Genomic DNA, 57671 nt, shown 5'->3' with positions numbered 1-57671 from the left:
CGCTCACTCTCAAGAAGTTTTGTGGGAAGCTGATCCCTTGCCGCCACGCGAAGCTGAAGATTTGTCCCTCCTTGTACGCCGTTCCGTCCCTCAAGGTGACATCACGCGCTATATGGGATACCTGCACGAAGGGTGCAGCCTTGATGAATGCGAGTATGTCCTTAAAGGCCTTGATGATTCCTATAACGCATGGACTCCCGGCATGGGGCTGTATGTGGAACTGGCGATACGGTTCCTCTTGGAGTGGGGAGTGCGGCACAAGGACGACTCAGGCTCTGAGAGCTGGAAATACATCAACCTCGTGCTGGTAGTACAAAGCCTCTCCCTGTTTTCACAACGCCTAATCCGTTTTTCTCTGTCCCTTTCTCCTCTGGCTGAAGCCATCGCTGAAGCAAGCGGCAACGAGCAGATCAAGCCATTCATCAATATTCAGCAGCTCTACATGGAGCTTTTCCTCGGTTACCCCCAAGAGGATGCCCTCGGGAATATCGCCCAGGAACTGGAGCGTGTGCAGAATATTAATGAACCGGCCCTCAGCAAGCTCATACCCGCGCTGGTGGGAGCGTTCTCCTTTATACGTGGCGAATTTCAAAAGACCATTGAGTCCTACCGCCTCTGCCTTGAGCGACCACACTGGTGGTACAGAAGGCTGTTCGAGGGAATGGCGCTCAACACCCTGTTTGCTGCGACCTATCTTAAGCTGTACCACTTTGCGATGGGCATCAGCGAATCGGCCCAGAAAACAACAGCCCTATCAGGGGATACCACCGTATCTCTATTCTATCTGGCACAACACTGTTTCCTGTTATTGCGTAAACGGGATACCGAAAAAGCGCTTGAAGGCATCAATCGACTCCTTCTGTCTTCACAGTATTCTTCCAACTACGTACTCAATTCCTTATGTGTCCGCCTGCTCGCTCTTCACCATTATCTGGAAGGAAACATCAAATCTTCCTACCACCTCTTTAATCGGGAAATCGGGCAAGCCGCTGCAATGGGGCTTGAAGTATCACCTTTTTATGATCCCCTCATCCTTGATATGCTGTATGTCTTCGAACAGGAGGGCTATCCGCCGGTTTCTGGGCATGAGCTCGACAAACTCACAAAAACGCTGATCCACAGCGCCAGCACCCACCTCAAGGGCGCTGCGCTGCGCATTCAGGCATTACGGGAACGAGATCAGGGCGCCCCCCCGGACACGGTTCTTGATTTGCTGTATCAGAGCTTGAAATCATTGCTTTTTTCCGCTGATACAAGGGAGATTGCCCTTACGGAATATGAATTTGCCAATACCTTCGATTTGGCGGGGCAGCATGATCAGGCTGAAAGGCTTCGCAATGAACTGTTCAAGGCCACGGGACAAAAACTGGACGTATCCGTCGGCTATCGCCTAGCCAGCGTATTATGTCTGAACGCATCCAAAGATATTGTCGCTCATGTATCGCGAAGCCAGCTCCTCAAAGCCCATTTTCAAAGCAACAGCCCACAGTTGGGAAGGGAAATCATCGCCCACTGCCATAAGTCCTTCCACGACTTTCCCGTGCAGGAGCAGCTCGGCGACATGTACTACGCATTGGTGAAAATCGCGCTGACCGAACTCAGAGCAGAACAGGCAGCGTTGTTCAGCTCCGACGACAAAGGTGAAATCCGCCACGAGCGATCCGTAAACCTAACATCAATTGAGCTGGGCAGCGAACAGATGAGCCATTGCCTGAAATGGATACGGGAAATGGTACGGGAGAAATACTGTTCGTCATGTATTCACCAACAGTTCGGCCTGTGCCTGTTATTAGATATCGGCAGAGCCTACCCTTGGGCCATCTACCTGAATAACACTTTTACGGAAGGGCTGTTCAGAAAACTGACCCATTTCGAGATACAGGATATTGCAAGGCTCTTCGCCGCTGAATTGCGTTCCTGTCTGAGAATCGAATCGGTCAGGGACAAAGAAATCAGCAATCAGTGTGCCCGGTTCAAGACTATAGTCTCATCACAGGAAGACAATGAGATGCGCCTTATAATCGGGGACGGACTGAACGACATCATGCAGGGGGCCCGTCGCGTCAGCGCCACGGACATCCCTATCCTACTCTGGGGGGAAACCGGCGTAGGCAAAGAAGTTATGGCTCGGCAGGTGCATCAGCTCAGCGAATGCCCCGGCCCATTCATTGCCGTACACCCCGCCAGCATGCCGGAAACATTATTTGAGAGCGAATTCTTCGGTTACGAACGCGGCGCGTTTACCGGTGCGGCGAAACAGAAAATCGGGCTCTTCGAACTGGCTGATCAGGGAACCCTCTTCATTGATGAGATTGGTGAAATATCGCCCCTGATTCAAACCAAATTGTTGCGGGTATTGCAGGAACGCCGTTTTATGCGCGTCGGCGGAACACAGGAAATTTACTCGCATTTCCGTTTGGTCGCCGCAACGAATCGAGACTTGTGGCAAGAGGTCAGGGAGGGCCGTTTTCGGGAAGACCTGCTGTACCGAATTTCAGTCGTTCCATTGAAAATTCCCGCCCTGCGCGAACGCCGGCAGGATATCATGCCGCTTGCCGCAGCCTTTATAGACTACTTCAGTCGCCGCTACGGCAAAACTCCCCATCCACTAACCGAAGCGCAGCAGCGCCTCCTTTATGAATACGATTGGCCCGGAAATATCCGGGAACTTAAAAACGTACTCGAACGGGCGGTCATCCTTTGCGAGCAAGGTGGTGTTATGCATTTCGATTTCCCGACAACACGGAAGCAACAAACTCAAAACACAGAACCCCCTGTCAACGACATTTTTGCATCCCTGCCTACAGTGGACAAACTGGAAGAACATTATCTGCGCTATGTTATGGAACAAACCCAAGGCCACGTACTTGGCGATAAAGGGGCTGCAGCACTTCTGAATATGAAACAGACAACGCTCTACGCCAAGCTTAGAAAGTACGGCATTCGCCCGACAAGAAAAAATAATCCCTGAAAACAACTCTCCTCAACATCTTTCGCCCGCTCCGGTCAAACATGAACCGAAGCGGGCTTTCTCCTAACGCCGGGATGGGACTATGCCCTTCTCCTTTATTGTGGGAAAGAGTTTTCCAGGCTTCCGCTCTGTGGGAATGGCCCGCCCATCCTGCACAGAGTAACCATCCAATTTTCCACGGATTTTTTCCATTGTGGGAACGCCTGGAAAATAACTGAATAAATCCAGATTGTTCCATTTTCCCCCTTTCAGCGCTCCGAAACGCCCCTATGGGGAGAAGATGCTTTCTACCCACTTCCGAACAGGTAAACCGAGTTTCAGTCATAGGCATATCTATAAATAAATCTATAAACTCTCATTCAAGAAGAAAAAGAAATTTTAAAGAAGGGCGTTCTCCCCTCCGGCTCTTGGCGCTCATACGTTTTTCCGTGAACAGGTGCTCTCCTGACGCTGAAATGTATAAAAATGGAACACACTGATTTTTCATGACTTTTTTCATACTTTTCCCACATTAATGCAAACAGGGCATAATATTTTGGAATTTCAGCTGTTTTTTCCGCCTTTTCTCGATAATTTTTCACATTTTGAAGGCCCTGAAAACACCCCTTCGGAAGCCATTTTTCCCCTGTTTTCCCCAGTCTGCGGTCAATTTCGGCATTTCTTCATTTTGTACTCCTCAAACGCCTTCAAAAGCTGTTTGACGGCCTTCCTCCGCCATTTTTACGAAATATAGCCCAATTTTCACCTAGTTATTCCTATTCCTTTTTTTCAATAGGCTATATTTTTACCATACTGAGGAGATGAAACAACCATATCCTATGACAGAGTCTTATTTTACCTTTTTCAGGTCATCTGTTTACGGAAAAGCGCCTTTTGGTGCTTGAATAGTCCCCTCCTTAACCACACTAGTTTTCTAGTATTACTGTGTAAAATCTACAGAATTATCTGTAACCAAACAATCAAAGGCCGATATATGTCCGACAAAAAAACGCTATCACAATACACAGATTATCTATCCTTCATAAATCATCTAATTACGGAATTGGGGCCGTTCAGGTGGTTAAGAGCAACGGCATCCACGATCAGTTCTGCGGCTGTCCCCTGTTTATTCCTATCATACCGAAAAACATCTGTAACTGTGGTAAAGAAAATACTTCAAGGGCATTACGGCATTTACCGGGCCAGCAATAGGCCCTGTTCCTCGACAGCCTCGTATTCTTCAGCAAAGGCTGCCGAGCCTTTTACCCACTGGGTGCAATGTTCATGCACAGGCCATGATTTCATCCCATAGGAGGCCTCATAAACTAAAGGCCCGGCATTTCCGATACCGTATGAAAAAGCAAGACTCTTATAGTATACGGTTGTTTCATCTCCACAGTGCGATGAAAAATATAGCTTCTTTCTAATTTTCCCCTTGGCTGGATCCACAGCTAAGGCATTTTTCCGGTTATTCCTTTGGAGTTTCAAGGAAAAAGCATCAGCCATTTTCTATGATACAGCCAAAAGCAAAATATATCTTTAGGCCGTGTCGTCATCTTGCATATAATTATTTTAAATTATTAAAAACAATCTTTTGCAGCTTGAAAGATAGTTACATAGTTTCAATAGATTACATCTAATTGGCGACACGACCTAGATATAAAAAACATAAAGAGAGCTTTGACTATGCAAATTCTCTGGGCCCTCATAAAGCCATCATCTGAGCGAAAAATTAAACGGAATCAACACCACAGTATTGACGGGACGCCCCTGTATTTTCCCCGGAATGAACCGCATGCCGCGGGCGGCGGAGAGCGCGGCCTCCTCAAAGTGACCGGTGGGCTCCGCGCTCCTGATCTTGCAGGACTGGGGCTTTCCCTCCGTATCGACGACAAGCTGGACGACGACCCTTCCTGAAAGGCCAAGCCGCCTTGCTTTCCGCGGGTATTCGACCCGTGCGTTTTTGACCACGGACGGACGTTGATCGACGTCATCCGTTTCGTAGGCCATGAGCCCACCTATGCGGCTGGGACGGGGCGTTCCCGATGCGTGTCCTGAAGCCGGGGCCTCCGAGACGGCCTGCGGCAGGGCGGCTGGCCTCGGTGCGGCGGGGGGAGGCGGGGGCGTTTTGGCCTTCCGGGGCGCAGCCGTTTCCTTTTTCTTGCGCGGGCTGATCTTGGGCGTTTTGGGCGGTTCCTTTTTAGGCTCCGGCTTTACCTCCGGTTCGGGGGTGGGCGGCACGGGTTCCGGCTCGGAGGCTGGGGGCGGCACCGGCTCGGCGGCGGGAGCAGGAGCGGGAACAGCCAGTTCCGCCAACGCAACATGGTAGACCTGTTCTTCCGGCACCGTGTCCCCTTGAGCCGAAAAGCAGTACAGCCCTCCGAAAAGCGCGGCGTGAAAACCTACCGAAAACAAAAAGGTGGAGGTACGGACGGCATGCCGCATGATCACTCGCCCTTCCCCGCCGCCAGTGGGAGAGGCGCCCCTTCGGGCTCCGGCTGCCCTTCGGCAGAGAGCGTCACCAACCCCACGTCCTTGATGCCCGCCTTGCGTATCTTGCCCATGACGCTCATCACGATGCCGTAAGGGACGTTCTGATCCGCGCGGACGAACAGTTGCCGCTGCGGGAGGCGCACATTGGTTTCAAGAACCGAAGGCAAGTCCGGCAGGGTCGTTTCGTACTCGTCCAAGAACACGGCCCCGTTATCCTTGATGGTCAGCATGACGTGATCATTTTCCGTGGGCAGCGTCTCCGAGGCTTCGACCTTGGGCAGTTCGACGTCCAGCCCCTCGGTCATCATGGGGGCCGTCACCATGAAAATGATCAGCAGGACGAGCATCACGTCCACGAACGGCGTGACGTTGATTTCGGAAACAAAATCGTCGGATGTCGAGACGCCCGCCATGCTACTTCCCTCCGGCGAACGGCAGGCCGTCCGGGTGGCTGCCCGCCTCGTGCTGCATCCTGTTGAGAAGCTGCCCCGCGAACGTGATGCACTGGCTTTCAATGGCCGTCAGCTTCGCGCGGAAGACGTTGTAGCCGCATGTTGCAGGAATGGCCACGAACAGGCCCACGGCCGTGGCGATGAGCGCCTCGGCTATGCCGGGGGCCACCGTCGCCAGCGAGACGCTTTTCATCCTGGCGATGGCCTGGAACGAATACATGATCCCCCACACCGTACCGAACAAGCCGATGAACGGGGCCGTGTTAGCGGCGGTCGCAAGCAGGGCGAGGGACGACTTCAGGCTGCCCATCTCCTCGGCTATGCCGAAATGCAGGGCGCGGCGCACATTGTCGTTGAGGAGCTTCTCGGCGTCTCCCGTCCTGTTAATGCGGTTGAACTCCCGCACGCCTCTCCGGGTAATCCCGAACAGGGGGGAACGGGCGTTCCGCTCCAGCGCGGGGAGGGCCGACATAAGATCGTCGGCGTCAATCGTCTCTAGGCCGCGCGCGACATCCTTCTGCGCCGTCCGCAGGCAAACCCATTTGCCCAACATATAGGCCCAACTGACCACAGACATGAGCAGCAGCAGGGCGAGAACAGCCTTAGAAACAATGGATGCCTGCAAAATGGCGTGGATTATCGTGTCCACAACAAGACTCCCTTTCTGGAAATGCCGTTTGGGGCCGGGGCGATTCCGAACGACTGCGGAATCCGGCGGAAACAATGGAGAGAAAAAGGCAGCACGCCTTCCGGCACGCCGCCTTTTCTCTGGAATCACATGGGAAATCAGAACCGGTAGGTTACGCCGCCGCCGAAGCCGATGCCCTCGGTCGCGACCCAATAGGCCCCGCCGAAGCTCCCGACGTAGTCATACCGCTTGTCAAACATGTTGTTGACGTATCCATAGATGTCGAAGTCGCCGATTTCATAGCCGATACGGGCGTTCACCAGCGTATGGGACGGGATGTGCCCGCTGTTGTCCGTGTTCAGATAGGCCTTGGTCGCGCCGGTCACGTCCCAGCGGGTATAGAAACCGGACTCGTGGCGATAGGAAAGGCCCGCGCTGTACGTCCATTCGGGGACGTACGGAACGTGGTTGTTGTTGAGATCGCCGTAGAATTCATCGACGATGTTATCGAAGCGCAAATGGGTGTACCCGGCGGAAGCGAAAAGTTCCAGATTCGGCAGGAGGGCGTACGTGGCTTCGACTTCGGCGCCAAGAGCCCACGGGTTGCCGGCGTTCTGGATGAAGCCGCTCGTTCCTCCGGCCACATACATTTCAACCTGCATCCCGTTGTACTTGTTCGCGAACAAGGCTGCATTCAGGCGAAGGCGATCTTGCAGGAAAAGGTTCTTGGAGCCGATTTCAAAGGCATAGACGTGTTCCTCGTCATACTTCTCGTGCCCCGACGTGGCGTAGGCCGAATCGAAACCGCCAGCTTTGTAGCCTTCGGAGAAGCTGGCGTAGACCATGTTCTTGTCAGTGAGCGCGTATTCAAGGGCCACCTTGGGGGAGAAGTTCGTCCACGAGTCGCTGCCGCGGTAACTCGTAGCACCATCCCCGTTTACCAAATCGGAATGGGTGGTCGTGTTGTAGTAGTCGAAGCGCCCGCCGAGCGTCAGCGCCCAGCGTTCCGCGAAGGGCAGCTTCACTTGGCCGAACAGGGCATAGGAATTGGTGATGTCACGCGCATCAGCCTTCGGCACTCCCCCTACATAATAGTCATACCAAATGCGGCGATCCGTATTGGCGTAGGCCAGCCCCACCACCGCATTCATGCCGTCCTTGTCGTAGGCGAGCCGGAATTCCTGCCCAAAATCGTAGAATCCGCTCTTATTGCGGTTTTCCATGCCGAACATAGACCCCATGAGGTTCGGCGTGAAGTCGTAGTCGATGTCAAAGTCGATGTCGTATTCGCTGCGCGTCGTGACGGAGGTAAACGTCCAGTTGGGGGAAATGTCGTATTTGACGCTCAGGGCCTGCTCGTTGTGGGCCGACTTGTTGAAGCCGGGATCGTTGGAATTGACGTGCCGTTTCTGCGTCGTGCCGCCGGCAGCCTCAAACATGCCCTGCGTCATGCCGGGCATCATCGCCTCGTACTGCGAGAACGAATTGGGCGAATACATGCCGAACGTGCCCTCATCGTACTTCGTCATGCCCACCTGAAAATTGATGTCCAGATCGTCCGTGGGCGTCAGGCGGAAACCCAACCGCCCGGTGTAGTTCTTCTTGTCGTCGATGTACTGCCCGTTATAGTCGTTCATGACCTCGCCGCGCTGCGAGAAGAACTGGAAGGAACCGTTCGCGAACAGAACGTCCTTCACAACCGGGCCGGACAGGGCCACCGTCGTCTTGACGTGCTGTTTGTTGCCGTACTCAAACCCAATCTCGCCGTGCGGATCATTGGAGGGCTTCTTGGTCGTGATCTTGATGACGCCGCCGCTGGCGTTGCGGCCGTACAGCGTCCCCTGCGGCCCGCGCAGCACTTCGATGGACTCGATGTTGTAGAGCTGCGCATCGTACCCGGAGGTGTTCGTCAGCGGGACGTCATCAATATAGGTGATGACGGACGGAACATAGCTGTGGGCGATGGACGCCGACCCCCGAAGCGTGGGGAACTGCATGATGGAAAGGCCGCCGGTGGGGATCGTCAGGTTCGGGATGCGCGAGGAAAGATCGCCGAGCGTGCTCACCCCCGACTCGCGTACTTCGTCCTCGTTCATGACGGAAACGCTGGAAGGAACCTTTTGCAGATCCTCCCTGACCTTGTTCGCCGTAACGGTAACCTCGGGCAGCACGAGCTCATCGTCAGCCTGCGCCCCGCCTGCCCAGCACCCCGCCGCCATGCACAGGCCGCACAGGGCGGTTGCAACCACTTTCCTCTTCTTTCTTGCCATGATGTCAACTCCTCAAACGAAAATATACAAGCACAGTAGGGTAGGATTCCACGCAATACAGTACCTGAACGGGCCAAAAACAGACCCTATCGGGCCATTCCTTTCCAGAGAGCCCGGCCCCGGTATGGGCGCATCAAAAGAGCGCCTCACGGGGCCGCGGTTTTCAGCCGTCGCGCCGGAGGCGTTTCACGCCGCGCGGCGGCCCTCCCGGTGGAAGAAGTGGGGCGGGATCACGACCGGGCGTTTCATGCCGCGCGGCGGCCCTCCCCTAGCGGCACTCCTTGGGAGGAACGCCGAAATAGCGCGAGAAGGCCCGGCTGAAATGGCTGGGATTCGCATAGCCGACCCGGTAGGCCACTTCGGCCACGTTGTACTTGCTTTCCTCAAGCAGTTTGCGGGCCTCGCTCATCCGGTGCCGTTGGAACGACGAAAAGATCGAAGCCCCATACATGGATCGGAACGTCCTCTTGAGGCTGCTCTCGCTCATGCCGACGGACTTGGCGAGCTGGCTGATGGAGAAAGGCTGCTCAAGGTTGTCGCGCATCATCTGCCACGCACGGGCGACCTTGCTGTGAAGGGTGCACGCCTCGCAGCAGCATTCGTTCTGGACGAAATACAGGGACAGGTATTCGAGGGTCAGCTCCATCCCCTTCAGCTCCAGATACGTCTGGCGCATGGGCCCCTTGAACGGGCAGCTCAGTATCTGTCCCGAAAGCAATTGGGCCGTCACGCTGGCCGGGGCCGCATACAGGAAGGGTTCGGGCTTTTTCCTCAGCAGGCACTTGGCCTTGCGGTTGAGCGTGATCTTCTCGTTGTCGAGCAGGCCGAGCACATTCATGTGCGAAACGGTCAGGCCGAGAAAGCATGTGGGGCAATGGCGGCACCCTCTGACGCAATACCCCATCTCTCCTCCGAAAACGCAGGTCGTATGCTGCGGAAACCGTTCGGAACGCGACTCCGTATCGGCGGACAGCTCCCCTTCGATCACATAGCCGAACCCGACATGCTCATTGAGCTTTTCGGGCTCGTACAACGTCAGCGGTTCGAGGCCCGGTTTTACGATTGCGATGTTGATGCCAAAACGATTGTTCCCATCCAGAATCGTCGTAACAGTGGACATAGTTCGCCTAATTTGAAAAAGAATTTTATTATCAATATTGCTGAATTCGTTACCTCGAATATCCGTTTTCTCCGGCCGGCCCGGCATCCCTCCCCAGATGCCGGGCCGCAGTCGCCCGGTTATGCCTTTTGGCGCCTACGCCGTCAGCTTCCACGACTTGACGGAGGATTCCCTTTCCCAAAGCTGCCTGTACAGGCCGCCCTTCGCCAGCAGCGCGTCGTGCGTCCCCCGCTCGACGGGCTTGCCCGCATCCATGACAAGGATCTGATCGGCATGGCGGATATGGTTCAGCGTATGCGCCACCATGATGACCGTCTTGCGGCGGGTCAGCACGGAAAGCCCCTGCTGGATGGCCCATGCGTTTTCAGGGTCGACGCTCGAAAACGCCTCGTCGAGCAGGACGACCGAGGCATCCTTCAAAATGGCCCGCGCGATGGACACGCGCTGCCGTTCCCCCCCGGACAGCGTGCACCCGCCCTCGCCCACAAGGGTGTCGTACCCTTCCGGCAAGGCCATGATGAAGTCATGGCATCCGGCGGCCTTCGCCGCTTCGATGATCGCTTCGGGCGACGCGTCCGGCCTCCCCATGCGGATGTTTTCCCTGATGGTGCCCGCGAACAGGTACACGTCCTGAAACACCACGGAAAACGCGGCCATCAAATCCTTCTGCGGGATGTCCCGGACGTCGATCCCGCCCAGCGACACCGCGCCGCCCTGCACGTCCCAGAACCGGGCCAGCAGCATGAGAAGCGTGGTCTTGCCGCTCCCTGAGTGGCCCACCACCGCCGTCAGCGTGCCGGGGCGGAACTCGGCGGTCACGCCATCGACGGCGGGCGCCTGCCCGTCCTTGTAGGCGAAGGTGGCCAGCTCCATGCCGGGGCCGCCTTCTCCGGGCTTGGAGCGGCCCTCGTCCGCCATCACCGGCAGGGAATGCAGGCTTTCGATATGGTCGAGGCTCAGCGAGATGATGTTCAAGATGCCGAACTCGCCGAGAAGCGCCTCCACCGGCTGGTAATAGGTGCCGCTGATGATGGCGAAGAACAGGAAGACCGGCAGCGAGATCAGCCCGTTCAGGTAGAAGATCAGGCCGCACAGGAAGATCAGCCCCATCCCGATTCGGATAAAGAGCTGATACAGCACCATCGGCCGCATGGCCTTGAGTTCGTACGCTGCGGCAGCATCCCGGTACCGTTCCAGATGGCCCGATATCTCCTTGAAGACATGCTCGCCCATCCGGTAGGAGCGGATCGTCTCCATGCCCGAAACGTATTCCAAAACCGCACCGATGAGGCCCTGCTCCATTTCCTGCCGCTTTTCCCCGGCGGTTTTGAAGGCCCGCTTCGTCGAGTTGTACACGAACCACGCCGGGACAAACCCGACCATCGCGATGATCGCCAGCCGGAAATCCATGAAGAGCATGATGATGGAAAGGCAGGCCACGGATGTCATGCCCGCGATGAAGTTCGCGGCGGTGGCCATGCAGCGCATCTCCACGAAGCTCATGTCGTTCGTGAAAATCGAGGTCAGGCCCCCCAGCCGTTCCGCCTGAAAAGCGCCCAGCGGCAGCTTGACCAGCCGCCCGCTCTCCCTGATCCGCACGTCCCGCATGATTTCGTACCCGGCGGCGGCCTGAAGCCTGGTCACCTGATATTCAAGGGCGTAGCGCAGCACGAGGAGCCCCGCCATGCACAGGCTGCATTGCAGCAGCGTGCCCATGCCGAAGGTTCCGTCCACAAGGCTGACGATCGCCGCCATGACGAACAGGTACATGCCGCCCGTGCAGCAGTTCTGAAGGATATTCAGCACCACCGCGGTGAGCAGCGTCTTCCGCCTGTCCCCCGCCAGCACGAAGATACGGCGAATCATCTCAATCATGTTCCGCGCCTCCTGCAAGCCAGTTTTCGGAACGCTCAAAGGCTTCCCACATCTTCCGATAGACGGGAGACGCGGCGAGCAGCCCGGCATGGCTGCCGGAAGCCGCCAGTTCGCCGTCCCGGATCACCAGAATCGTATCCGCGTCCGCAATGCTCCGCAGCCGATGGGCGATCACCACCACGGTCTTGCCCCGCGCCAGTGCGGAAAGCGCCTTTTGCAGCTCGTCCTCATTGTCGGGATCGCAATACGCCGTGGCCTCGTCCAAAATGAGCACGGGGGCGTTCTTCAGCAGCGCCCGCGCAATGGCGATGCGCTGGCGTTCGCCGCCCGAAAGGGAGCACCCGCAACCGAGCATGGTTTCATAGCCCTGCGGGAGCGACATGATGAAGTCGTGGCAGCGCGCGGCCTTCGCCGCCTCCGTCACTTCCTCGAAGGTGGCGTCCGGCTTGCCCAGACGGATGTTGTCGAGCACGCTCTGCTCAAAGACCGTATTGTTCTGGGTCACAAAGGCGATGGTCGAGGCGAGCTGTTCCGCCGTCATGGAACGGATGTCCACGCCGCCGATGCGGATGCTGCCGCCCTGCACGTCCCAGAACCGGGCGATCAGCTTGGCTATGGTGCTCTTGCCGCCGCCTGAAGGCCCGACCAGCGCGGTCACCTTGCCCGCCTCGGCGGTGAAGGAAAGCCCTTCAAAGACCTTCTTGTCGCCGTAACCGAACGAAACGCCGTCGAAAACGACGTCAAACCGATCGGGCACGGCGGGGGCGCCTTCCTGCGGCAGTTCGTCCATGTCGAGCAATGAGGCGATGCGCCCGGCGATCTGCATGCAGATGTTCATCTCGTCGCCGTAACGCCCGATCTTGGTCAGCGGAGTGGCGTAGCACAGGGACGCGAACACGTAAAACAGCATCGAAGGCGCATCAATGCTCCCGGCGGCGTACAAGTAGCCCACCGCCGGAAAGACGAAGACGACCCCGGAACCCATGATCACGGAGTTGACCGTCATCGAATGGCGGCATTCCGCGAACCATTGGGTCATGAAGCCGCAATAGCTTTCGGCGGACTCCTCGAAGCGCGACCACGACTTCCCTTCGGCAGCGAAGATGCGGATTTCCTTCATCCCGTGGACGTACTCCACAAGGCTGCTGTTCAGCTTCTGCGTGGCGGCCTCCATGATGGGAAAGTTCTTCATGGCCAGCTTGCCCATGATGCCGAGGCACATCATATAGATGACGATGGGCAGCAGCATGACGAGGCCCACGCGCCAGTCCATGCATAGGACGATTATGATCATGCTGAGCGGGACGATGAGGTTGCCGATGATTTCCGGGTAATGGTGCCCGTAAAACATTTCGAGCTTTTCCACATCGTCGAAAATCCGGCTTTTCAGCTTGCCCGCCGAGTTTTCGTCAAGGAACCCCTGCGGGACGCGGGAGAGCTTCCGCAGCAGGTCGCTGCGGATCGCGTGGAGCGTCTCGAAGGCCGTCAAATGCGAGAGCCGCGTCGACAGGAAGTGGAACACCACCTGAAGGAAAATCCCCATGACGGCCAGCCCGGCCCCGGCATAGGCCCGGGAAACATTCCGGGGAGCGGAAAGCAGCGCGTCCAAAATCACATACAGCCCCAGCATCGGCAGCAGGCTGCACAGGGCCGAAAGGACGGCAAGCCCCCCGGCGACCAGCAGCCGCCTGCGGTTCGCCTTGTTGGGGAGCCCGCACAGTGTCCGCATTCCATTACTCATGGGAACCTCCAAGCCGCGCGGCCATCGGGGCCACGGCGTTATAACGGGCCCTCGCGGCGAGAAGATAGACGGCGGCCGATGCCGATGCCGAAAAAAGCCGCTTCTCCTCAAGGCTCCGCTCTACGTAGTCCTGCAGGTCGCGGACAGTCCGCAGGGCATCGACGCTCCTGTCGTCGAGCATGATGTCGAACGCCTCTTCCACTTCCATAGCCAGTTCGGGCATATCGAGCGCATCCGCCTCCAGATCGGAATGAAAATCGGTGTCCGGCCGAATGGATTCAACCGGAACCTTGAATTGGGCCGCGACGATTTCGTTCAACCGCCTTGCAATAGACATGCTTCCGCCTCCTTTGCCGATCCGTGCGGACGCCGCGCCCGCACGGATGCGGCGTCCTCACTGCTTCTCTTCGCCGAACACCTTCAGGCGAACGATCAGGTTGGGGGTGATGAAATAGTCGCACAGGACCGCGACGATGACGCCTATGGCCACCAGAACGCCCATATGCACGAAGATGACCATTTTGGAGAAGATGTAAGCCACAAAGCTGAGGCTCAGGATGCACGAGGTCAGCAGCATGGCCTTCCCGGTGCTCAGGAAGGTGCGCCGCACGCTCTCGCGGTAGTTGCCCGTGCGGATGAACTCAAGCTGGCAATGGTTGATGAAATGGATGGTGTCGTCCACCGCCAGCCCGAGCAGCATGGGAATGACCGTCACCGTCATCATGTCGAGCGGGATGTTGAAGAAACCCATGATGGCGCATACGAAGAACGCCGGGAGCAGGTTGGGGATCATGGCGATCAGCCCGATCCGCAGGCTGGCGAAGGCCAGGGCCATGATCAGGGAGATGGTGAGCATCGACGTAAAGACCGACTGCACCTGCCCCCAGCTGACGTAGTCCTGAATCTGCGTGAACTGGCACAGCGTGCCGGTCAGGATAACCTTGGCGTCGGGGAACAGCTCGGCCCCCCACTCCTTGATGGCGTTGAGCTCCCGCACGGCCTCGCCCGAATTGTAGTCGTCGATTTCGATCATGATGCGCAGCCGCTTGTACTCGTAGTCTACCCAGCGTTCGGCTTCCGTGCCTCCGGCGTTCTCGTACAGCAGCAAAATCTGCGCTATCTGCTCCCGGCTGTCGGGGATGGCGTAATACGCGGGATCGTTGGCGTTGAGCACCAGATTGAGATCCTTGACCACGTCGAGGACGCTGTGCACCTTCTTGGTCAGCGGGAACTCCTTGATGCGTTCGGTCAGCGTCTCAAGCTTCTTGAGGTTTTCCGGCAGACGGGCCTCATCCTCGTTCGGGAACTCTATCCCGACGCCGAAAGAGTACAGCGAACCGAGGGGCGTTTCGCTGATGCGGCAGATGCGGTCGACGTAGGGCACCTCCGTGCCGAAGGAACGGCGCAGGTCGAAGGCCACCTCGACCCTAAACAGGCCGATGACGGACGCGATGACCGCCAGCGCGGCAACGGCGAAGATGCTCTTCGGATAGTCCAGCACCCGGTTGCCCATGCGCTTCATGAGCGCGTCCAGCCAGCCGTCCTTCCTCTCCCGCTCCACGGCGGGCTTGTCCTTGCCGTAGGAAAGAAGAACCGGCAGCAGCACGATGGTCAGCACATACAGCAGCATGGTCAGGATGGCTGACGTGGCCCCCACCCAGCGGATGGGCCGGAGGTTCACGAAGCAGAACGACAGCAGCGAAACCGCCGTGGTAAACGCGCTGAAGAAGATGGGCCAGCCCGTTTCGCCGGTCGCATGTTCCAGCGACCAGCGCCGCAGCCCCGTCCGCTGGAACTCCCATCTGAAAAAGTTGATGAAGTACAGCGAGTAGCATATCGCCATGGACAGGCTGAGGAAGATGGGCATCAACATGACCATCGGGTCGGTGCTGATGCCGAGCAGCCCCTGCATGCCGAGGACGATGGTCAGCCCAGCCCCTCCCAGAAACAGCGGGAAGACGACGCCGCGCACGCTGCGCAGGACGATGGTGAGCACAACCGCGACGAAGAGCAGCGACAGCCCGATCAGGCGCGGCATCTCCTTGGCCATGAAGTTGCGCTTCTCCAGATTGATGACCGGCCAGCCGGTCGTCTGGGGATGCATGTAGGCGTATTTTTCCTGTCCGGCGATTTCGTTCACCTTCCGGCCGATGACCATTTCGATGAACTCGCCGTGCTCGTCCACCGTCCCGTCGGGGATGTTTTTCAGGCGCAGCATGATCCACGCGTAGCGCCCGTCTTCCGAGACGAGGCGATCCTTCAGGGAAGGCTTGGCCATGATGGCGCTGCGGATTTTTTCCAGCGCCTCCGGCGATTCGGGGATCACGGAGGGAACGATGTCGGAAACGTCGAGCCCCTCTTCCGTGCCCTGCGTGAATTCCATGTCGGTGACGGAAACCACGTCGTCGGCATAGGGCACGCCGTCAAGCAGCTCCTTGCCCATTTCCCGGATGCCTTTCAGCACCTTGGGGGTAAAGACATTGTCCGTCTCCACCAATACGGCGCAGAAGTTGTCGTTCCCGAAAATGGACGCCATATAGTCCTTGGCGACCAGCAGGGCGTCACCCTCGTCAAAGTAGTGGGAGTCGTCCGTGTCTGTCTTCAACTGCTTCAGGCCGTACACGGAGAACGCCAGAACCAGAACCATGAGCACGAGAAACAGGTTTCTGCGTTTCAGGATGGCCTTGCTCAGGCCCACAAAACGCTCGTTGATTGCCTCAATGTTCAGCATAGAATCCTCGCTGCGGTCGCATCGCCACGCGGAGCGGCCTCTTTAGAAACTGTAGCGTATCTTTCCCCACACTTGGGAATTGCGCTTGTAGACGCCGTATGAGCCGTCGTCCCCCTGAAACTTGTCCCAGCCCACGGTCAGTTCCAGCCCTTCCCCCAGCTCATAGGAAAACTGGAGGCGGTTGAAGTATTCCCCATCGTTCATCGAGTAGTAGATCATGTCGGAAACGGTCAGCAGCTCGTTGAAGAAGGTCTTGGACACGTTCAGCGTCGCCTGCGGGGTGTGTTCCTCGCAGGTGAGGTTCCGCCTGTAGTCCACGACCCAGTCGTCGAGCACCTGCGCCGTGATCGTCCAGTTCCCGCCGGGTGACCAGTCCACCCCAAGCAGGGACTTGAGGACGTCGTGCTTCGCGGGCTGCCCGTCGTCCACGGAAAGGCGGCGCCCCTGAAAGTACGCCGCCTCGCCCCGGAACACGAAGTCCGACCACGGCTTGGCGAAATCAAGGCCGTAAATCATGATCCGGTGGTACTCAGGCTCCAAAACCATCTCCATGCCCGTATCCCCCGCCCGCATCGAATAATAATTGGCGGCGTTGTCGTCCCACGTGTAAAAGGCGGAAAGGGATACGTCGAACCCCGCCATGTAGGAAGACACCTTAGCGGCGAACTCGCTGTCCTTCAGCGAATAGGAAGACGGCTCCTTGGCCCCCCTCCAGCGCACGGGCATGGGAAATGCGGCGGTGTAGTCCACGGCCCATGGATTGTCCCCCGATGCCAGCTTGGCGGGCTTGAATTCGGGTATCCAGATCAGCTCCGTAATCAGCGTATCGCTCATGATGCGCAGCTTCGCCGCCGTAACCGGGATGCGCATTTCATCAATTTCCCGGTTCAGGTACTCGGTGAAGTCCGTGGGGCAGATGTTGTCGGTGATGCGCACGCCGTCGGCCTTGCCCCAGATGATGAGCTGCCTGCCCAGCCGGAGATCCCAGCCGTCGCCCACATGCTCAAGCCATGCCTCGCGCACGGAGAAACCGTCCTCTGACGGGATCGTCCAGTTCTTTTCGGCGTCCATGGAAAGGAAGCCGTACAGCCAGTTGAAATCCCCCTTCATTTCCAGACGCCCGTGCGCCCGGGACGTCACCTCATCGTGCGGAGCATGGGTGCGCACGGACTGCAACAGTTCGATCCAGCCCGTCACGTCGATGCGTTCGCTCCAAAAGCCCATGACCTTATCCGCCGCCGTGGGCTCGGCCTCCCGCTCTTCGAGACGGCTCCACGCCTCCATTCCGGCGCCCTGCCCGCCCGCATGGGCGCGGCAGGGCAGGCAGAAGGCCGCCAGCAGCAGCCAGACGAAAAAGCGTTTGCCGGACATGGAACTAACGCGATCCTCGCTGCAGAACCGCCACTTGGAAGAGCGAATCCTCCAGCCCCTGATCATAGGTGAACGGGCCGAATTCCATGAGCGTCTTGTGCTCGTCGGCGATATTGTTCATCTGCGCGCTCTGCACCGACCAGAACCCCTGCTGCTCCTGCAGCTTCAGCACGTCGTACACGCGGGTAAGCCCCTTCTTTTCATAGTATTCCAGATGCACCACAAGGAGGGTCTTCTTGTCGATCCACACGACCCTGCGAACCACCGGATCGTCCTTGTCCACGGGAATGGACTCGACCTTCCAGCAATCGTACTCCCCGTGCTTCTCCTCGCCCAGCAGGGTATGGGTATCCTTGCTGATGTTGCGCCGGCCCATGTCGATGTCGTCGTATGTGAAGTCGCTGCCCATGAAGAAATCGTTGTTCGCCGCCCCGCTGATCCGGCGCACCTTCTTCATGGAGGGCACGTACAGCCATTTGTCGTCGTCCTTGCCGGGCTCGTCGTAAGTCCATGAAAGGAAGCGCGTTCCCTCCACGTCCGCGGGGCTGCGGAACGTGATGAGGGATTTCCGATCCATCCCGTAGTCCTTCGCAACCTGTTCGAGGACGCGGACGCGCTGGGAGCCGCGCCTGTTGACCAGGGTCATGGTCAGCGTCCCCTGCCGGTCGTTGCCGTCAGGCCGCTCGCGCATCATGCTGATGACCTGCGTTCCGGTCAGCTCTTCAGCCACGGCGGGAACGGCGGACAAGACGCCGCACATGGCCAGCAGGGCCAACAGGCCCCTCAAAATACGATCCATGTCTACTCCTTTGCGTTTGCTCTGTGACATGGGGCCCACTCTGTGGCCCTCCGACAGCGACAAAACGTACTATTATTGAATTTGAATTTCAATATCAAATATAGGCCAAAAAGAATTTCATATCAGGCGGTTTTCCGTTCCTGCCGGAACATATTGATCCGTGATTCGCCAAGGCGTTCCCGCAGCGCGTAGTCGCGGATCCCCATGTTCTCCTCCGGTGCGATGTTCAGGAAGCCGAGCTTCCCCACATGCGTGCCCTGATGGAGCATGTGGAAGGCCTCAGCCCCGTCCCGCAGCGGGAACACCCGCGAAAGCGTGGGATACAGGAAGCCCTTGCAGATGAGCCGCGCCGTCTGCACGGCCTCGTAGTAGTTCGCGGCGTGCGATCCGATGATGTGCTTGACGGTCTGCCACAGGTAGCGGTTGTCGAACACATGGTCATAGCCGGACGTGGAGCCGCAGGTGACGACCTTGCCCCCGGCGCGGGCGATGGCCACGCTCGCCGCGAACGTCGAACGCCCCGTATGCTCGAAGACGATGTCGGGGTCTTCGCCGCCCGTGAGCTTCCGTATCTGCGCCTTCAGCCGCAGTATCTGCCGATTCTTAGTCCGCCCGCGCTCGTCGAGGAAGCGTTCCTCGCCGGGCGTCCGCGGAAGCACGATCACGCGTTCGCACCCCATTTTCCGTACCATTTCGGCCTTCTCCTCATTGGAGACGATGCCGATGGGGATGCCGCCGCCGTTCAGCACGAACTGGATGGCGAACGTTCCGAGCCCGCCGGACGCGCCCCAGATCAGCACGTTGTCCCCCTGCATCATCTGGGCTCCGTTCTTGGAAACGAGCATGCGGTAGGTCGTGGTCGCCACAAGGGTCATGGACGCGGCCTCAACCCATGTCAGGTGTTCCGGCTTGGGGAGAAGCTGATGCTCGCGCACCAGCGTGAAGTCCGCGAACGATCCGAAATTCGTCTCGAAGCCGTAGGCCATCAGATGGGGATCCCGGATCTCGTCGTCGAAGACTTCCGGCGAAGCCACGTCGCATGTGGGGCCGAAGATCATGACCCTGTCTCCGGGTTTCCAGCGCGTGACGGCCGAACCCGTCCGCACGATCACCCCCGCCCCATCCGTGCCGAGGACATGGTGATCCAAATTGTGCTTGGCGTTGTCCGGGGAATATTTGGCGTATTCCCCAATATAGTTGAAGCCGGGGGAAGGCTCGAACAGGGACGACCATACGTTGTTGAAATTCAGGGCGGAGGCCATGACGGCCACAAGCACCTCGTGGGGGCCGACTTCCGGGAGAGGCACCTCTTCAAAATGCAGCGAGCGGCGCGGATCCTTCTCCGTAAAGCTCAGGCCCTGAAACAAGCCCGTTTCATCGCGATGGACGGTCAGCGCCCGCATCGCATCGGGCAGGGGGGCATTGGCGAAGTCGTCTGGAACGCTGCGCTCCGACTCCGCAAGGTCGAGGATGTGCTTCAATTCTGGTTTCATCGTCAAATCCTGTTGAAGGGTCATATCGCCTCAAAACAAAGGGGACGCCCCTATCAAAGGGCGTACATCAGAAGGGACTGGGCAATTTGCCCGATCACCTCTCCGCGCCACTTCCGCAGATAAAAATGCCCGCCGGGATAGGTCGCCATGCTGCACACGCCCGTCGTGAACAGCCTCCAGAGCCGGACACGATCGAGGGGGACGAGGATGTCCTTCTCCCCCGCGAACACGGAAATGGGAATGTCCAGCGCCTCCCGCGTACCGTCGATCATGGTGAGCAGCAAAGCGTGATCCTGAAGGAGCGTCCGCTTCACCACCTCCAGGCTGTCCGCGTCGAGGAGGATCGATTCGGGAACGGCGTTCGACTGGAGCACCCTGTTGAGGAAGGCCTCGTCACCGACGGCCTCCGGGGGCAGCTCCTCCGGCGGGATGGGCGTCGGAGCCGCCGAGATGAACAGATGCACCGGGGCCGCCATCCCTTCCCGCACGAGATGCAGCGCCAGCCGGAAGGCCAAAAGCCCTCCCATGCTGTGCCCGAAGAACGCCGTCTTCGGCGTGAAATAGGGGCACAGAGCCTCGGCGAGCCGTTTGCACAGCTCATCTATGTCCGTCACGGCCTGTTCCCCGTAGCGTTCCTCATGGCCGGGGAGCTGCACGGGGAACAGGCTTATGTAATCGGGGAGCAGGGGCTTCCACGGAAGGAATGAGGAAGCCCCGCCTCCCGCGTACGGAAAGCAGAAGAGGCGCACCTGTTCATCCGCCGCGACGTTTTCAAAACGAATCCAGCGGGACTGCCGCCGTACGTTGTCCGACACGTTTCGTTCCTCCGCTCCCGCCTACTTCACCGATCCGATGGCGTCCGCGATGTTGCGGGCGTTGTCCCCCAGAATGCAATCGAAATGGTTTCCGGGAACATCAAAGATCGTCACTTCCGAAGCGGGCATGGTTCTCCAGAAGGGCCGGGGATCGGGGATTCCCTGCAGGAGATCGGTTGCGAAGAAGTACTTGAGCGTTCCCTTGTACGGGGACGGCCTGTACGTCTTCGCCGAGCCCACGGTGGCCTCGAACAGTTTGTATTGGTGCGCGAAATCCTCCAGCGTCACATCTTCAAGGAGCTTTTTCGCGGTCACGTAGCGGTAGATCGTCTCCACGCACTCATCCAGGCTCATCGCCATCAGATCGGCCAGCGGAATGGCGTCCGGCACGACGTCGGGCTGCTTCAGGACGTGGAGGATGGGATCGTCCTCCAGCCCCGAATAGATGTTCATCGGCAGGAAGTAGGTGCCGAGATACATGAACAGAAGGCTGAGCTTATGCGAGAAGGCCGCGCCGGGCGCGCCGGTATCGACGGCCGCGAGGTGCTTCACCTCCACGCCGCGCCGCTGGAGCTGGACGGCCATTTCATAGCCGATCATGCCGCCCACGCAGAAGCCGACAATGGTCAGCTTCGCCTTCGGACGCACGCGCAGGATTTCCTCGACGAAATACGCCGCGATGTCCTCCACGGTACGCAGGGGCTCCTCCTTGCCGTCCTTGCCGCGCAGGATGCAGCCGTAAAAATCGGCTTCATCCTTGTAGAGCCGGGCGAAGTCCGCAAACAGTTCAACGCGGCTGCGGCCTTCGGCTATGCCGATGATCACGCTGTCCTTGCCCGATTCCTGAAGCGGCAGCAGGATCTTGTTCTGGTGGCGGGGCCTGTCGATGTATTCGGCCATCTCCAACAGGGTGTTGAGCGTATAGAGCTCCTGCACGCCAAGTTCCACCTTGAACGCTTCGTGGATCCGGGTGATGAGGACGGTCGCCAGCAGCGAGTCGCCTCCCAGCTCAAAGAAGCTGTCGTCGAGGCCGGGGGCCTCGATTTGAAGGATGGAGGCCCACAGATCCGCGAGGCGCTTCTGCGTCTCCGTTTCCGGGGCGCGGGCGGGCTTGCCGGAGCCGGCCTCCACTTCCGGCAGGGGCAGCGCCTGCCGGTCGATCTTGCCGGAGCGGTTGCGCGGCATCACGTCCAGCTCCACGAATACGGACGGCACCATGTAGCCTGGCACGCGTTCCCGCAGGAAGGCTTCGAGGAGCGACGGCTCGAACTGCCATGCCTCCAGAGGGGCACGGGCGAGGATGACGTTCTGCTCCGCGCCGTCGACGGTATGGCATTGATGGACGCCGTCGAAACCGGCGAGCTTGAGCTGCTCCTCCCACTGGTCGCCGCTGAGCAGGGGGTGCAGGGGGCGCAGATCCGTATCCTCAAATACGTCGAAGCCCTGTTGGAGCCCCATGGTCAGGTCGTGTGCCTTGAAGAACAGCGTCTGCTCGATGATGAACAGCACGCCTCCGGGCTTGAGCAGGGAACGCAGCCGGGCGAGGCTGGGGGCGATCCGCTTCACGTCGTGCAGCACGCTGGCGGCGATGATGACGTCATAGGCGTGCGGCGCGAATCCTTGGCTCACGATCTCCTCGTCCAGATCAAAGAGGCGGCACGAGAAGAAGGGGGCGTCCTTGAACTTCTCTCCAGCGTTCTGGAGGAAATAGCGCGAGATGTCCGTAAAGCAGAAGCTGGAGGTGTTCTCCGGCAACGCCTGCATCACCGCCGTCGTCGCCCCGCCGTGCCCGCCGCCGACTTCCAGAATGTCCAGCGGATGATCCTGCGCCATGATGGCGACGGCGTCACGGATGATCTGGTAGGAGTAGTGGAAGACCGCGCCGTAAAGCCCCTTGACCTTGCCGGAGGCGTAGACCTCGGCGGAGTGCTTGCGCTCCAGCAGCAGATCAACCATGCTTTTCGCCTCGGAGGCGAGGAAGCCGAGGCCCTGCCCGGCGAAACGCGCCTGTACCTCGCCTGCCTCCGTGAACGCGAACGGCTTCACGAGGCGGAACGCCTCCCCGTCGCGGGCGAGGAACCCGGCTTCTTCAAGGCTGAGCAGCGCCCGTTTCAGCCAGCGTTCGTACCGGGGGCGGATGCCGGTGATGCGCAGGATTTCGTCGGGAGTATGGCTTTCCCCTTCCCGCCTGTATACGCCGAGCTCGTACAGCGAAGCTTGGACGCTGGCTTCGTAGAGCTCACCACCCAGCCCGATATTCTTTTCAAGCCCCTGAAGGCGCGTGTTCTCGGAGATGCCCGCAATGCCGGCGTCCACCGCAGCCACCCGCTTCCACAGGCCGTCGGCATCCCGCCATTCGACGGGCTTGCGGGTATGCAGGCCGTCGTTGCCCTTGGCCGTGAAATAGGCGGCAAGGCGGGGGTTCTTCTTGTCCCCAAGCGGCTGGACAACGGCTTCGCGGATGTCGGGATGCTGGAGCATGGCGTGCTCGATCTCACCGAGTTCCACGCGGAACCCGTTGATCTTGAGCTGGTTGTCCTCACGCCCGAGCAACACGATGTAGCCTTCGGGATGGAAGTATCCCATGTCGCCGGTACGGTAGAGACGTTCCCCAGTGACGGGGTGGACGATGAAGGACTTCTCCGTGTTTTCGGGGTCGTGCCAATACCCGTCGGACAGCCCTACCCCACCGATGTACAGGTTGCCGGACACGTAGTCCGGGCACGGCCTGAGCTCGTCGTTGAGGACATAGAACCGCTGGTTCAGCATGGGATAGCCGTAGGGGATGCTCTCCCATTTCGGATCGACCGAGCCGATCGGGTACAGGATTGACCAGATGGAAGCTTCCGTCGCACCACCCAGACTGACGACCTCGGCGTCGTAATGCGCGCGGATCTGATCCGGCAGATCCAGCGGCAGCCAGTCGCCGGAAAGCAGGGCCAGCCGCAGCGTCCCCTTCTCCGTTCCCTGAAGGACGCCCTTGTACTCGACGAGCATCTTCATCATGGCCGGAACGGTGTTCCAGACGGTCACCCGTTCGCTCTGGACGAGATCGAGCCAGTGCCCCGGCTCCTTGATCTGCGCGGCGTCGGGGAACACGATGGTGCCGCCTGCGGCCAGCGTCCCGAAGATGTCCCACACGGACAGGTCAAACCCCAGATTGGCGAGCGCGATGGCCCGATCTTCCGGCCCGATATGGAAACGGCTGTTGATGTCGACAATCGTGTTGACGGCGGCACGATGGCTGATCATGACGCCCTTGGGCGTGCCCGTGGAGCCGGACGTGTAGATGACGTAGGCCAGATCGGTCTGCGCCTGTACCGGCTTGCGATCCCACAGCCCGGCCCCATTGCCTTCGGGCAGCGCGTCCACGGCGATCAGGGACATTCCCTCCATCCATTCAAAGTCCCGCATCAGGCGGAACTGCGTCAGGACGAAGCGCACCCCGGCGTCACGGAGGATGAATTCCATGCGCTGGCGGGGCATGGAGGGATCAAGGGGCAGATAGGCCGCTCCCGCGTACTGGACGCCAAGCACGGCGACGGCCTGCTCCCATCCCTTTTCCATGACCACGGCCACCAGCTCGTTGGGCTTCACCTGCCCGTCCAGCTCCTGCGCAAGCGTTGCGACACGCCCGGCAAGCTCCGCATAGGTCAGGCTCATGCCCGGAGCGGCCACCGCCATATGATCCGGGGCGCTGCGCGCGCTGCGGGCGAACAGCGTATGCAGGTACTCGGAAGAAACCTCTCCCTCCGTGCGGTTGTAGGCTTCACGCTTTCCGATCTGCTCCGCGGGCAGAAGCACGACATCCTTGCGGTTCCAGAGCGATTCGTCGTCCGCCAGACGCTCCAGCAGATCGACGTACGCGCCGAGCATGCTTTCCAGATAGCCATCGTAGAAATATTCCGCGCGCACGTCCCAGTGGATGCGCAGCCACCCGGCGGACTCATAGACCTGATGGTCAAGAAGCAACTGGGGCGTCTGGCTGGAGGTGAACACCTTCTTGACCGGATGCCCGTCGAACAGCATCCCTTCGAGGCTGTCCCCGTAGTCGCCGATGAGGAAGGTGCTGGTGAACACCACGGGCAGGTACTGCTGTTCGTTGGCGGAACGGAAGCGGTTGAGTTCGCGCAGGACGTCCACGCCGCCGAACTGCCGGTTGTCGAGGTCGTTCCACAGGCGGTCGCGGAGGGCGATGGCCCGCTGCTCAAAGGTCGCGCCGGGATCGTCGCACACCTCAAGGAGCAGCGTGTCGGTAAAGTCGCCGATGACTTCATCGATCTGCGGATGCAGCGGCAGCCGGTTGAACAGGGTGAGGTTCAGGCAAAAATCCTTTTCCGAGTTCCAGCGGCGCAGCACCTCGGAGAAGGCGGCGAGCAGGATGCTCGTGGGCGAAAGGCCGATTTTTGTCCCGTAATCCTTGAGCCTCTTCCATTTTTCCGGGCAAAGCTGGCCGTCCATGGGCTTGCTCACGGGGGCGCCCACGGCGTTCTCGCCCAGCACGGGCATACGGGGACCGGGAGCCAGCGTAGGGATACGTTCCCGCCAGTAGGCCTGAGCCTGCTTGTAGGACTCCATATTGCGGCGTTCCGTCAGCGAAAGCACATAATCGCGGAAGGTCAGCTCCAGCGGCGGCAGTTCCAGATCCGGGTTGTTGTAAAAGTTCTGCACCTGCACCATCATGGTCTGGAAACTCAGCACGTCGGCGTTCAGCCCTTCCAGGCTGACGTGCATGCGGTACGTGTGCTCGTCGATCCGGGACAGGTAGATGTCATACATGGGCCAGACGTCCACGGGCTTGATCTTCTGGCGCAGCTCCTCGCGGATTTCGCCGAGAATTTCCTGTTTCCGCTCCTCGGTTTCGCCGCGCAGGTCGAAATACCTGACCTCGAAGGGCGGCGTGTGCTCCAGAACCATCTGCTGGCCGGTCTTGAAGATGACGCTGCGCATCATGTCGTGGCGTTCGACGAACTTGCGCCATGCGTTCTGGTAGCGCTCAAAGTCGAGATCCACCGTGTCCATCTCAAAATAGACGTGGCTCGATACGTTGCTCGCCCCCAGCGAGGCGTTGTCGCGGCCGATCATGTAGGCGAGCTGGATGTCCGTCAGTGGAAACGGTTTGTATCGATCCTCTGGCCGCAGCGTGATGACAGGCTTTTTCTCCACGTTCCTGTCGATGGCGAAATCATCCTTCTCCAGAAACAGTGCCAGAAGGGATTCCTGCTCTTCGGAGAGGCTGCCGCCTCCGGGGAGCAATGAGGCGTCGTGCAACATGCTTTTTTTCCTTACCTCGTTGATGCGTTGGTTAAACGAACGGCCTTGACGATCCGGCGGCTATCCCTTCCGGGAAAGCATGGCCTTGATCTCATCGGCGGACATCATCTTGATTTTGATGAACAGCTCGGCGATTCGGGCCGTCTGTCCGGGCTTCTTTTCCGTGGCGATCAGGAACGCCGCCAGTTTGCCCACCGTGTTCTCCGTCACCAGCGTGCGGATGGGAACCTTGGTATGGAAGATGCTTTCCAGACGGCTCACCATCGGGATGGCGTGCAGGGAGTCGCCTCCGAGTTCGATGAACGCGTCGTCCACGCCCACGGAGTCGAAGCCGAGGATTTCCTGCCATACGGCGGCGATCACCCGCTCTACGTCCGTTTCCGGGGCCCGGTAGGGGGTGGCGAGCCGGGGCCGCTTGGCGACCTTGGCCTTGGCCTGAAACGCCGCGTAATTCTTCAGGACGTTCTTGGCGTTCCGCCGCAGCTCCTCCACGAGGGCGGGGTAATCGGAGGTCGAAACCATGACCTGCGCGTCGGGGAGCGCGAGGATGCGGCTGATGCACTCCATGCCCTCGGCGGCGAGGATGCCGTGCGCGGCCACGTCTTCGCCCACGGTTTCCATCATCTTCGGCAGAAGCACCGTCCCGATGCCGATGCCTTCCCAGTAGCCCCAGCCGACCGACACGATCCGGTACGGAAGCCGCCCGTTCATGGCCTGCGCATGGAGATCCATGAAGCAGCACGCCGCCGCGTAGTCCGTAAAGCCGAGCGGGGCCGTATAGGAGCACAATGAGGAGAACAGCATGAGGAAATCGGGGGCCGTCGCTTCGAGCATCTTTTCCAGCACCAGCGTGCCGTGCACCTTGGTGCGGATCACGGCCTGTGCCCGTTCGTCGGTCTGCACCTGGATCATGCTGGAGGAAACCGTCGAGGCCGCGTGGAACACGCCGTTGATCTCACCGAACCGTTCAAGCACGGCGTCACGGACGGCGAGCATCCGATCCATATCGGCGACATCCGCCGCGAACACGAGGCATTCCGCGCCCATCGCCTCCAGCGCCCGCACCTTGGCGATGCGTTCCGACACGGCGTCGTCTTCGGGATGGCTTTCCAGCCACGCGTCCCAGCCTTCGCGGGGCGGGAGCGGCGTCCTTCCGACCAGTACAAGCCGGACGCCCCACCCTTCCACAAGATAGCGGGCAAGCTCGAACGCCACGCCTCCGAAACCGCCGGTAATCAGGTAGACCCCGCCCCGCCGGATCGCCGCCTTTTCCGCCTCCGGGGCGGCGGGCAGCGGCACATGCGCAAACCGCTGCTCCCAGCGGCTCCGCCCGCGGTAAGCGACCGTATCCGCGAAGCCCGCCGCATCGCCCCTGCCTTCCAGCACGTCGCGCAGCGCGGTCACGTCCCGGATCACGGCATCCAACAGCTCAGGGTGCGGCGGAATGCCCGGCTTCGGGGCATCGATGTCGATGTTGCGCGACTGGATATTCAGATATTCGTTGGGAATGACGCGGCATGGGCCGAGTACGGGGGCTTTTTCGGGCGCGAGCGTTTCGTCACCCGTCACGCCATGCAGACCGCTGGACAGCACGGCGAGGCCCAGCGGACGGCCATCCAGCCCAAGGGACGACAAGGCGCGCACCAGATAGACAACGCTCTGGTAGCCGTGCGCGTTCAGGCCGTCGTAGGCTTCGAGCCCGGAACCGTCGCCGCCTCCGGTGAGGCTCCACGCGTGGATAACGAAATCCGGCTCAAAGCCCTGCGCGCTCAAATCCTGCAGGAGCCGCTTATAGTCCCCCTCTTCTCCGGGGCGGATGAAAAACGTTTCGGCATCCTCCTTCCGATAGGCATCCCCGGCCCCGGCCAGCACCGCCTCGTGGCCGATCCCGCGCAGCCGCCGGGCCAACGCCCCGGATACGCCGCAGTGATCCGCCAGCAGGAGGAAACGCCGCTTCTCGGCGGGCTGCGCCTCAAGCCTCCGCAGATCGAAAGAGCGCTTCCACTGGGGCAGGACGAACCAGCTTCCGATGTCCTCCCGCTTTTCCATCAGCTTGCCCATCATGGAAGCGAGGGCGCCTCCCTGTGCGGCCTGCGCGCGAACGTCGGCCCGCTTAGCCCAATGGCTCTGCCTCTGGAATGGATAGGTCGGAAGGGGAATCCGCCTCCCGCCGTCCCGTTCGCCCGCGTACCAGTCCAGATTCACCCTGTGGAGGAACAGCGCGCCGTAGGCGGCGCTCAGCGCCTTGCCGTCCTCAATGTCCTGATCCGCGTCGCGCATGGAAAAAACGATGCCCTGCCCGTCCATATCGGCGTGCCGTTTCGCCAGCGTGCCGAGCACCTTGCCGGGGCCGACCTCAAGCAGCACGGCGTTCTTGTCCTTCAGAATCGCGGCGATGTTCTCGCAAAACCGCACCGGCCTGCGGATATGGGCCGTCCAATAGTCGGGGCTGGTCGCGTCCTCTTCCGTAATCCACGAACCGGACACGTTGGACAGAAAGGGGATTTGCGGCGCATGCAGCTCGATGGAGGAAAGAACCGCCCGGAATTCGTCGAGAATGGGCTCCATGAGGGCGCTGTGCCCGGCCCGCGTCGCAGCGACCTTCCGGTAATGGATACGGCGGCCCGTCAGTTCGCCTTCCAACGCCGCAATGTCTCCGGGCCTCCCGGAAACCGTGCACAGCTTTTCGGCGTTGACCGCCGCGACGGACAGGCTTCCCCTCAGCAACGGGACAACCTTCTCTTCGGGCGCATACAGCAGGAGCATGGCCCCCTCTTCGACCCTATCCATCAACTGCCCGCGCCTTACGGCAACGGCGAGGGCGTCCTTCAGGGAGAACACGCCCGCGACGACGGCGGCCAGATACTGCCCGAAACTGTGCCCGACGCATCCGGCGGGCCGCACGCCCCAATGCATCCAAAGCCGGGCCAGCGCGTATTCCGTCGCGAACAGCGAAGCGAAGGCGTAGGTCGGCCCGGCGATCTTCCGTTCCGCCTCGGCCCGCCCCGCTTCGGAAGGATACAGGACGTCGCGGATGTCTTCCGAAAGCAACGGCAGGAGCTGCCCCGCGCATTCGTCAACGGCGGCGCGGTAGACGGGTTCGGTTTCGTAAAGCTCCCGGCCCATGCCCACATGCTGCGAACCCGCACCGGGGAACATGAAGTACACGTTGCCCGCGGCGGGCGTCTCCCCCGGATCGGCAAGGCGTTCCGTCCAGCGGTGATTCCTCAGCGAATCAACGAGTTCCGCCGTCGTCCCTGCAATCACGACGCGCCGGGAACCGAACGCCTTCCGTCCCTTTTGCAGGGTATGGGCGACATCCTCCAACGCGGTTTCGGGATGCTTTTCCAAAAACGCCGCCAGCCGCTCCGCCATATCGTCGAGGGCCCCCTCGGTACGTGCGGAAAGGGGGACAGGATGCCAGCGGCGGCGCGACCCCGCCTCCCCGCGCACCGGGGCCTCTTCGAGAACCATGTGGCAGTTCGTCCCCCCAAGGCCGAACGAGCTGACGCCCGCCCGGCGCGGCGAGGCTTCCCACGGCCTCAGTTCCGTATTGACGTAGAACCGGCTGCCTTCAAAGGGAATTTCTGGGTTCGGCCTTTCAAAGTGCAGAATCGGGGTCAGCATTTTCCGGTCGAGGGAAAGCATGGCGCGGATAAACCCAGCGACGCCTGCGGCGGAATTGAGATGCCCCACGTTGGTCTTGACCGAGCCCAACGCGCACGGCGTCGCCGCCAAACCGTAAATGCTTTCGAGGGCGCGGAATTCCATCGGATCGCCCATCGGTGTTCCCGTGCCGTGCGTCTCGATGAACGTCACCGTCTCCGGGCCGACGCCGGACAGCTCCAACGCCTCACCCAAAACGGCCTCCTGCCCGCGCACGCTCGGGGCCGTGAACCCGACCTTGTCCGCCCCATCGTTGTTCACGGCAAAGCCGCGAACCACACCGTAAATATGATCGCCGTCCGCAACGGCATCCTCAAGGCGCTTGAGCAGGACGACGCCCGCGCCGTTGCCGTACATCATCCCCGACGCCCGGTGGTCAAAGGCGTGGCAGCAGGCGTCGCGCGAGAGCGCACCGTCCTGGCCGGCCAGATAGCCGAGCTTCTCCGGCAGGGAAATGGAAACGCCCCCGGCGAGGGCCATGTCGCAATGGTAGTCCTGCAACGCCTGGCACGCCGTCGCCACGCCCACCAGCGAACTGGAGCACGCGCTCTGGATGCTGAAGGCGGGCCCTTTCAGATCGAGCTTGTAGGCGACGCGGGCGGCCGCATAGTCCTTGTCGTTGCCGATCAGCTCGTCGAAGAACGGCATCGGATGTTCCGGGAACAGCATGTTGTCCGGCTTGAGGTAGCTGCTCGGCGTGATGCTGGCGTAGACCCCGATCGTCAGCCGGGGATCGCCGGGGACATACCCCGCGTCCTCAAGCGCCTCCCACGCGCATTCCAGAAAGAGGCGCTGCTGGGGATCGATGTTCTCGGCCTCCTTCGGCGTGTAGCCGAAAAACGCCGCGTCGAACTGATCCGCGTTACCCAGCACATACCCCTTCTTCACATAGTCTTCCTTGCTCAGAAGCCGTTCGGGGATATGTCCGGCAAGCTCCTCGTCGGTAAACGTCGTGCGGACGTCGGCCCCCGAAACGAGGTTCTCCCAAAACCGCTCCAGCGTTTCCGCGCCGGGAAAACGCCCGGCCATGCCGATGACGGCGATGTGACCACTTTCCATATCTTCTGCCATGACAACCTCTATTCGGGTTCAGCTTTGTGTTCAGCCTTGACGCGCACGACGTTTCTTCCGCATCTCGACGCGCCGGGACGTTCCGGCGGCGGGCGCAGCGCGGCGCGTCCCCTCGTCGAGGAAGGCGGCCAGCGTCCGTATGCTCGGATATTCAAAAACGCTCACTAGGGGGAATTCGCGCCCAAAACGCCTTGCCAGCTCCCTGTGCAGCCGCACGGCGAGGACTGAAGTGCCGCCCACATCGAAAAAATTGTCGTCGATGTTCAGCACCGCGCGCCCAAGAACGTCTTCCCACGCCTGCCCCACGGCCTTCTCGGCCTCGGACGAGGCCGGAGCAGCCGCACTCTCCTGAAAGGCCGCTTCCCCAGCCGTCTGAAGGAGCCGTTTCCTGTCCACCTTCCCATTGCCCGACAACGGCAGGGCCTCCAGCGTCACGAGGGCCGAGGGCACCATGTAGTCGGGCAGGCGTTCGCGGACGGTTCCGAGGACGGCCCGCTCCTCGACCGCCCCTTCGGGGACGATGAAGGCGATCAGCTTCTTGGCGGCGGCGTTTTCGCCCGCCACCGCCACGACAGCCTCCCGGACATCGGGACGGGACAACAGCACGGCCTCGATTTCGCCAAGCTCGATCCGGTGGCCCCGGATCTTCACCTGAAAGTCCTTTCGGCCCAGAAACTCAATATTTCCGTCTCGCAGCATCCGGCCCACGTCGCCGGTGCGGTACAGCCGTTCGCCGGTTTCCGGGTGCACAATGAAACTCTCGGCCGTTCGGGCGGCGTCGCGCCAGTATTCGCGCGCCAGCCCCACGCCGCCGATGTACAGATCGCCGGGGACACCGTCGGGGCATGCCTCCAGCCGGGCGTTCAGCACATGGAAACGCTGATTGCGCATGGGACGCCCGTACGGGATGCTCTTCCATTCCGGGAGCACGTCCCCAATGGGGTACAGAATGGACCAGATGGAAGCCTCCGTAGCCCCGCCGAGGCTGAACAGCTTCGCCTCGGGAGCGACGGCGCGGATCCGCCGGGGCAAGTCCAGCGGAATCCAGTCGCCGCTCATCAGGACAAGGCGCAGGGGGACGTCGCCCGCCTTCCCCGCAAATTCCATATATTCCACCAGCATCTGCACCAGCATGGGCACGGAGTTCCAGATCGTGACGCCGTGCCGCGAGGCCAGTTCCAGCCAGTGGGAGGGATCTTTCAGCCTGTCGGCATCGGGCAGCACGACGGCGGCCCCGGAGAACAGCGCGCCCCAGATGTCATAGACGGACAGGTCAAAATGCAGCGCGGAAAGGCCGAACAGCCGATCCCCAGCCCCCACCCCAAAACGCCCATTGACATCAAGAAGGGTATTCACGGCCCCACGGTGGTCGATGGCGACCCCCTTGGGCCGTCCCGTGGAGCCAGACGTGTAGATGATGTAGGCCAACTCATCAGGCTCCACAGGCACGGCCTCCGGAAGCCCTTCTTCGGGGGGGAGGCCGTCCACGGCGACGACCAGCGCGCCTTCGGGCCAGCGCAGCGCCTCCGCGTACTTCGCCTGCGTCAGAATGGTGCGGAAGCCCGCGCCGTCCGCAATCTGCTCAAGCCGGGCGTAAGGGACATGGGCGTCCACGGGGACGTAGACGGCCCCCGCCAGCGCGATGCCCGCAACGGCGACGACCTGTTCCCAGCCCTTTTCCATCACCACCCCGACAAGATCCCCGCGGCTGACGCCTTGGTGCGCCAGAGTATGCGCAATGGCGCCCGCACGGCGGAGAACCTCTTCATACGACAACGTCCGCGCGGAGGTTATGACGGCCGGGGCGTCGGGCGTCGCCTGAGCCTGCCGGAGGAAAAGGGAGGCCAGCGTTTCCCCGGAAAGGGGGCCTTCGGTGGCGTTGTAGCCGATCCGGGACTGCCGCTGGGCTTCGGGAAGCGTGAGCGGCGAGGCCTCCAGCCACGCGGCGTCGTCCGCGGCCAGCCGATTGAGCAACCTCACGTAGGCGTCGAACATGGTTTCCACGAGCCCCTCCGGGAACAGCCCCTCGACGGCGTCCCAGTTGAGCATGAGGCGGCCCTCCTGCTCATAGGTCTGGTGGTCGAGCCATACCTGCGGGGTCTGGGTGATGCTCGTGACGAGCGTTCCCATTCCGGAGAACCCCGACGCGTCGCGGCCTGCCTTTCCAAGGCTGACCGCCCCGGTGAACACGATGGGCATGCGCGCCGGTTTGCCGCGCAGCGCAAGCTCGCGCAACACCTGCACGCCGCTCACAAGCCGATGGCTCATGTCTTCCCAGAGCTGCCGCTGGACGCCGAGGGCGCGTTCCCTGAAGGATGCGCCGGAAACGGCGTCCACGGCGAGCAGGTTGAGGGAGGAGAAATCCCCGACGACATCGTTGACCTGATCGTGCAGCGGAAGCCGGTTGAACAGCGTCAGGTTCAGGGTAAAGCGGGGGCCGGCACTCCAGCGAGCCAGCGTTTCGGCATAGGCGGCTACGAGCAGGCCGGACGGCGTCAGCCCGTTCCGGCGGATGCGGGCCTTGAAGCCCTCCCAGACGGGGGCCTCCAGAACCGCGCTCAAGCGTACCGTCCGGGGCGCGTCAAGTTCCGAAGGCTGCTTCGCCAGCGGAAGTTCCGGCGCGGGAGGCAGGTCGTCCAAGCGTTTTTTCCAATATTCAAAATCACTGCGCCAGAGGGGGGTATCGACGATCTTCCGCTCCGCAAGCACATAGTCGCGGAAGGACAGGCGCAGTTCGGGGAGCCGCCCGCCGGGCGAGCGGTACAGCCGCAGCCATTCGTCGACAAGCAGGAAGATGCTCCATGCGTCGGCGATCATGGCATCGAAGTCGAGGAACAGGCGAAGGCGCTCTTCCCCGTCCCGCAGGTACCGGGCCACGCGGATATCGAACAACGGCCATGTATCCGCCGGGAGCAACTGCCCGGACATGGCCCGGCGGACATTCCCGATGGCCCCTTCCGGGGCCGCATCATCCCTCAGATCATAAACCGGGAAACGGTACTCGCCCACGGAAGGCAGGATCGCCTGCGTGCCGTCCGGCAGGAACACGGCGCGCAGCATCTCGTGGCGTTCGATCAGCCGGTTCCAGGCACCGTTGAGCCGTTCGATGTCCATGCCCGCATTGTCGAATTCAAAATAGACGTGGCTCGAAACCTTTCCCAATTCGTAGGCCCCGATGCGGCCGATCCAGTAGGCATATTGCACGTCCGTCAGCGGGAACGGCTCGGAGCGTTCCCCTTCCCGCGGCTCCACGGCGGGCAGGGACGCCGCATCCGGGAGGGCAGGCCCGTTTTCCCGCGCCTCCGCCTCAAGGCTCTCCGCGAGACGCGCGATGTCGGGGAACCGGAAAAGCCGATCAAGGGTCAGTTCCGCGCCGAGCTCCTTCCGCACTTCCGCGACAAGGTGGGTCGCCACGAGCGAGTCCCCGCCGAGCTCAAAGAAATTGTCCCGCACGCCGACCTGCGGCACCTGCAAAATGCGCTCCCATATGCGGGCGAGCGCGTTTTCCAGCTCCGTCGCGGGCCGGGCTTCCTCGCATGCCTTTTCCTCAAACGGGGGGAGGGCCTTGCGATCCAGTTTCCCGTTGGCGGACAGGGGCAAGGCGTCGAGCGCCATGAACGCGGAGGGCACCATGTATTCGGGGACGCGATCACGAAGGAACGCCTCCAGCGTGCGGAACAGGCCCTCTTCGTCCGCTGCGGGTTCCCGCAGCACCAGATAGGCCCCCAGCCGCCGGATGCCCCGCGCACCGGAAACCGGCATCGCCACAACGTCCTTTACCAGCGGGTGCTCTTTCAGGGCTGCTTCGATTTCGCCCAGCTCAATGCGGTGCCCGCGGATCTTCACCTGACTGTCGGCGCGGCCAAGGAATTCGATGGTGCCGTCCGGCCAGAAACGTCCGAGGTCGCCCGTCCGATACCAGCGCATCCCGTCAATATTGCGGAAACGCTGGGCCGTCAGTTCGGGATCGCCCAGATAGCAGCGGGCGACGCCAGCCCCGCCGATCCACAGCTCGCCGTCCACCAGATCCGGGCAGTCGCGGCCCTTGGCGTCCACCACCCGGTAGGACTGCCGGGACAAGGGGCGTCCGTAGGGAATCGACTTCCACTCGGCGGGGATCGGCGCCTCAACCTCCATGATGTTCGACCAGATCGAGGCTTCCGTGGCCCCGCCCATCGCGATGAGCCTTACTCCGGGCGCCGCGTCCTTCAGCCGCTGCGGCAGATCAAGCCCGATCCAGTCCCCTGAAAGCATGGCCAGACGCAGCGGGAGCCTGCTTCCGTGCGCTTCGGCATCCACCAGCAGCATGTCGAGCAGGATGGGCACTGTGTTCCAGACCGTGACGCCGTATTCGAGGACGATCCGGCGCCAGTCCCCTGCGCTGCGGCGTATCGCCTCGCCTATGGCGACGATGGCCGCGCCGGACGAGAGCATTCCGAAAATATCGTATACGGAAAGGTCGAAATCGAGCGAGGACACGGCAAGGCATGCGTCCCCCTCGCCTACATGGAACCGCCCGTTGATGTCCGCAATCGTGTTCCGCGCGCTGCGGTGCTCAATGGCCACGCCTTTAGGCTCGCCCGTGGAGCCGGAGGTAAAGATGACGTAGGCGAGATCATCGGGAGCGACCGCCGCCGGCTCCGCAAGCGGCTCCACGGCATGGCGCTCCGCGATGTCAACCAGTTCAGCTCCAGATGGGAGCGAGGCCGCGTCCAGCACATCCGTACGGCTCAGGACAAAGCGGACGCCGATTTTCCGATGGATGCGCTCACGCCGCGCCAACGGCTGGGAAGGGCTTACCGGCACATAGAATCCGCCCGCCGCGAGGACGCCCAGCACGGCGACAATCTGTTCCCTGCCGCGCGGCAAGGTCACCGCCACCGGCATCCCGCGTTCCACGCCGCGCCGACGCAGCAGGGCCGCCGTCCGCAGCGCCTCCCCCGCCAGTTCCCCATAGGTGATCCGCTCACCGCTCAGCCCGTCGATGACCGCGACCGTATCCGCCGCCTCGGCAGCGCGGACGAAAAACGGCCCGTGCATCGTCTCTTCAGGCGCGGGGAGGGCCAAAGCCCTGTCACGCCCGCGCCGTTCGCGCTGCAGCTCCGGCAGCACGTCGGGGACGCATTCCCAATGGGCGGCGTCAGCGGCGAGCCATTCCAAAAGCCGTCCATAGGCGTGCAGCATCTCATCAATCAGCCCTTCGGCAAAAAGTTCCTCCGCCGTATCCCACGCGAGGGCGAGTCCGCCGTCTTCGGTTTCGTACATCTGGAAGTCAAGCCAGACCTGCGGCGTTTGGGACAGCATGTAGTGGAGCCTGCCGAGCGTTTCCCGGCATTCCTGCGTCAGCAGGGGGTTCCCCAGATTGCACGCGAAGACCACGGGCGCGATGAACCGCTCGTCGGGGCGCATTCTGGCAATGTCCCGCTGAATCCGCACGCCGGAGTAGGAGGAATGGGCCACGTTCTCGTAAAAACGGGACTGGACGTCGCGCAGGCGTCCGAGGAAAGGCTTCTCCTCGGTGCAGTCCACATCGACGAGCAGCAGGTTGGTGAAGTCCGCCACCACGTCCTCCAGCCCTTCCTCGCCCGTTTCCCGATCGAACAGCGGCAGGTTGATGAAAAAGCGGGGCACGGAACTCCAGCGATCGAGGATTTCGGCGTAGGCCGTCAGCAGCGCCATCGCCGCCGTCGCCTCATGGGCCGCCGCCTCGGCCTTGAGCGCGCGCCACGTCCCGGCGGACAAAAAATACAGCCTGCGGCGGTACGAAGCCCGAAGCACCTCTTCGGGGTTCCTCTTCAGCGGAAGCGCGGGCGCGCCGGGGAGTTCGGGCAGGCGCCCGGCCCAATAGGCGGCGTCGCGCTCCCTGTCCGCCACGTCCCGCGCGTCCTTGCGGGCCAAATAGTCGGAGAAGCGCCACGCCTCCGGCGCGGGCGGCACGACGCCGCGGGCGTAAGCCGCCGAAAGGTCGCGCAGCACGATGCAGAAACTCTGCACGTCGGCCACCAGCAGATCGATGTCGAAGAACAGGCGGGTGCGCCCGTCCGGGAGCAGGCACAGCTCCAGACCGGCAAGCCTGCCCTGCTCTACCGCGAAACGGCGGTGTGAAAGTTCCTCGCGGAGCCGTTCCAGACGGTCGGCCACGGTTCCCGCGTCGGCCTCCCGGAGATCGTGGACGATCAGCTCTTCCGAGGCGGGTTCCGGCAGGACGAGCTGCCTGCCGTCTTCGAGGAACGCGGCGCGCAGCAGGCTGTGGTGCGCAAGCACCGTCCGCCACGCCCCAGCCAACCTGTCCGGCTCGACCCCTTCGCCGTCCAGCTCAAGGTAGGCATGGCAGCCGACGCCGCCGAGCGGCTGTCCGTCACGCCGCCCGATCCAATAGGCGTACTGCACGTCCGTCAGAGGGAAAGGCTCGTCCTGCGTCCGCTGCGGAAGGGGCGAGACGGGGACGGCCCGCTCCGCGCCGATCCCGGCCTTCCGGCGGAGGATCTCCATCCAGCTCGACAGCGTAGGTTCGGCGATCATTTCTGCGAACGTGACCTTGACCCCGGCCTTGCGCCACCTGCTGACCAGACGCATGATCTTCAGGGAGTCCAGCCCGAGGCCGACAAGGTTGTCGCCATCGGAAAAACCGGGCTCCGCGATCAGCCCCCCTATGGTTTCGCGGACGGAATCGTATTCAATGACCGCAGGATCCTTCATTGCCATCGCTTCCTCTTTTTCCTTGAAGTGTGCTGGTGTCTATGAAAAACACCGGGAAAGGCGACCTCTCCCGGTGGGGAAACAGGCTGCGCCTCAGACCTTGCGCCCGGCGTACCGCTCCTCAGCCATGGCCGAGAGCTTCCGCTTGTCGACCTTGCCGACGCTGGTCACGGGCCACACGTCGAGCTGTTCCAACTGATCCGGGTATTTGAAGCGGGCGACGCCGCTCGCCTCGAAGAAGGCATAGACGGCGGCAAGGCTCACTTCCGCCCCGTCCGTCATGATCCAAGCGCAGATGCGCTCGCCGAGGTCGTCGTCCTTCACGCCGACTACGGCGGCGTCCGTGATCAGCGGATGCGTCCGCAGCACGGTTTCGACCTCCACCGGGGCGATCTTTTCCCCGGCACGGTTGATCTGTTCCTTGATGCGCCCGCAGACCTGAATCCGATCGCCGGAGACGATGCGGGCGATGTCCCCGGTGCGGTAATACCCGTCCTCGGTCACGGCGTGCCTGTTCGCCTCCGGCGCGCGGTAATAGCCCTGAATCGTGTAGGGGCCGCGGACGATCAGTTCGCCCGCCTCGCCGCGCGGCACGTCCCGGTCGTCCGCATCGACGATGCGGATTTCGTCGGCGGGCGAGATCGGGCGCCCCTGCGTATTGCAGATCACGCTCTCTTCGTCGTCCAGCGAAGTCGTGCAGATAAGCCCCTCCGCCGTGCCGAACACGTTGACCATCTTGCAGCCGAGCACCGGCTCCACGCGCGCCGCCATGCCGGGATCGACCGCCGCGCCGCCAGCCTCGATGAACACAAGGCTGGACAGATCCGCCTCTTCCCACTCCCTGGCTTCCAGCCAGAGGTTGAGGAGCGCGGGCACCAGCGCGGTGAACGTCACCTTTTCGCGTTCGATCAGCTCAAAGGCCTCGTCGCTGCCCACGCTTTCGGCCAGAACCACCTTGCCGCCGTTGATCAGCGTCCCGATGATTCCCGGAGACGACAACGAGAAGTTGTGCGCGACGGGGAGAACCACCAGATACGCGCTGTCCTCGTTGAGGCCGCAACGCTCGGACGCGGCGCGGGCGTTATAGGCGTAGTCGGTATGGCGGCGGGGGATCAGCTTGGGCGTGCCGGTCGTGCCCCCGGACAGCAGCAGAACCGCCGTTTCCGTAAACCGGGGCGGAGCCCAACTGATGACGGGGTTGGGCTTGCGCAGCGTTTCCAGAGGGATGGTGCCCTCGATCCCGCCGTTGTCGGTGATGAGGTATTTCAGGTACGGATGGCCGTGGGAAAGGCTTTCGACGATGGAACGGTATTCGGTGGAGCCGTATTTGTCCGTCGTGATATAGGCCACCGGCTCGGCCAGCCTGCACAATGCGGCGATGTCCGCCTCACGGCTCGCCGGAAGCCCCATGATGGGGATGCCTCCGAAGCGGAACAGCGCGAAAGCCGCCAGCACGAACTCCAGCCGGTTGGGAAGCTGGAGCAGAACACGGTCGCCGGGGCGGATGCCCAGCTCGATCATGCCCGCGGCATACTCGTCCACGAGCCGATCAAGCTCGCGGTACGTGACCCTTCTCCCGCCGGAGACGACGGCGATGCGCTCCGCATGCCGTTCCGCACTCCGGTGCAGTTCTTCGCCAAGCGAATACGGCTGCCAATACCCTTTGGCGATATACTTCTCCTCAGGCACGATATACACTGCTGACTCCTTGTCGGATCACGGTTTGCAAAGTGGGGGAATGGATTCCGCCAATCTTGAATATGAATTTTATTATCATTAAATGACGACAAAAAAATGGCTGCCGCCTTTCCCCTCCCCCCATGGAGGGGATAAGGAACGCCGCGAGGTCCTGAATCCACATCGAAGGAGAAGGGCCAGATCCCTGTGCATGAACATCCGCCCTCTTGCCCCCGCTTCGCGGCGGTTCCTGTTGAGGGACTATAACGGCCCGGAATGCACATGGACATACCCGATGTGGTCAAAACCGTACCACTCTTTTCTCCCTTCATTCCATCATGTTGGGAAGCCAGAGGCTCAACATGGGAAAGGCGAACAACAGGCAGAGATGGATGATGTCGGCAATCAGGAAGGGAAAAATGCCGCGAAAGACCGTCGTCAGCGGGACGTCGGGCACGACGGCCTTGATGACGAACACGTTGAGGCCCACCGGCGGCGTAATCTGCGCGATCTCAAAGATGCGCACCACGATGACCCCGAACCAGATCGGGTCATAGCCCAGAGAGGTGAGCAGCGGGAACACGATGGGCATGGTCAGCACGATCATGGCTATGGGGATCATCACGCAGCCGAGGAGGACGTACATGGATACCAGAATGATCATGACCAGCGTGGGGCTGAGCTGGAGGGCCCCGACGGTCGAGGCCAGCGTGAACGGAATCCGCGTCACGGAGAAGAAGTATCCGAGCAGCATGGCCCCGATCATCACCAGCATGATCATGGCCGTGGACTTGACCGCATCCATGCACGACCGCCCAAGCGCGCGGGCCGTCAGACGGCGGCGGAGCAGCGCCAGCGCGAATGCGCCCGATACCCCGACGGCCGCCGCCTCCGACGGGCTGAACCAGCCCTTGTAGATGCCGCCGATCACGAGCAGAAACAGGGCGAAGACGGGCCACGTCCCCTTCAGCGACCGTACCCGCTCGCGCAGGGGGAAAGGTGCGCAGGCGGGCCCCAGCGCGGGATTGATCCGGCACATGATCCCGACGACCACCGCATAGAACAGGGCCTGAAGCAGGCCGGGGATGACGCCTGCCATAAACAGCTTGGCGATGTTCTGCTCCGTGAGGATGCCGTAGATCACCATCACCGTGGACGGCGGGATAAGCACGCCGAGCGTCCCCCCGGCGGCGACCACGCCCGTGCTGAGCGCGGGATCGTACTTGAGTTTCTTCATTTCCGGCAGGGCCACGGCCCCCATGGTGACGGCGGTCGCCAGCGTGGTGCCGCTGAGCGCGGCGAACCCGGCGCAGGCCCCCACGGTCGCGAGCGCCAGGCCGCCCCGGAAATGCCCCACCCAACGGTGCAGCATACGGAAGAGATCTTCGGAAATGCCGCTGTGGAAGCACAGGTTTCCCATCAGCATGAACAACGGGATCACGGCGTAGTCGTACGAGGCCACGCTCGTCCACGGGGCCGTCCGCAATAGGTTGAGCCCCGCCCCGATCCCCAGCAGCGACACCATGCCGACGACGCCGACCACGCCCATGGACACCGCCACAGGCACGCGGAGAAACAGCAGCGCCAGCAACGCAAAAAAGCCCAGCAGGCCGATGCACTCAGGCGTCATGGCGCCTCCTCTCCCGGAGGTGTTCCCGCACATGGATCAGGGAAACCACCGCCAGCAGGAAAAAGCCCGTACCGAGCAGGCCGATGAACGGCCATGTCTGAAGGCTGGTTGTCGGCGTGCACTCCCCGTTGGCGAAGGCGTCAACGGCATAGTCCGACGTCTTCCAGCCCACGGCGGCGCAGAAGGCGCATCCCAGCAGGGCGCCCAAGGCGCCCAGAGCGTGCCGAACCCGCCGCGGCATCATGTCCGTGAGGATTTCCACCTCCAGATGGCTGTGCGTCACGCCCGTATAGGCGAGCCCGCACCCGACCAACGCCCCCATGAGGACTTCCACCACCTCGAAGACGCCGGAAAGGGACGCCCCGAAACCGCGCATCACAACATCCGCCGTAACGAGCAGGGCCATGCCCCCCAGCAGGACGCACCCGAGCACGTTGCCCCACAGGGCCGCCCTGCCGACGGCCGCACATCCTTTTTCCATCCACTCCATGCGAACAAACCCTTTGCGGCCGTGCGGCGTTCCCGCCCGCACGGCCGCGAGTGCGCGTCACTGCGCTTCGTAGTGTTTCATCAATTCCAGAAAATCCGCCACATACCGGCGGGCATCCGGCACGCCTTCCTTCTCGATCCGGCTCAGTTCCTCTTCCCGGACTTCGGCGCACACTTTGTCGATCTTCTCACGTTCGGGCCCTGTGAAGCTCAGGACGGCCTTGCCGCCCTCCCGCACGGACTTGCGCATCTCTCTGGCGATATCCGCCTCCGTCCCGCCGCCCAGCGCGGCGAAGCGTGCCCCGCTGGCGTCCTCCAGCACTTTTTGGAGATCGGGCGGCAGCGAGTTCCACTTGTTTTCGTTGATCACCAGATAAAAATAGATGGGCGGCAGGAAGTCGCCTTCGGTGAAGAAACCGCACACGTTCGTCAGCCCGAACCCGCGGTGCCCCTCCCATGCGGCGACGGCGGCCTCGACGATCTTCTTCTGGAGGTTCATAAAGATGTCCGGCCCCGGCACCGTCATGACCGTGGCCCCCATGCGCTTGGCGAGCAACGCCGTGCTCTTGCCGTTCGTACGCAGCCGCAGCCCCTCGAAGTCCTCAACGGAGGCCACGGGTTTGTCCACGCTCCCGATGACCATCGGGGAGACGTGCACCCCAAGGATCTTGACGCCCTTCGCCTCGTCGTGAAACGCGGGAGTCCTTGCGATCAGATCCCATACGGCGAGCGAGGCGGCGCGCGGATCGGTGATGTTCAGCCCCGGCACGTACAGCGCCTCAAGCGCCTTGAGCCGGTCGGTGAAAAAGAAGGAATGGAGATAGGCGATGTCCACCAGACCATCCTGGCAGGCCATCAGATTGACGTTCGGCTTGGCCAGCGAACCGTTGGGGTACAGGTGTATCTTGATCCGGCCCTTGGAAGCCTCCTCCACGGAGGTGCTCCACGCCTGCAGCGTCCGCACCTGCTGCACCGACTGCGAACCGAGCCCGGTCTCAAAGTTCAGGACGATTGCGTCGTCGGCGTGCGCATGGTTTCCGACGCCCCACCCCAACAGCACGAGGCCGCACAGCAAACTCACTACTTTTTTCATCTCTGCTCCATTACAGTTGATTGCATTCCCGCCTCCCGCCGGGGCCTTCCTCCGGCGGGAGGCGGCCGAAACGTTCCGCATCGGCGGCAAAGCAGCTTTCCGCCATTTCCCGCAGCTTGTACTTCTGAACCTTGCCGCTGGCGGTCTGGGGGAAAGCCTCCACCACGGCGAGATGGCGCGGTATCTTGTACCAAGCGATGCGCCCCCGGCAGAACGCCCGGACGGCCTCCGGGGAGATGTCCGCCCCCTCCCTGACGATGAGGAAGGCCCCCACCTCCTCGCCGTAGCGCACGCTGGGCACGCCGATCACCTGAACGTCGAGAACCCCCTCCATCGTACGGAGGTAATCCTCCACCTCGCGCGGGGAAATGTTTTCCCCACCCCGAATGATCATGTCCTTGATCCGGCCCCGGATGCTGACATAGCCGTCCGCATCCATGCAGCCGAGATCCCCCGTGTGCAGCCAGCCATCCGCGTCGATGGCCTCCGCCGTGGCTTCCGGCATGGCGTAATACCCCCGCATGACGTTGTAGCCCCGGCAGCAGACCTCCCCTTCGCAGCCGCGGGGAACCTCCTTGCCGTCCCGTCCGCGGATGGAAACCTCGATGCCGGGGAGGGGACGCCCCACCGTCGCGACGCGGCGTTCCACGGGGTCGTCCATCCGGGTTTGGGTCAGCACCGGGGCCCCTTCCGTCAGCCCATAGCAGATCGTGATGCCCTCCAAGCCCATGCGCCCCATGACTGCGCGCATGAGCGCCTCAGGGCATACCGCGCCCGCCATGATGCCCGTGCGGAGCGTGCCGCACTCGAAACGCGGAAAAAGCCGGTGGTGCAGCACGGACTGGAAAAAGCTCGGCACCCCATACAGCGCGGTGCAGCGTTCCCGCCCCACGGCGTCCATAACCGGCACGGGGGAGAACGTGTCGAGGAGAACCATCGTGGCCCCGTAATACACGCAGGCCAGCGCGCCGAGCACGCACCCCACGCAATGGAACAGCGGCACCGGCAGGCAAACCCTGTCGGATTCGGTCAGGTTCAGGTTGCCGCCGACGCAGCGGGCGTTGTTCACGATGCCCACATGTTCGAGCATCACGCCCTTGGGGAAGCCGGTCGTCCCGGACGTGTACTGCATGTTGACGACGTCATAGGGTGTTGCGGCCTCCCTGCGGGAAAGGTAGTCCGACTCAGGGACGGCCTTTCCCAGCGCTTCCAGTTCGGGCAGGGAATACGCCCCTTCCGCCGGGCCTTCTCCGAGCGACACGATCCGGCGCAATCCCGGCGCGTGGGGTGAACGCAGTTCCCCACGGGGCATCTCCAGCGCTTCGGGGACGGCGGCATAGAGGGAGGCCGCGAGATCCCGCCCATGCGTTCCCTGAAAGAATACGAGCGTCTCACAGCCGGACTGCCGCAGCAGGTAGCGCAGTTCCGTTTCCTGATAGTTCGTATTTACCGTGATCAGAACCGCTCCTATCTTCGCCGCGGCGAACATGAACACGATCCACTGCGGGCAGTTGGGAGCCCACAACGCTATCTTCTCCCCCGCACCCACGCCGATCGCCATCAGCCCCCGGGCGGCGGCATCGACCCGCTCCGAAAGCTCCCGCCACGTCCAGCGCACCCCGGTACCGGGATGGACGACGGCTTCCCGCAGGGGGAACGCCTCGACGGAGGCATCGAAAACCTGACCAAGCGTCAGTTCCCGCACAGCAAACTCTTTCATGGCAACTCCACGCGGCCTTGGAACGCCGAGAAGCCCCCGGCGGAAGGCCCCCCAGACGGATCATCGGGACGTTCCCCGTTCCCGCGACGCTCCTCCGCGCCTGACGGCGAGGCCCTTCACGCCCGTATGTTGTTCCGAATGGTTTCAGCCATGATTCGCATGGCGTCGGGGGAGCCGTAGGCCTCCTGCTTCCACGGCGCGAAGCCGTCGTCGGGAAAGCGGGGGATCAGATGCCAATGCACATGATCCACCTGCTGCCAAGCGGCCCGCCCGTTATTCTGGATGACGTTCAGCCCGGCCGCCCCCGTCGCTTCCATCACCGCCGCGCCCACACACCGCATCGTCAGGAGCAGTTCGTCCCCGATCGGTTCGTCGAGCGTGAAAAGCGTTTCCGCATGCCGTTTGGGAATGATGAGGGTATGCCCCGGAAAGGCCGGGTTGATGTCCAGAAAAGCCAGCAGGCGATCCGTTTCGTAGACCTTCGCGCAGGGCAGCGTACCCTCCGCGATCCGGCAAAAAAGACACTCGTCCGTCATAACAACTCCTGTTCATAAACCGTAAACGGACGTCCCCGCACCGCGAGGGCGCCCGCGAACCCTTCGGCGGGACGCCATTCCGTCAGCCCGACATCGGGCACGCCGCCGTCCTTCAAAAAAATGGAAACGCCGCCCCCGCAATCGAGCGGCATACGGACGCAGAACCGATCCAGCGAAAAGGAAAGCCCCTCGCCCAACGCCTTCACAAAGGCCTCCCGAAGTACCCAGCACCGGAAAAAACGTCCTTCTGGCGGAATGCCTTCGGCTATCCACGACCGCTCATGAGGGGAGAAGAACTGTTCCACGATGTCCGCCATGCCCGGAAACGGCTTCACCCGCTCAATGTCCACCCCGACCTCGTGATCGGGGACAATCGCCACGGCGGCCAGCCCTTCCGCATGGGAAAGGCTGAAGTGCGGCCCGCCCTCCACAAAGGGCTTGCCGCAGGCGTTCCGAAAAAAGCAAATCTCTCGCGGGCCGCAGCCCAGCCAGCGCCCGAGGAGCAACCGCAACGCGCCGTGCGCGGCGACATACCGATCGGCCAGTGTGGAAGAAACGAAACGCCGTCCCGCAGCCTCCTCTTCAGGAGGAAGCGCAGCGCGTCCCAGCGCGAGCACACGGGGATCATCAAGCGGGATCGTCCAGACCTCAGGGCCGCCGCACGGCGTCCGGTTCCAGCCTTCCGGTCCAAAGGCCCGCCGGACGAACGCCGCCGCGCTCATACGCCGAGCACCCGCCTGATGTGCGACAGCAGCAACGGAGAGGAGTGCGTCAGGTAGAAATGCCCTCCGGGGATTTCGTGCAGAGAGAAGCCCCCGGACGTATGCCGTTCCCATCCCTCCGTCTCGCCGCGGGTCGCCTCGGGGTCATCAGACCCGTAAAAGGCCGTGATCGGGACGGGAAGCGGTTCTTCTTCCTGATATTCATACGTTTCATCCACGGTAAAGTCCGCCCGCAGCAACGGGAGAAAGAGCTTCATCAGCTCCTTGTTGTCCAGCAGGCTCTGCGGCGTGCCCCCGTACCGGGACAGCGCGGCGAGAAAGGCGTCCTCCTCCAGCTCGTGCAGGGGGGAGGGTTCGGGGATCTCCGGGGCGCGGCTTCCCGACACGAACAGGTGCGCGGGAAGGGGCTGCCCCTTCCGGCGCATGTACCGGGCCAGCTCAAAGACGACGCGCGCCCCAAGGCTGTGCCCGAACAGGGCATACCGCTGCCCGGCGTAGGGCCGGATCGCTTCCGCCGCCTGCTCGACGATCGCCCTCATGGAGAGGAGGGGCGTTTCGCGCATCCGGTTTTCGCGCCCCGGCAACTGGACGGGGACGGCCCCCAGCGCGGATTCCTTCGTCCACGCGCGGTAGGCCGACGCCCCGCCGCCCGCATGGGGAAAACAGAAAAGCCGAACCGGAGCGTATGGAACCCTCTCCGGCATGAACCAACCTGCCATCGTTCTTCTTCCTTTTTATCTTGAACGCAGGGCCGCCCCACCGCCGCACCGGGCGGCAGCCCCGCCTACTTGTTGCCGGAGACGATCCGCGCCCGTTCCGGCACGTCCTCCGTTACCCACATATTGGCCCCGATGATGGCCCCCGAACCGATCGTAATGTTGCCCAGAACCGTGGCCCCGGCGTAGATGGTGACGCCGTCACCAAGATGCGGGTGGCGGGGAAGGCCCTTGATCAGCACGCCTGAGGCGTCCTTGCGGAAGGACAGCGCGCCGAGGGTGACGCCCTGATACAAACGGCAGTTTTTGCCAATGACGCACGTTTCCCCAATGACCACCCCCGTGCCGTGATCGATGAAGAAGCCCTCTCCGATACGGGCGCCGGGGTGGATGTCGATCCCCGTGGACGCATGGGCCATCTCGGTAAGGATGCGCGGCAGAAGCGGCACTTCAAGCTCGCTGAGTTCGTGGGCGATGCGGTAATGGGTCATCGCCAGAATCGAGGGGTAACAAAAGATGGTTTCACCAAGGCTTGTCGCTGCCGGATCGCCCTCATAGGCGGCCCGCACGTCCGAGGCGAGAAGCCTCCGCAGAACGGGCAGCCGTTCAATGAAGCACACAGCCTTTTCATAGGAAAGCTTCTGGCACTCCGTACACGCGCCGCATTCCTTGGCATACCGTGCATGTGAGAAGCACGCCCCGGAATATATCTGGCCAGACATCCGCTGTAACACGGAGTCGATGGATGCGGCGATATGATAATGGTGGGACTCCGAGAGTACGGGAGTTCCGAAGTATCCGGGAAACAAGATTGTTTTGAGAATATAAACAATCTCCCGGACGCACTCCAAAGAAGGCATCGGAGCATTGTGCAATGGGGAATGGGCGATATCACGCATGGCCTCTGGCGAGCACAACTGGCCTATGACGTGATCGAGCCGGCTTGCGGGAAGCGTACCGATGCCGGACGAAGAGAACATATCGCAAAACCTCTCCTGTTGAAGTCATGCCGCTGCAAAACGCAACACGTTTCCATTTTCCTTAGGGACTGCCGAGCCCGTTTCCCGACCGTCCTTAAACAAACGCAGCATATGGCTTCCAGGAATAAAGGCCATACCTATTCAGGTCAAAAATATGTCACAGCTAGATCAATAAATTTACTATGTTATATTAAAATAATGAATTTAATTTTCATTTACTCCACAAAACCGACCGCTTCTTCCATGCGTTTCCCCCTACTCAAGAGCCCCTTCCATAGCTGTAGAAAAACACCCAGAAATGATTATGGGGCAATCTGACGTGCCTCCTCTGAAATAAAGCCTAGATCGTGTCGTCATTTTACATATAACTATATGAAATTATTGAAAATAATCTTTTCATAACCTAAAAATAGTTAAATAATTTCACTATATTATATCTAATTAACGACACAACCTAAAACTTGGTTCATCGAAGCTCTCGGTGCAGGCTCTCTTACACCCGCTAATCTGCCCATAGCTACGAAAAAGTATCAAAAGAAAAAGCTGATGTTGTCCAAACAATCCACAGGGTTCGGGATGCAGTCGATTACGTAAAAGCCCATATAACGGAATAGCCACAGCCAGAAGCGCTGCAATGTAAATAAAGATAAATCCATTTCATCTTTGCGTATCAGTTGTTTTTTCGTCATCACCTCAACCCGGATGCCTTTTATATTTCTCTATTTATATTATTAATTAAACATTATAATTATCTGTTCACCGTGTATAATAGTAAAATTATTACCTTTGTTAATATCAACAACGAAACTCAAAACATATATTGTCAACTTTATACTCTTATATGATAGATCAATTACACTATTGAATTTTTATATACCTATATACCATATAAAATATTAAATAATATAATAAAAATATAGTTTTTTTATCAGAATGAACCTCTCTTTTACTTTGAATATACTTTTTACTTTCAGCATTATATATTTAATGATAAAGATACATTTTCTCTCCCGCATATCTACCACATCCTGCTGCATTTAACAGAAAAAGAGAAACAGAGGAGGTGCTTGCCATCCTGTTTATGGCGCTTTTCTGCCTGTTTTTGCAGTGAATTACCGACTTAGGCAAAAACGAAGCCCCGCAGCGGTTGCAACCGCTGCGGGGCTTCGCTATAAGAGCTAAAAGTCTAAGCAAGTTAGGAGAAGAGATAGTATGTCATGGTCTAAAAAAATGAATTGGTCGATTTATTATAACATACCCAACGAGTTGCAGCCTATTTATTTGGATAGACTAGAACTAAAAAAGAAAGAACCGTCTAAAAAATATTTAGATGAACTAACACGAACACACCAAATTAAAATTCCTTTTGAAAATTTAGATGCAACTGATTTTTTACGTCCAATAAGCATAGAACCACAAAATTTAATAAATAAAATACTTAAAAACAAACGTGGCGGATATTGCTTTGAATTAAATGGTCTTTTCTTCTTACTACTGCTATCTCTTGGCTTTGATGCGTGGATGTGTCCTTGCCGTCAACTCCGTCATCCTGAACCATATCCAGTTCCAGCAACACATTGCGGCATTTTAGTGTATTGTGAAAATAAAACGCTATTTTGTGATGTGGGATATGGTGGGCCGGCACCACAAGAAAGTTTAGAGTTCAAAATTGGAGAAGAATAATATATTGATAAAGAAATATTTTGCTTCTATCGTAGCGGTATTGTTCCAAATGACACTCGTTCACGCCCACAAGATTCAGGATGGTATACCTTAGTCCGTAAAACGGATAAAAAATACGATATTGAAATGCCATTAATGCAGATGACGCCATTACAATGTTATCTATCCGACTTTCATGGACAAAATATGCTGCGTTCGCTCGGAGATACGGCATATAGCGTAAGGCATGTTTCCAGAAATACAAAATATGGATATATTGATATTACAGGAAACAAGCTTACGATAAATGAAAACGGCATAAAAGATATTATAGAGTTTAAAGATTCCGATTTGAAAAATTTATTATTAAAATATTTCAATATTGATATAGCATAATATTTTATTATAAAAATACAGCAGGTTCTACTTTTCTACTTCACAGAAATAGGAGAGAGAGAGAGAGAGAGAGAGAGAGAGAGAGAGAGAGAAAGGCTCTGTCATAGTATATGGTTGCTTCATCTCCACAACACGGTGAAAATGCAGACTTTTTCTCAATATTTTCCCTTTAGCGGAATCCATAGTCAAGGCATTTTGCCGGTTATTCCTTTGGAACTTCAAGGAAAAAAGCATCAACCATTTTCTAGGACACAGCCCAAAAAAAGAAAGTAGATGTACCCCAGAGCGAAAATATTTGACCGCCCTATTTCTGGTTGCGTTTAGTGTCACCCGGAACCAGAAAAGGCCCTACAGCTTTCACTGTAGGACCTTGTATCTTCTGGCTCCCCGGCACGGGCTTGAACCGCTAACCCAGTGATTAACAATCACTTCCCAAAGGCGACTTTTTTATCACAGCTATATATAGATAGTTATTTTACCTAGATATCGTGTTTTTGTGTTTTACTGCTCACCTTATGAACCTACCCGGTTTCCCTCCTAATCCCCGCCCCATCACGCATGAAGTTGGGACAAGCTCGGGACCAACTTCTAAAAAATCACTCTGTCACAAAAAGAGAAAACTATCGAAGAAGGTATCAGGGTCTGCTACCGCACAACGCACAAACGCGGCATCAGGCCAGACGCTTATTTCACTACGTATCCCAATAAATGGCAAGCGTATGGAAAAAGCCTTGGCTGGACCAACGAGACCCTGAAAAGGCAGACTGAACTGATGACTATTGGCGCATTCTGGGACAGTCACTACTACCCGGATGCTCTCCATTCGAAAAAATCTGCGGAAAGTAAAGAAAAACTTTTCAGGAACAAGATTCGACTCTGGATTGGGAATATTCCCCTCAGAGACCTCAGAAAACTTCACGTCGATAAAGTCGCAAACTCCATTCTCCAAGCCGGGCTTGCGCCCCGCACGGCCCAGTACGCCGTCGCGGTCATTTCACTGCTCTGGAATGCAGCTTTTTCCATGGATCTCGTAACCGGAGAAAATCCAGTTCGAAAGGTCCGAAAACCCAAAGTCGACAATCGAAGACTCCGCTTTCTGTCTCCCGAAGAGGCCACAGCTCTACTGGAGCTGACAGCAAAGGTTTCGCACGATCTGCATGATGAGTGTATCCTAGCGCTTTATATAGGCCTTCGTGCTGGCGAAATTCATGGGCTAACCTAGGGCGACGTCGACTTCGACAATGGCCAAATCCTGATTCGCGATCCCCAAAACGGCCAGAACCGCTTTGCCTTCATAAATGCTCCAATCGAGGCGATGTTGAAACAGCGTTACACTGTTCAGGATAACCATCATCTGCTCTTCCCCACAGCAGACGGGAAAAAGCGAGCGCAGGTCTCTCGCATCTTTATGAAGTGCGTATCACAACTGGGTTTCAACGACGAGATAACTGATCCACGCCAGCGTGTGTTCTTCCACACCCTGCGGCATACTTTCGCCAGCTGGCTCGTCCAGAAGGGAGTCCCACTCCATACCGTCGCCGAATTAATGGGAGATAAAAGTATTGCAATGACACAGTGTTACGCTCATTTATCGCCAGATTCACTACGAAATGCGGAAAAATCCTAGGAGAAGGGTTGACACTTCCCCGTGGATGATAATTCCAAAACGAGCCCCTGTTTTTCAGTTTCACTTTGGCAAAAAAATGCGATTTTTGGAAATTCGATGCCTTTTCCCCATTTTATTCAAAGGCATCAACGGGGTGACGTTCCTTTCTGCGCACGGGGCGCAAAGCGGCTTCCCATACCTAAAAAATATATAAAACTCAAATATTTAAGAAACATATGAACTTCACTTTTTTTGAGGTACAATCATGGCCTACTTCGATTTTCTCAGGGGAAGTCTCCCCGTGTTCTTTCCGGCTCCCAGCTTGACAAGTTGACCAATGGAATCCTCCGCTGGCGGACCATCCAGAATAACCGAGCCCAATTCCCCCCTGAATGCTTCGAGCGCATCAGTACGCGGAAAATACTGATTGTTCGCGATCCCTTCCTTGACGTTTGTAACTCATTGTTAATCAAGAATTAACTGGCGAACTATTTCCTGTTTTTCGAGATTTGGTCTTTTGGCATGTCCAATTTTCACCCCGTCCGCCTCTTTTAGAGGTGGGCGGGTATAGAAGCTTTGTCATGGGGAAATTCACCTCCGCCTATTTAGGAAAACAAATTTCATAGTGTAACACCTTAAATTATCTTCAAGAATACTTCGACCCTGCAGAATCTTATCCAATCCCAATACGCCATTTCAACGGAAATATCCTTCTCCCGCATTCCTCATCTCACAAGGGATTCTTCCGGGAGTTTTCCACGTCTTTTGCGGAAGGCCTCGGACCAGCCCTCACCCTTGATGCAGTGAGACCAGACAACGGTCTTCTGATGTCCTTGTTCGCAGGCATGGTAGACCTTGAAGCCACCAAGCAAGTATGGGACAAGTCCAACTCTCGTTTGGTCAAGCTCACCTATGCGATAAGAGGCGATCGTGCTGTCAGATTTGAACGCACGGACAACGGGTTCGAGTTCTTCATAAACGGACAGCCCATTGATTCCGGTTTGATTGCGCTGGCCGAAACGTTCTACGGCATTTCGTTCATCGACGCTGTTGCAACGGTTGCCCCACTTGTGGGCCTTAACTTCTCGCGGCTCTTTCCTCTATCGCGAAAAAAAGCAGGGCTGCCCTAGCTAATGAAAATTTGGCGATAGCCCTCAACTGGAACTATGTGGAAAGAAATACCAATTCCACACGAGGCTGTTCAAGCCATAAGCGATGGACTGATCAGAAATCCGACCTATAGCGGTCCGGTGAGGCATGCTTTTAGTGTCTATCGATTGAAAAATCGGCTCCTCTGCTTACCGGCATCTGAAAATACAGATCACAAGTGGTCTATCGGCAAGCTCGACGTGTCATCCTTCTTCATAAACCAGCACGAGTTGAATCGTCAGTCTGGCGCGACAGTCGTTTTTTGCGCTGATATTCGCACTGCTCTGGCACTGGACGAAGCCTTGAAAGGATGTCAGAGACCAACGCAAGGCTTTATCGTGAGCGGCCCATGGGGTTATTTCTGGGGACATCCCGTCATTTTTGTGCCCGTTCCTACTGCGGAAAGTTTCGCGATGGTGAAGTGTTATCAAAAATATTTCGCGCGGTACTCCCAGAGCCCCTTCCGCATCGCCTAGCAGCTTCTCCTCCATGCGAGGCCAACGCAGGCTCTCGATTCCGTGGTGTTGGAAAATCCAGAGGAGGCGGAATTACTCCATAATGCAGTGGAGATCAGCTCCATCGAAAGGTCTTCTGCATTCTTGCGTCGTCTTTCGGAGAGTGCCATTGATCTTCGGGCGTTCATCAAAAAAGGCCAGCGGCTTGACATCGTTGAATCCCCAACAAGGGGGGATGAAATGGGGAGTCCGTCTCGCCAGGTCGTTAAGCTCCCACCCGTACCGGATTTCATGAGGCCCCAAGTCGCAACCCGCCTTGAGGAGGTCTCGCTCTACCACGTGTTCAAGCCTAGCAGTTACACCTTGCTGCTCGGGGCCAAGGGTGCCGGAAAAACCCAGCTTGCCCTTTCTGCCTGTCGGGCTATCCTAAGGGGTGACATCTCATGGCCGACATTTCTAGGGAAAGCCGCCGACTCGGGCATCGTTTTTGTCGATGGCGAGACCCCGTATGACGAATATCTCACAAACCTGGAACAACACGGCCTCAAGGACCTCGAGGGGAACCGTTTCTTCAGCCTCTCCAAGTTTGCACCTAGGCTACCGCAATTTTGCGCCAATTTTACGCTCATGGACCATTCTTTTCGTGAAAGATTACACAAGCATGTTTTAAACATGAGTGCCGCTTTCTGATTCTTGACAACCTCACAGCACTGATGGGAGATGCGGTCCATCAGGGCAAATTCGCACAGGATGTACTCACTTGGGTTGAACAGCTTCAGGCGGAAGGCGTTTGTGTCGTACTCGTCCACCATAAATCCGAATTCGATGCAGCTTCACAGACTGACAAAGCACGCGGAAGTCAAATTTTCACAATCCGCGCGAGAACAGTCATGTCGTTAAGGGGGCGTTCCGAAATCCTCGCCCACTCCTTGGGAACTCCTGATGTCCAGAAAATCGCAACCCAAGACGGTTTGATCGTAGGTATCTATTATGGAGCATGCAAGGCAGCTCCTGTTCTGGAACGGAAAACTTTCTGGCTCCACCTTCCCCTGACTTCGCCACACTGGAACTTTTTGGCAGCAACCGGCGCTGGCAGGAAAGAAATCGAGCACTCCCTTGAGCGGGATACCGAAGCCCAAGCTATCCCTTCAACCGTTATCGAGCTTTCACCGGACGAACATGTCCTCATGGAGATCCTTAGAGGGGGAAATGCAAAGCGCGACACGCTACAACAAGTGTGCGGCTTTGGCGAAGACAACACCCGAGATCTTCTTAAAGATCTCATCATAAAAGGGATGGTCTCCAAAGAAGGCCCGGGGAAGGTCACGTATTACAGGCTGAATTCTGCCTCATAGCTCGTTCCACTCTCCTCCCCTTATGTACCCCCGGGATGCAATGGAAATCCCGGGGGTCTTACTTGTGGGCGGAAAACCGCCATGGATGTTCAGGAATTGCCCGGTCCGCTTCCCGTAAAATCGCCTTGCTTTCCCGTGTTTTCCCCCGTAAATCGTAAGAGCGGCAAGGGCCTATCTAAATAAAACAAATTATTTAAATATGTTAAACTAGATACAAAAAAAGACTCACGACTCGGCAATCAATCGCGAAGCTCGCCCCTTAGAACGACAACAGCTGCCATGGACGTTGCCCCAGCTGCCGTTTCGTCATCCTTCGGTCGAATTGCGGCCAACGTCTTCATGGTCGTTGATTTTTTTGAGAGCGCGTCGGAGCCTACAGTAAAGAACCATCCATAGGACATCAACTTTGCTCCGGAGTTGAAAGAATTCGTAGACAACGCTTTTCGAACCATAACACATGGGAAGTATGGCCCATTGGCATCCGCTTCGTTTTCATTTGAACGGGCAAAAAGAGGTTCGATACGTCCCCACAGTTCACCAGTTCCATATCTTTTCCAACAATCATAACGTGCGCCGGATATCCTCTTGGACAGATCGAAATTAAAAAACATCAGATCATGTATTTGATTATATTCAATATCACTTTATGTTATATACTTTTCAGAAATTTTACATAGCGTTGTATTTCATTGCCATATTCAATGAATATGGCAATACTACAGTTAGAAATATTTATTATATTTTAGTTTTTAGATAGTACTAACTAATACTAAATAATATAAACTATATAACAAAATAAAATAACAAAAAAATCAAATACCATCAAAACAAAAACAACAATTTATAAATCAAACATCAATCAATTAATAAATTTTAATTCGCACACAAAAACACAAACAAATATTAAATCAATCATTCTTTCAATCTACTCTATTCATCTTTCATATTCACAAATTATAGATTTGTATTCCTTATTCGCTATGTAATATTTATCATATTTCCTGAAGTAACATTTTGCATCCCTTATTATATAGAGTTAATATTTTAAAGGAGCATGTAAAATGAACTTCAAATGGACTTGACATTCTCCCTGCAAGATTTATAGGAGAAGAGAAAAGATCTGATATTCTCAACAAGATATTCGAACTCATGCTGTATATGCTTCAAAGACACAACAAGGTTTTGCAAACACGTTTTGATTTGCATTATCCTGATATAAATGGTTTTTAGTATCTAAACAGGGATATTTACAATTTTAGCAATGAATTCTGCAAAGTATGAACAGAATATATATCTGGATACTTTGTAGATGTTAAATACATATGGGCAAGATAACATAAGATAGACAAAAATCCACATTATCATTTTATTGTTTTCTGTAATGGAAATGCAATCCAGAATCCTTTTACGGTTTTCAAAGAAACACATCATTACTGGGCAAAGACAATTGGGTATCCTTCAGAAGGTCTCATTGATTATTGTTTCAGGAATAATGGAAAAAATCATGATAATGGAATCATAATCAGAAAAGACAGGTAAAATTATGAAATCAATATTAAAAAAGCATATCGTGCTGCAAGTTATCTTGCCAAAATAGGAACAAAAGACATTCGAGATAAATACTCCTGCTCGTTTGGAAGCAGTCACGTTTCATAAAAATGATATGGCGCACAGCAATATATTTCAGGATTAAAATATATCTCGAACAATATATTGAAAATATGCAGGCTTATATTCTTTTAAAAATAATCCATGATGTTATGGGTAACATTATACAGAAACAGTATGGGTCAAAATGATAAAGGAGGATATCATGATTCATGACGCATTATTCCAAGAACTGGAACGGACATTGCCTCCTGTCTTTTCACATCAGGTTGCATCAGACATGCTTGGCGGACTTATTTCCGCAAAGACACTGTCCAATCTCGATGCTCTGGGAGAAGGACCTAGAGGGAAAGTCAAATTTGTTCAAAAAACTAGATATAAGCGGGACATGTTTATCTCATGGTTGAAAAGCAGAATGAACAAATGAAGCAATAAAAATCCCGGCCAATGGAAACTGGCCGGGATGCCTCCACGGTGCTTTTTAGATGGATATCACTAGCGGGGTATACCGGGGCAGCACTCCGTCCCCGCTGATCAGCCGCATAGGCTCGAACAGAGCCTGCGCTATCAGCATGTGGTCAAAGGGATCGTTGTGATATCTCGGAAGTCCTGCCAGCATTTCGGCATGCGAACCGAGAAGCGGGAGTTCCAGAAAACCGCTTTCTTCAGCAGCCGAACGAAGAACTGGCAACTAGGCATCCAGCTTACCTATCCGTGTCTTTATAGCGATTTCCCACCACGACACAGTACTGACGAAAGATATCATTCTCTTCCGCAAGCAGCACCCCCCTCACAGGTTCGATGCGTGGGGAGTTGGTCAGCACTCAGAGCAACGCATTGGTATCCAGCAACAGCCGCATGTCAGTTCCCCTCAAATGTGGCAAGGATGTCAGGCGGCAGGGGTGCGTCAAAATCATCAGGAATCGTCAGCTTCCCTTCCAAAATACCAAGGCGTTTTTTCGGCATCGCACTGGTTACCGGAGTGAGAGCGGCTTCCGCATGGCCATAGCTGCCAATAAAAATGACTTCACCAGCGGCGACACATTTTACCAGCCTGGACAGGGAACTTTTTGCCTGATGCATGGAAATAATATTCTGTGACATAAGCCACCCTCCTTTTAAATTGGATTTAGTCCAGACTTAGCCCAATATCAAAGAAAGTCTTCTTACCATATTTGAGAACTTCTCTTTCCTTGCGTGTTCATATGGAACTGTCTATTTTTTATTAAAAAATCTTATAAGGTTAGCATGTTATAGTTTATTCAGCCTACTTTTTCGTTCATACACGGCGTTATCCTAGTTCTTTTTCTTAGCTAGAACAGCCTCTAAAAATAAGGGCAGGAAATCCTGCTCTTTTCTGTATCCAGTTATATGCATCAGATACAGTAGATGAAACGTAAAAAAGTACATTGAGATAATATAGGATGAACAAAATTATGATAAAAGGAGATACTTCATGTAGAATCGTAGAACATGTATTCGTTAAATAAAAGGATTTTATCCTTTTATTTTTTTGCGTTATTTTCTCATTTTTAATATAAATATTACTATAACAACCCAAAATAAGATAGTCTGTACCAGAACCTCATTCGTTCAGTTTCCATCTCAATATAATAATTTTACTTCGATTGTAGTCACAACATATATCAGTAATGATGCTAAGGTCTACATGATTCATGGAGTTTATTCAGGAAATGAGAATAATATTGAGGAAATCATAGATAGAGTAAAGAAAATGGCAGAATCAGCAATGAAGAAAACCATCACTGCCTTGATTAGCAGAACGAATAAGTATGCAGGTCGTGAACGTGTTGATGCAAAACAGCCCCAACAGACCAGCAAGGCAGGGGAGGAAACAAACCAGTATCAGAAAAACAGCTTGAAGCACTTACAAAGACTGCATATCGGCACAATATGGGGGTTGATGAATATGTTAGGAGCAAGATTGGGAAGAGAAATCGAGGATCTAACGGGGGCTGATGCGCATACATTGATTCAGAAAAGTATATCAGAGATGAATAGAGATAATGGTCAAGTATATTGATGTATTACCATGTGATCCTCTGTAATATATAGTAAGTAAATACATCAACAAAGGTAAAGCAGCCTGTATTCTTCATGGATACAGGCTGCTTTTTTGAGTCAAGTTTTTCTATCGTGCCCCTGCTTATAGAGGAGCAGGTCCCCTGTCAAAGATGGAGGCAGGCAGTCTCTGGAGCGACTCTAATGGTCAGTTTTTCCACTCTTCATGGGAAATCAGTTTTTCGGTGCAATGACTGCAGAAACAATTTCTACCAAGGCAAATTGCCTTCCTTGCCCGTCCTTCAGGAAAAAGGTGCCTTCATCGTTGCGCCGCCAGCCAATCTTATATTCGCGCAACCTTGGGGTTCCAGCATCTCTGCACCCGGTGACAGAAATGATACGATACT

Annotated in this window: 40 protein-coding genes (2 of these 40 running past the window's edge); 10 read left to right on the top strand and 30 right to left on the bottom strand. The window is 58.1% G+C overall.

Features of this window, described 5'->3' with window-relative positions; genetic code table 11:
- Window positions 1-2971, top strand: partial view of a sigma-54 interaction domain-containing protein gene (locus AC6I1V_RS13085; protein WP_497737060.1) — the 3' portion only. The gene continues 167 nt to the left of window position 1, outside the view; 2971 of the gene's 3138 nt are visible here — the last part of the coding sequence; the start codon falls outside the window, past its left edge; its stop codon occupies window positions 2969-2971.
- 359 nt (window positions 2972-3330) lie between these two features.
- Here the strand turns inward: AC6I1V_RS13085 and AC6I1V_RS13080 are convergent, their stop codons facing one another.
- From AC6I1V_RS13080 to epsC, 27 genes are all read right to left on the bottom strand, one after another.
- Entirely contained in the window at window positions 3331-3552 is a 222-nt protein-coding gene (locus AC6I1V_RS13080; RefSeq protein ID WP_497737059.1) for a hypothetical protein, read from the bottom strand.
- A 592-nt stretch (window positions 3553-4144) separates the two neighbouring features.
- Entirely contained in the window at window positions 4145-4456 is a 312-nt protein-coding gene (locus AC6I1V_RS13075) for a hypothetical protein (RefSeq protein ID WP_486853539.1), read from the bottom strand.
- Window positions 4457-4666: 210 nt separating this feature from the next.
- Entirely contained in the window at window positions 4667-5395 is a 729-nt protein-coding gene (locus tag AC6I1V_RS13070) for an energy transducer TonB (RefSeq protein WP_486853540.1), read from the bottom strand.
- Between the two features lie 2 nt (window positions 5396-5397).
- On the bottom strand, window positions 5398-5856 hold the full coding sequence (tolR, locus tag AC6I1V_RS13065) for a protein TolR (RefSeq protein ID WP_337431001.1): 459 nt from the start codon (window positions 5854-5856) through the stop codon (window positions 5398-5400).
- 1 nt (window position 5857) lies between these two features.
- Window positions 5858-6544, bottom strand: a complete 687-nt coding sequence (locus tag AC6I1V_RS13060; protein ID WP_302551551.1) for a MotA/TolQ/ExbB proton channel family protein — start codon at window positions 6542-6544, stop codon at window positions 5858-5860.
- 137 nt (window positions 6545-6681) lie between these two features.
- The gene (locus tag AC6I1V_RS13055) at window positions 6682-8793 is read right to left on the bottom strand and encodes a TonB-dependent receptor (RefSeq protein WP_497737058.1); all 2112 of its coding nucleotides are present in this window, start codon (window positions 8791-8793) and stop codon (window positions 6682-6684) included.
- Between the two features lie 268 nt (window positions 8794-9061).
- Window positions 9062-9913 (bottom strand): helix-turn-helix domain-containing protein, encoded by an 852-nt coding sequence (locus tag AC6I1V_RS13050; RefSeq protein ID WP_497737057.1) that lies wholly within the window; start codon window positions 9911-9913, stop codon window positions 9062-9064.
- A 135-nt stretch (window positions 9914-10048) separates the two neighbouring features.
- Window positions 10049-11788 carry an ABC transporter ATP-binding protein gene (locus AC6I1V_RS13045; protein ID WP_302551548.1) on the bottom strand — a complete coding sequence of 580 codons (1740 nt, stop codon included), beginning with the start codon at window positions 11786-11788 and terminating at the stop codon, window positions 10049-10051.
- Entirely contained in the window at window positions 11781-13529 is a 1749-nt protein-coding gene (locus AC6I1V_RS13040) for an ABC transporter ATP-binding protein (RefSeq protein WP_497737056.1), read from the bottom strand. Before AC6I1V_RS13040 ends, AC6I1V_RS13045 begins: the two co-directional genes overlap by 8 nt.
- Window positions 13522-13866, bottom strand: coding sequence for an acyl carrier protein (locus AC6I1V_RS13035; RefSeq protein ID WP_302551546.1), 345 nt, complete (start codon window positions 13864-13866; stop codon window positions 13522-13524). Before AC6I1V_RS13035 ends, AC6I1V_RS13040 begins: the two co-directional genes overlap by 8 nt.
- 57 nt (window positions 13867-13923) lie before the next feature.
- On the bottom strand, window positions 13924-16260 hold the full coding sequence (locus tag AC6I1V_RS13030; protein WP_308770490.1) for an efflux RND transporter permease subunit: 2337 nt from the start codon (window positions 16258-16260) through the stop codon (window positions 13924-13926).
- Between the two features lie 42 nt (window positions 16261-16302).
- Window positions 16303-17631 carry a DUF1302 family protein gene (locus AC6I1V_RS13025; protein ID WP_486853536.1) on the bottom strand — a complete coding sequence of 443 codons (1329 nt, stop codon included), beginning with the start codon at window positions 17629-17631 and terminating at the stop codon, window positions 16303-16305.
- 4 nt (window positions 17632-17635) lie between these two features.
- Window positions 17636-18430, bottom strand: coding sequence for an outer membrane lipoprotein-sorting protein (locus AC6I1V_RS13020; protein WP_302551543.1), 795 nt, complete (start codon window positions 18428-18430; stop codon window positions 17636-17638).
- 122 nt (window positions 18431-18552) lie between these two features.
- Window positions 18553-19923 (bottom strand): crotonyl-CoA carboxylase/reductase, encoded by a 1371-nt coding sequence (ccrA, locus tag AC6I1V_RS13015; RefSeq protein WP_308770492.1) that lies wholly within the window; start codon window positions 19921-19923, stop codon window positions 18553-18555.
- A 53-nt stretch (window positions 19924-19976) separates the two neighbouring features.
- Window positions 19977-20738: a thioesterase II family protein gene (locus tag AC6I1V_RS13010; protein ID WP_303237283.1), complete on the bottom strand. Its 762-nt coding sequence runs from the start codon at window positions 20736-20738 to the stop codon at window positions 19977-19979.
- A 21-nt stretch (window positions 20739-20759) separates the two neighbouring features.
- Window positions 20760-26012 carry a non-ribosomal peptide synthetase gene (locus tag AC6I1V_RS13005; RefSeq protein ID WP_486853535.1) on the bottom strand — a complete coding sequence of 1751 codons (5253 nt, stop codon included), beginning with the start codon at window positions 26010-26012 and terminating at the stop codon, window positions 20760-20762.
- Between the two features lie 60 nt (window positions 26013-26072).
- A complete protein-coding gene (locus AC6I1V_RS13000; protein ID WP_486853534.1) occupies window positions 26073-30749 on the bottom strand; it encodes a type I polyketide synthase in 4677 nt (1558 codons plus the stop codon).
- A gap of 30 nt (window positions 30750-30779) precedes the next feature.
- Window positions 30780-37448 carry a non-ribosomal peptide synthetase gene (locus tag AC6I1V_RS12995; protein ID WP_486853533.1) on the bottom strand — a complete coding sequence of 2223 codons (6669 nt, stop codon included), beginning with the start codon at window positions 37446-37448 and terminating at the stop codon, window positions 30780-30782.
- Window positions 37449-37541: 93 nt separating this feature from the next.
- On the bottom strand, window positions 37542-39146 hold the full coding sequence (locus tag AC6I1V_RS12990; RefSeq protein WP_486853532.1) for a (2,3-dihydroxybenzoyl)adenylate synthase: 1605 nt from the start codon (window positions 39144-39146) through the stop codon (window positions 37542-37544).
- Window positions 39147-39453: 307 nt separating this feature from the next.
- Entirely contained in the window at window positions 39454-40755 is a 1302-nt protein-coding gene (locus AC6I1V_RS12985) for a TRAP transporter large permease (protein ID WP_302551536.1), read from the bottom strand.
- Window positions 40745-41245, bottom strand: a complete 501-nt coding sequence (locus tag AC6I1V_RS12980; RefSeq protein ID WP_486853531.1) for a TRAP transporter small permease — start codon at window positions 41243-41245, stop codon at window positions 40745-40747. The genes AC6I1V_RS12985 and AC6I1V_RS12980 overlap by 11 nt, the downstream gene beginning before the upstream one ends.
- Window positions 41246-41302: 57 nt before the next feature.
- The gene (dctP, locus tag AC6I1V_RS12975) at window positions 41303-42337 is read right to left on the bottom strand and encodes a TRAP transporter substrate-binding protein DctP (protein WP_486853530.1); all 1035 of its coding nucleotides are present in this window, start codon (window positions 42335-42337) and stop codon (window positions 41303-41305) included.
- 10 nt (window positions 42338-42347) lie between these two features.
- Window positions 42348-44057, bottom strand: a complete 1710-nt coding sequence (locus AC6I1V_RS12970) for an AMP-binding protein (RefSeq protein ID WP_486853529.1) — start codon at window positions 44055-44057, stop codon at window positions 42348-42350.
- A gap of 116 nt (window positions 44058-44173) precedes the next feature.
- On the bottom strand, window positions 44174-44593 hold the full coding sequence (locus AC6I1V_RS12965; protein ID WP_482331338.1) for an HIT family protein: 420 nt from the start codon (window positions 44591-44593) through the stop codon (window positions 44174-44176).
- Window positions 44590-45315: a 4'-phosphopantetheinyl transferase family protein gene (locus AC6I1V_RS12960; RefSeq protein WP_486853528.1), complete on the bottom strand. Its 726-nt coding sequence runs from the start codon at window positions 45313-45315 to the stop codon at window positions 44590-44592. Before AC6I1V_RS12960 ends, AC6I1V_RS12965 begins: the two co-directional genes overlap by 4 nt.
- Window positions 45312-46034 (bottom strand): thioesterase II family protein, encoded by a 723-nt coding sequence (locus AC6I1V_RS12955; RefSeq protein ID WP_486853527.1) that lies wholly within the window; start codon window positions 46032-46034, stop codon window positions 45312-45314. Before AC6I1V_RS12955 ends, AC6I1V_RS12960 begins: the two co-directional genes overlap by 4 nt.
- Window positions 46035-46099: 65 nt before the next feature.
- The gene (epsC, locus tag AC6I1V_RS12950; protein ID WP_302551529.1) at window positions 46100-47011 is read right to left on the bottom strand and encodes a serine O-acetyltransferase EpsC; all 912 of its coding nucleotides are present in this window, start codon (window positions 47009-47011) and stop codon (window positions 46100-46102) included.
- A gap of 1212 nt (window positions 47012-48223) precedes the next feature.
- Between epsC and AC6I1V_RS12945 the strand changes: the two genes are divergently transcribed.
- From AC6I1V_RS12945 to AC6I1V_RS12910, 8 genes are all read left to right on the top strand, one after another.
- Entirely contained in the window at window positions 48224-48694 is a 471-nt protein-coding gene (locus tag AC6I1V_RS12945; protein WP_486853526.1) for an arylamine N-acetyltransferase, read from the top strand.
- A gap of 186 nt (window positions 48695-48880) precedes the next feature.
- The gene (locus tag AC6I1V_RS12940; protein WP_486853525.1) at window positions 48881-49069 is read left to right on the top strand and encodes a hypothetical protein; all 189 of its coding nucleotides are present in this window, start codon (window positions 48881-48883) and stop codon (window positions 49067-49069) included.
- 772 nt (window positions 49070-49841) lie between these two features.
- On the top strand, window positions 49842-50291 hold the full coding sequence (locus tag AC6I1V_RS12935) for a site-specific integrase (RefSeq protein ID WP_497737055.1): 450 nt from the start codon (window positions 49842-49844) through the stop codon (window positions 50289-50291).
- Window positions 50292-50318: 27 nt separating this feature from the next.
- A complete protein-coding gene (locus tag AC6I1V_RS12930; protein WP_497737103.1) occupies window positions 50319-50696 on the top strand; it encodes a tyrosine-type recombinase/integrase in 378 nt (125 codons plus the stop codon).
- An 806-nt stretch (window positions 50697-51502) separates the two neighbouring features.
- Window positions 51503-51805 carry a hypothetical protein gene (locus AC6I1V_RS12925; protein ID WP_497737054.1) on the top strand — a complete coding sequence of 101 codons (303 nt, stop codon included), beginning with the start codon at window positions 51503-51505 and terminating at the stop codon, window positions 51803-51805.
- Between the two features lie 537 nt (window positions 51806-52342).
- Complete coding sequence (locus AC6I1V_RS12920) at window positions 52343-52969, top strand: hypothetical protein (RefSeq protein ID WP_497737053.1); 627 nt, start codon at window positions 52343-52345, stop codon at window positions 52967-52969.
- 23 nt (window positions 52970-52992) lie between these two features.
- Window positions 52993-53634: a hypothetical protein gene (locus AC6I1V_RS12915; RefSeq protein WP_497737052.1), complete on the top strand. Its 642-nt coding sequence runs from the start codon at window positions 52993-52995 to the stop codon at window positions 53632-53634.
- 1813 nt (window positions 53635-55447) lie between these two features.
- Window positions 55448-55669, top strand: a complete 222-nt coding sequence (locus AC6I1V_RS12910; RefSeq protein WP_497737051.1) for a hypothetical protein — start codon at window positions 55448-55450, stop codon at window positions 55667-55669.
- Between the two features lie 54 nt (window positions 55670-55723).
- Here AC6I1V_RS12910 and AC6I1V_RS12905 read toward each other — a convergent pair whose 3' ends face one another.
- Both AC6I1V_RS12905 and AC6I1V_RS12900 read right to left on the bottom strand, forming a co-directional pair.
- Window positions 55724-55933, bottom strand: a complete 210-nt coding sequence (locus AC6I1V_RS12905) for a PIN domain-containing protein (RefSeq protein WP_497737050.1) — start codon at window positions 55931-55933, stop codon at window positions 55724-55726.
- 170 nt (window positions 55934-56103) lie between these two features.
- Window positions 56104-56346: a type II toxin-antitoxin system Phd/YefM family antitoxin gene (locus tag AC6I1V_RS12900; RefSeq protein ID WP_497737049.1), complete on the bottom strand. Its 243-nt coding sequence runs from the start codon at window positions 56344-56346 to the stop codon at window positions 56104-56106.
- Window positions 56347-56911: 565 nt separating this feature from the next.
- Between AC6I1V_RS12900 and AC6I1V_RS12895 the strand changes: the two genes are divergently transcribed.
- On the top strand, window positions 56912-57286 hold the full coding sequence (locus AC6I1V_RS12895) for a hypothetical protein (protein WP_497737048.1): 375 nt from the start codon (window positions 56912-56914) through the stop codon (window positions 57284-57286).
- 212 nt (window positions 57287-57498) lie between these two features.
- On the opposite strand, the gene AC6I1V_RS12890 is transcribed toward AC6I1V_RS12895, so the two are convergent.
- Window positions 57499-57671, bottom strand: partial view of a protein NO VEIN domain-containing protein gene (locus tag AC6I1V_RS12890; protein ID WP_497737047.1) — the 3' portion only. Its footprint extends 874 nt past the window's final position; the window shows 173 of its 1047 coding nt (coding positions 875-1047); its start codon lies beyond the right edge, outside the window; its stop codon occupies window positions 57499-57501.

This window comes from Bilophila sp. T19-St14, from assembly GCF_059728385.1.
The sequence above is the reverse complement of the archived record's forward strand: the minus strand, read 5'-3'. Positions and strand labels throughout refer to the sequence as shown.

Bases quoted from the DNA above. Each gene is read 5' to 3' on its own strand.
- AC6I1V_RS13075 (WP_486853539.1), bottom strand. From the start codon at position 4,456: ATGGCTGATGCTTTTTCCTTGAAACTCCAAAGGAATAACCGGAAAAAT.
- AC6I1V_RS13070 (WP_486853540.1), bottom strand. From the start codon at position 5,395: ATGCGGCATGCCGTCCGTACCTCCACCTTTTTGTTTTCGGTAGGTTTT.
- tolR (WP_337431001.1), bottom strand. From the start codon at position 5,856: ATGGCGGGCGTCTCGACATCCGACGATTTTGTTTCCGAAATCAACGTC.
- AC6I1V_RS13055 (WP_497737058.1), bottom strand. From the start codon at position 8,793: ATGGCAAGAAAGAAGAGGAAAGTGGTTGCAACCGCCCTGTGCGGCCTG.
- AC6I1V_RS13050 (WP_497737057.1), bottom strand. From the start codon at position 9,913: ATGTCCACTGTTACGACGATTCTGGATGGGAACAATCGTTTTGGCATC.
- AC6I1V_RS13045 (WP_302551548.1), bottom strand. From the start codon at position 11,788: ATGATTGAGATGATTCGCCGTATCTTCGTGCTGGCGGGGGACAGGCGG.
- AC6I1V_RS13040 (WP_497737056.1), bottom strand. From the start codon at position 13,529: ATGAGTAATGGAATGCGGACACTGTGCGGGCTCCCCAACAAGGCGAAC.
- AC6I1V_RS13035 (WP_302551546.1), bottom strand. From the start codon at position 13,866: ATGTCTATTGCAAGGCGGTTGAACGAAATCGTCGCGGCCCAATTCAAG.
- AC6I1V_RS13030 (WP_308770490.1), bottom strand. From the start codon at position 16,260: ATGCTGAACATTGAGGCAATCAACGAGCGTTTTGTGGGCCTGAGCAAG.
- AC6I1V_RS13025 (WP_486853536.1), bottom strand. From the start codon at position 17,631: ATGTCCGGCAAACGCTTTTTCGTCTGGCTGCTGCTGGCGGCCTTCTGC.
- AC6I1V_RS13020 (WP_302551543.1), bottom strand. From the start codon at position 18,430: ATGGATCGTATTTTGAGGGGCCTGTTGGCCCTGCTGGCCATGTGCGGC.
- ccrA (WP_308770492.1), bottom strand. From the start codon at position 19,923: ATGAAACCAGAATTGAAGCACATCCTCGACCTTGCGGAGTCGGAGCGC.
- AC6I1V_RS13005 (WP_486853535.1), bottom strand. From the start codon at position 26,012: ATGTTGCACGACGCCTCATTGCTCCCCGGAGGCGGCAGCCTCTCCGAA.
- AC6I1V_RS13000 (WP_486853534.1), bottom strand. From the start codon at position 30,749: ATGGCAGAAGATATGGAAAGTGGTCACATCGCCGTCATCGGCATGGCC.
- AC6I1V_RS12995 (WP_486853533.1), bottom strand. From the start codon at position 37,448: ATGAAGGATCCTGCGGTCATTGAATACGATTCCGTCCGCGAAACCATA.
- AC6I1V_RS12985 (WP_302551536.1), bottom strand. From the start codon at position 40,755: ATGACGCCTGAGTGCATCGGCCTGCTGGGCTTTTTTGCGTTGCTGGCG.
- AC6I1V_RS12980 (WP_486853531.1), bottom strand. From the start codon at position 41,245: ATGGAGTGGATGGAAAAAGGATGTGCGGCCGTCGGCAGGGCGGCCCTG.
- dctP (WP_486853530.1), bottom strand. From the start codon at position 42,337: ATGAAAAAAGTAGTGAGTTTGCTGTGCGGCCTCGTGCTGTTGGGGTGG.
- AC6I1V_RS12970 (WP_486853529.1), bottom strand. From the start codon at position 44,057: ATGAAAGAGTTTGCTGTGCGGGAACTGACGCTTGGTCAGGTTTTCGAT.
- AC6I1V_RS12965 (WP_482331338.1), bottom strand. From the start codon at position 44,593: ATGACGGACGAGTGTCTTTTTTGCCGGATCGCGGAGGGTACGCTGCCC.
- AC6I1V_RS12960 (WP_486853528.1), bottom strand. From the start codon at position 45,315: ATGAGCGCGGCGGCGTTCGTCCGGCGGGCCTTTGGACCGGAAGGCTGG.
- AC6I1V_RS12955 (WP_486853527.1), bottom strand. From the start codon at position 46,034: ATGGCAGGTTGGTTCATGCCGGAGAGGGTTCCATACGCTCCGGTTCGG.
- epsC (WP_302551529.1), bottom strand. From the start codon at position 47,011: ATGTTCTCTTCGTCCGGCATCGGTACGCTTCCCGCAAGCCGGCTCGAT.
- AC6I1V_RS12945 (WP_486853526.1), top strand. From the start codon at position 48,224: ATGTCATGGTCTAAAAAAATGAATTGGTCGATTTATTATAACATACCC.
- AC6I1V_RS12940 (WP_486853525.1), top strand. From the start codon at position 48,881: ATGCTGCGTTCGCTCGGAGATACGGCATATAGCGTAAGGCATGTTTCC.
- AC6I1V_RS12935 (WP_497737055.1), top strand. From the start codon at position 49,842: ATGACTATTGGCGCATTCTGGGACAGTCACTACTACCCGGATGCTCTC.
- AC6I1V_RS12925 (WP_497737054.1), top strand. From the start codon at position 51,503: ATGTCCTTGTTCGCAGGCATGGTAGACCTTGAAGCCACCAAGCAAGTA.
- AC6I1V_RS12915 (WP_497737052.1), top strand. From the start codon at position 52,993: ATGGGAGATGCGGTCCATCAGGGCAAATTCGCACAGGATGTACTCACT.
- AC6I1V_RS12910 (WP_497737051.1), top strand. From the start codon at position 55,448: ATGATTCATGACGCATTATTCCAAGAACTGGAACGGACATTGCCTCCT.
- AC6I1V_RS12900 (WP_497737049.1), bottom strand. From the start codon at position 56,346: ATGTCACAGAATATTATTTCCATGCATCAGGCAAAAAGTTCCCTGTCC.
- AC6I1V_RS12895 (WP_497737048.1), top strand. From the start codon at position 56,912: ATGATTCATGGAGTTTATTCAGGAAATGAGAATAATATTGAGGAAATC.